Here is a 57,671-nt window from a genome sequence, read left to right on the forward strand (position 1 = left end):
ACTCGAACTGGAACTCAAGCGCGGCGACCCGGCCGAGCTGTTCGAACTGGCGCTGGACCTGCACCGGGACATTCCGCTGGAGATGAGCAACGACAGCAAGGCCGCGCGCGGCTACGCGATGCTCGAGGACGCGCCGCTGCGCGCCGTCAAGGCCACACCGGTACGCCTGGGCCGCGACATGACCCTGGAGGACGCGTTCCAGTGCATCGGCCTGAACTGCCTGCGCCAGATCGAGGCCAACGTGGCGGGCGTGCTGCGCAAGGACGTCGAAAGCCTGCACCAGATGCGCGTCGGCCTGCGCCGCCTGCGCGCGCTGGCCGACATGTTCGAAGAACTGGCCGCAGCGCCAGCCGAGATCCGCGAAGGCCTCGACTGGCTGGCGGGAGAACTGGGCGCGGCCCGCGACTGGGACGTGCTGGCCGACACCACGCTCGATCGCATCCACGGCATCGATCCGGCGGCGCTGCGCCAGGCCGCGCACGACAAGGCGAATGCGCTGCACGGGAAAATGCTGCAGACCCTGCATGCGCCGCGCCATACCCAGTTGATGCTGCAGCTGAACGGCTGGCTGCGCGGCCGCCAATGGCGCGGCGTCGACGCGCTGCCCAAGGGTGCGCCGCTGGCCGAACGTGCGCTGCGCGGCGCCCGGCCGCTGCTGCGCAAGGCCGAGAAACGCCTCGCCAGGCGCATCAAGGCGCTCGACCCGGCGGATGCGCCGATGCGCCATCGCGTGCGCATCGCGGCCAAGAAGGCGCGCTATGCGGCCGAGTTCTTCCATGACCTGATGCCAGGCAAGCGGACCAGGCGCTACATCAGCCGTTTGTCCAAGCTCCAGGACCGGCTCGGTGCGCTGAACGACATGGCGGTCGCCGGGCAGCTGCTCGACGAACTCACGGGCGGCCGCGGCCAGATACCGCGCCAGGCCTCGTATGCGCGCGGCTACCTGGCCGCCCAAGCCGAGGCCGGGAGCGAAGACCTGGGCAAGGCGCTCAAGGGTGTGGCAAAACTGCGGATCATCCGCTAGCGCCACCTGCGCCTGCTTTTTCTCCTTTGCGATGACCGGAAATTGTTGTACCTTTTACAGTGTAATTTCCGATTTGCCACGACCGTGGCCACGCAAAGTTCTCACTTCTGGAGAAAATACATGCAGGTCAGCACCAAGCTCATCCCCCTTGCCATCGCGATGGCGTTCGCCGGCAGCGCCAGCGCCCAGCAGGTCGTCAAGATCGGCCACGTGGGTCCCGTCTCCGGCCCGAACTCGCACCTCGGCAAGGACAACGAGAACGCGGCGCGCATGGCGATTGACGAGCTCAACGCCAAGGGCTTCACCATCAACGGCCAGAAGGTCAAGCTGCAGCTGCTGGCGGAGGACGACGCCAGCGATCCGAAACAGGGCACGGCCGTGGCCCAGAAACTGGTCGACGCCAAGGTCAACGGCATCGTCGGCCACCTGAATTCGGGCACCTCGGTGCCGGCCTCGAAGATCTACCACGACGCCGGCCTGGTCCAGATCTCCCCGGCCACCACCGCGACCCAGTACACCAAGCAGGGCTTCGCGGGCGCGTTCCGGGTGGTCGCCAACGACGCCAAGCTGGGCGGCACGCTGGGCAAGTATGCGGTCGAGACCCTGAAGGTCAAGAACATCGCCATCATCGACGACCGCACCACCTACGGCCAGGGCGTGGCCGCCGAATTCGCCAAGGGCGCCAAGGGTCCGGGCGTGCGCATCGTGGGCAAGGAATTCACCAGCGCCACCGCCACCGACTACACCGCGATCCTGACCTCGATCCGCGCCAAGAAGCCCGACCTGGTGTTCTTCGGCGGCATGGACTCGGTGGGCGGCCCGATGCTCAAGCAGATGAAGGCGCTCGGCATCAACGCCAGGTTCATGGGCGGCGACGGCGTGTGCACCGAGGCGCTGGGACGCCTGGCGGGCGACGCCGTGGGCGAAGACAAGGTGATCTGCGCCGAAGCGGGCGGCGTCAAGGGCGCGCAGGAAAAGGCCATGACCGACTTCCGGGCCCGCTTCAAGCAGAAGACCGGCGTCGAGGTGCAGCTGTATGCGCCGTATGTGTACGACTCGGTGATGGTGATGGCGGCCGCGATGCAGAACGCCAAATCCGCCGATCCGGCCAAGTACCTGCCGGAGCTGAAGAAGATCAAGTACGAGGGCGTGACCGGCACCATCCAGTTCGACCAGTTCGGCGACATCCAGAACGGCGCCCTGACCCTGTACACCTACAAGGGCGGCAAGCGCACCCGCATGGACGTGATCCGCTAAGGCGGCGCCCGGCAAGGCCGGAAACGAAAAAGCGCGCCATGCTCACGCAGGCGCGCTTCGTTCGTCGAAGGGGGGCGATTACTTCGTCGCCAGCACCCATTTGACCAGGCTGCGTGCTTCCGCTTCGCTCACCTGGGGATTGGCCGGCATCGGCACCGGACCCCAGACACCTGCGCCACCCTTCATGACCTTTTGCACCAATTTGTCTTCAGCGCCTTTCTGGCCATCGTACTTGGCTGCAACGTCCTTGTAGGAAGGACCGACCAGCTTGTTCGCCACCGCATGGCAGGCCATGCAGTTCTTGGCTTTCGCCAGGTCGACTTGTGCGAACGCGCTGGTGGACGCGAGGGTCGACAACACAACACACAACAACAGGGAGCGTTTCATTTATTTCTCCAGGTTAAACATGGAACAGATTCTACCGGTATTTCCCCCGTCCTCCACCAACCGATACACTCTGTAACGATAGAGCAACGTCCATGGTTGACTTGACAACAGGAAACACAACTAATCTCCAGGCCACATCTGTTTTTTGTAATATGCATGCCTGGAGGAATTTTTTATGCCCTTGATCCTGTTGATCCTGGCCCTGGTCGTGCTGCGCGGCTTGGAAGTCTGGCGCTTTGCCGAGCTGTCGTGGTGGACCATCGTCGGCCTGATGGTGGCGGCCTTCATCTGGTTCGAATTCATCGAGAAGATGCTCGGACTGGACAAGAAGAAGGAACACGCCGAGCAGGACAAGCGCCGCGATGCGCGCGTCAGGCGCACGCTCGGCAAGCGCAAATGAGAACGGCGGGGCTTGCCCCGCCGTTTTACTTTATTGGTGAATCTGACTTAGTCGGTGACCGCACCCTTGCTGGCGCTCGAGGTCAAGGCCGCGAACTTGGCCAGCACCCCGCGCGTATAGCGCGGCGCCGGACGCACCCAGGCCGCGCGGCGCCGGGCCAGCTCTTCTTCCGGCACGTTCAGCTGGATCAGCAGCCGGTGCGCATCGATCGTCACCGAATCGCCTTCCCGCACCAGCGCGATGGTCCCGCCCTCCCAGGCTTCCGGCGCCACGTGGCCGACCACCATGCCCCAGGTGCCGCCCGAGAAGCGGCCGTCGGTGATCAGGCCGACCGATTCGCCCAGGCCCTTGCCGATCAGCGCGGAGGTGGGCGCCAGCATCTCGGGCATGCCCGGCCCGCCCTTCGGTCCGAGGTAGCGCAGCACCAGCACGTCGCCCGGCTGGATGCCGTTCGCCAGGATCACGCCCATCGCCGACTGCTCGTCGTCGAACACGCGCGCCGGTCCCGTGATGGCCGGGTTCTTCAGGCCGGTGATCTTGGCCACCGAACCCTCCGGCGCGAGGTTGCCCTTCAGGATCGCCAGGTGGCCCTCCTGGTACAGCGCCCGGTCGAGCGGGCGGATCACGTCCTGTCCTGCCTTCGGCGTGGACGGCACATGGGCGAGTTCCTCGGCCAGGGTGCGGCCGGTGATGGTGATGCAGTCGCCGTGCAGCAGGCCGGCGTCGAGCAGCAGCTTCATCACCTGCGGGATGCCGCCCGCCTGGTGCAGGTCGGTCGCCACGTACTCGCCCGAGGGCTTGAGGTTGCAGATCACCGGCACCTTGCGGCGCACCCGCTCGAAGTCGTCCAGGGTCCATTCGACTTCGGCGGCATGGGCGATCGCCAGGTAGTGCAGCACCGCGTTGGTGGAACCGCCGGTGGCCATGATCAAGGCCACCGCGTTCTCGATCGACTCGCGGGTGATGATGTCGCGCGGCTTGAGGTCGCGCTTGACCGCCTCGACCAGCACGCGCGCCGACTGCGCCGCCGAGCCGACCTTCTCGTCGTCCGGATTGGCCATGGTCGACGAGTACAGCAGCGACATGCCGAGCGCCTCGAACGAGGACGACATCGTGTTCGCGGTGTACATGCCGCCGCACGAACCCGACGACGGACAGGCGTTGCGCTCGATGCCGTCGAAATCCTCCTGGCTCATGCGGCCGGCGGTGAACTCGCCCACCGCCTCGAAGGCCGAGACGATGGTCAGGTCCTTGCCCTTCCAGTGGCCGGGCTTGATGGTGCCGCCGTAGACGTAGATGCCCGGCACGTTGACGCGCGCCAGTGCGATCATCCCGCCCGGCATGTTCTTGTCGCAGCCGCCGATCACGACCACGCCATCCATCCACTGGCCGTTGACGCAGGTCTCGATGCAGTCGGCGATCACTTCGCGCGAGATCAGGGAGAACTTCATGCCCTCGGTGCCCATCGACATGCCGTCGGAAATGGTCGGGGTGCCGAACACCTGGGGATTGGCGCCGCACTCCTTGACGGTGGCGACCGCGATGTCGGCCAGCTTCTGCAGGCCCGAGTTGCAGGGCGTGATGGTCGAGTGACCGTTGGCCACCCCGATCATCGGCTTGTCGAAGTCTTCCTTTTCATATCCCATCGCGTAGTACATCGAGCGGTTGGGACTGCGGGCCACGCCCTCGGTGACGTTGCGGGAACGGCGGTTATAGCGCTGTTGGTCGGCCATGACGAACTCCCCCTGAGCAGAGCTGTCAGGATGCCTTGCCGCTCCCGCTACGTCAAATGTAAGATACGCGCGTGTGTGATACGCATCGCATATCACCGCCGCCGATCAATACAGCCTGCATATCGATGAACCTTGAACTGCGCCAGCTGCGCCATTTCGTCACCGTGGCCGAGGAACTCCACTTCGGCCGCGCGGCGGCGCGCCTGCACATGACCCAGCCGCCGCTGTCGCAGAGCATCGCCGGGCTCGAGGAACTGCTCGGCGCCCCGCTGTTCCTGCGCAACCGCCGCCAGGTGAACCTGACGCCGGCCGGCAGCGCCCTGCTGCCGGAGGCGCGCCGCATCCTCGACGAGGCCGGCGCCCTGCCGGAGCTGGTGCGGCGCGTGGCCTCGGGCGAGGCGGGCCGGCTGGCGCTGTCCTTCGTGACCACGGCGGGCGTGAGCGTGCTGCCGGCCATCCTGCGCGGCTACAGCGCGGCCTATCCCAAGGTCAGGCTGGTGCTGCAGGAAGCGACCTCGGACCTGCAGTTCGAGGAGCTGCTGCAGGGCCGCATCGATGCCGGCTTCGTGATCCCGCCGCTGCCCGGCAGGCAGGACAGCCTGCTGGACTACCTGAAGATCGTGGAAGAACCGCTGGTGCTGTGCGCGCCGGGCGGCCTGGATGCGCTGCGCGCCCGCGGCCCGGTGCGGCTGCGCGACCTGCCGCCGCTGCCGCTGCTGATCTTCCCGCGCGCGGTGGCGCCGGCGCTGCACGATGCGGTCCTGGCCTGCTTCCGCGCGGCCGGGGTCACGCCGGTGATCGGCCAGGAAGCGATCCAGATGCAAACCATCGTCAGCCTGGTTTCCGGCGGCATGGGCCTGGCACTTGTGCCACAATCGGTGTCGAACCTGATGCGACCGGGCGTAGAATACCGTGCCCTCGCCGACCCGACGCCGCTGGCCGAGACCGGACTGGCCTGGCGACGCGATAACGATTCGCCGGTGCTCAAGGGCTTCTTGGACTTGTTAAGGAAAGACTGACTATGCTGATTCATCCGCAGCCGGACCCGATTGCGTTCTCCATCGGTCCGGTGGACATCCACTGGTACGGGCTGATGTACGTACTCGCCTTCGCCCTGTTCCTGATCCTGGGCCGGGTGCGCATCCGCCAGCCGCACATCGCCGCGCAGGGCTGGACCAACGAAGACCTGGACGACATGCTGTTCTACGGGATGCTGGGCGTGATCCTCGGCGGGCGCCTGGGCGAAGTGCTGTTCTACCAGCTCGGCTACTTCCTCGCGCATCCGCTCGAGATCTTCATGGTGTGGCGCGGCGGGATGTCCTTCCATGGCGGCTTCCTCGGCGTGCTGATCGCGATGGCCCTGTGGGCGCGCAAGCGCAAGCGCAACCTGCTCGACGTCTACGACTTCATCGCGCCGATGGTGCCGCTCGGGTATGCGGCGGGACGGATCGGCAACTTCATCAACGCCGAACTGCCGGGACGCCTGGCCGACCCCAGCCTGCCGTGGGCGATGCTGTGGCCGGGCGTGGAAGGTCCGCGCCATCCGTCGCCGCTCTACCAGGCGCTGGTCGACGGCGTGCTGGTGTTCCTGATCCTGTGGCCGTTCGCCCGCAAGGCGCGCCCGCGCCTGGCCGTCGGCGCCCTGTTCACCCTGCTGTACGGGTGCGCGCGCTTCACCACCGAATACTTCCGCGTGCCGGACTGGGAAATCACCGTGGCCGGGCTGCCGGTCACCTCGGGACAGGTGCTGTCGCTGCCGATGATCGTCGCGGCGCTCGTCATGCTGGCGTGGGCCTACAAGCAGCCGGGGAAGCGGGCCGTGCACGCCTGAGGCAAGCCGGGCTGCACAAGGACCTGGGGGGAAGCATGCCGATGGCATGCTTCCCCCCAGGTCTTTCATGCGGTCGGATCGGCTAGCGCCGGCGCTTGATCATCCGCTTCACGCGCGCCTTCACCCCATGCTTCTCCATCAGGTCACCGATCTCCCCGGTCACCTGGTTCATCAGGATATGCGCGCGGATGATGGCGCTGTTGCGCAGCGAGCGCTTGACCAGCACCAGGTGGCAGCACAGGCGCTGGTGGGTGGCGAACAGGCGCTTGTGATCGCCCTCGCCCTCGGTGAAGTCGAAAAAGCGGAAGCGGTTTTCGGCGAATAGCTGTTCCGTCGCCAGCCACTGCAGCACGATCCCGACCGACAGGTGCAGGTACTCGGGGTCGTAGCCGAGATACGCAAACGTCAGCACGCCCGCATCGACCGGGCAGTACAGGTAGGAGACCGGGCGCGCGCCGTCGAACAGGATGAAGGCGCGCAGCCGGTCGGCCTCGGCCAGCTTCAGCGCGTTCTCGATGAAGGCTTCGTTATCCGGCAGGCCCACGCCCAGCACGCGATCCTGGTAGGTGGTCTTCGAGAGATCGCGCGCCAGCGCGAAGAATTCCCTGATTTCTTCCGGCGTGCGGTAGGCCTTCCACGGTATCGTCCCGCCGCAGTGTTCGGCGTACTTGCGCAGCTTGCGGTTGAGCGTCGAGCGCGTCTTGGACGAGAACTTGTTCTTGTACTGCTCGTAGCCGATGCTGAAGTCGATGTGGAAGTGGTGGTAGTGCTCCTGGGCGTAGCACAGGTAGTCGCCATTGCGGCTCAGCATGGGCAGCGGGGCCGACAGCGGCAGCCCGCGGATCACGAAGCCCTGGCTGCCGGGGACCAGTTCGTCGGAAGGCACGACCGGCAGCGCCACCGGCACCGTTTCGTTCACCAGCTTGTCTCCACGGATCTGGAGCGGAAGCGACAGCTTGAACAAGGTCATGTAGCTGCTCAGCTGGAACTTGAACGCCACGGGTTTGAACTGCCAGTTGCTCATCTGTCTTCCTCCAGTAAGCCTGCTGCAGCATGACCTGCCGCGTACTTTGCGCGGCCGGCAAGCGATTAATTGTCAGTAAAGATCCTATCGGAAATTAATTAAAATGACAACAAAATGCCTGCCGCCGCCAGGCGGAAGTCGCCCGCCCCGCAACAGGTCGATCAATTGAAGGCCTTCCAGAACATGTAGCCCGCCAGCGCATACAGGATCACCGCGAACACCTTCTGCAGCTGCCGCACCGGCATCTTGTGCGCGGTGCGCGCGCCGAGCGGCGCCATGGTCACGCTGGCCAGCACGATGATCGCCAGCGCCGGCAGGTAGATGAAGCCGAGCGAATACGCCGGCAGGCCCGGCTCGCCCCAGCCGAAATAGATGTTCGAGAGCGTCCCCGACAGCGCGATCGGGAAGCCGAGCGCCGCGCTGGTGGCGACCGCATTGTGGATGCGTACATTACAGCGGGTCATGAAGGGCACCGAGATGAAGCCGCCCCCTGCCCCGACCAGGCCGGACAGGATGCCGATGAAGCCGCCCATCGCGAACATGCCCGGCGCCTGCGGCAGCTCGCGCGCCGCCGCCGGCTTTTTCCCGATCAGCATCTGGGTCGCCGAGAAGGCGACGAAGCAGCCGAAGAAGAAGGCCAGCAGCGAGGTGTTCATCTGCTTGCCGATCCAGGGGCCGATCCAGGAACCGACCAGGATGCCCGGCGCCAGCAGCTTCACCACCGGCCACAGCACCGCGCCATGCTGGTGGTGCGCGCGCACCGAGGACAGCGACGTGAACAGGATGGTGCCCAGCGAGGTCGCGATCGCCATGTGGACCACCAGCTCGGGCGCGATGCCGCGCGCCGTGAAGATCATCGTAATGAAGGGCACCAGCACCATGCCGCCGCCGATGCCGAGCAGGCCGGCCGCGAAGCCGCCGAAGGCGCCCATCGCGAGCAGGGCCAGGATCAGCGAGACATCCATCACGCCTCCCCGCCCGCCACGAGCGCGACGATCGCATCCCACTGGCCCTGCGTCACCGGCGAGACCGACAGGCGGCTGCCCTTCTGCAGCAGCACCATGTCTTCGAGCGCGGCGATGCTGCGCATCTCGGACAGCGGCAGGTAGCGTCCCTGCCTGGTGGCGCGCACGTCGACCGAGATCCAGCGTGGCTGCTCCGGCGTCGCCTTGGGGTCGAAGTAGGGACTGGCGCTGTCGAACTGGGTCGCATCCGGATACGGGCCGCTGGCCACTTCGGCCAGCCCGGCCACGCCCGGCACCGCGCAGCTGGAATGGTAGAACAGGATGCCGTCGCCGACCGCCATCGCATCGCGCATGAAGTTGCGCGCCTGGTAGTTACGCACACCGAACCAGGCCACGGTCCGATCCGGCGCGGCCAGCACGTCCTCGAAGCTGACCTCGTCCGGCTCGGATTTCATCAACCAATAGCGCATCGCGCCCCTCCAAAACAAACGCGCCAAAATGGCGCGCGCAAAAAAAAAAGCGGTTGCGTATCGAGTGCGCAACCGCCTGGTATCTGTGCCCCGCCTGTGCCGTTTTTGCCGGCATCCCGAACCAAAGCGGTTCAAGGTGGTCGCGGTCAGATCAATTTCGGGTTCGTCGAACTAGCGACGCTCACGCCCATCAAACATGTTCCACAACCTATGCGTAAGAATGGTTCAAGGAATATATGGCAAATCTCGAACACCGCAGGGTAGTGCGCAGTTTACTCTCTTGTTCCGCCATGTCAAACGGATTTGGCCCTTAGTACAAATTTTCCTGCGGAGCCAGGGCTTGGTCGAGCACCGAATGCATGGCCTCGAGTTTCTGCTTGACTTCCAGGATCGACATGTCCGAAAGCGGGCCCTGCGGCGATTTCACCGACAGGAATTCGGCGGCGACGCTCAGCGCGGCCATGACCGCGATGCGGTCCGTGCCCTTGACCTTGCCGGTATCGCGCAGCGCGCACATCTTCCCGTCCAGGTAATGCACCGCTTCGCGCAGGGTGCGTTCCTCGCCGTCGCGGCAGGCCAGGCGGTAGGGCTGGCCCATGATGGTGACGTCGAGATGGATCATCGGGTGGCCTCGCTTTCGTTGGACGCGACCGCGCCTTCGCCGTCGCCTTCGCCGTCGGCATCCTCGCCGCCCTCTTCGCCCGGAGGCGGAGGCAATTGCTCGAGCACCGCCTCGACGCGGCGCTGGGCTTCGATCAGGCGCTCCTTGAACGCGAGGTTCTCGGCGCTGAGCAAGGCATTGGCCTGCCGGAGCAGATAGTTCTCGGCGCGCAGCGACTGGGTCAGTTGGGCGAGCCGGTCGATTTTGTCGGAGAGGTCTTGGAATTCGGAAATCATTCGACACTATAGGACCGAGATGGTTTTTCCGTCAACCGAATCGCGCGTCCGCCTGCTCACTCATAGGAGAGTTTCATCCGTGCGGCATGAATTCGCCGGCAGGTGTAGGCTGCCCGGCTCTTGCCCGGATGCCCACGGCCTGGCCGGGAAAAACATGGCCCACCCTCCGCAATCCCTTGCGCGCAATCTGCCATTGGCTTGGGGCAGCTCAAAAAGATCGGCATGTCGTCAACATTGCTGCTTGAAATGGCAAATTATCGTCCCTATAATTAGCACTCGTTAGTAGAGAGTGCTAACAAACTCTTTGCAGCCGACGCACTTTCCGGTGCGGCGGCATTGATTGATAGTCAAACCATTGAAATATAAGGAGTTTTGCATGAACCTTCGTCCTCTGCACGATCGCGTAATCGTGAAGCGTCTCGATCAGGAAACCAAAACCGCGTCCGGACTGATCATCCCCGATGCAGCTGCAGAGAAGCCGGACCAGGGCGAAGTCCTCGCCGTCGGTAACGGCAAAGTGCAAGACAACGGCCAGCTCCGTGCCCTGGAAGTCAAGGTCGGCGACCGCGTCCTGTTCGGCAAATACTCCGGCCAGGCCGTCAAGGTCGACGGCGAAGAGCTGCTGGTGATGCGCGAAGAAGACATCATGGCCGTCGTGGCCCTGTAATCCCCTTAGACCACTTACACGTATCATTCGGAGAAATACAACATGGCAGCTAAAGAAGTAGTGTTCGGCGACGCAGCGCGCGCCAAGATGGTTGAAGGCGTCAATATCCTGGCCAACGCAGTCAAGGTCACCCTGGGCCCGAAAGGCCGCAACGTCGTGCTGGAGCGCTCGTTCGGCGCCCCGACCGTGACCAAGGACGGCGTCTCGGTGGCGAAAGAGATCGAACTGAAAGACAAGCTCATGAACATGGGCGCGCAGATGGTCAAGGAAGTCGCTTCGAAGACCAGCGACAACGCCGGTGACGGCACCACCACCGCGACCGTCCTGGCGCAGGCAATCGTCCGCGAAGGCATGAAGTTCGTCGCCGCCGGCATGAACCCGATGGACCTGAAGCGCGGCATCGACAAGGCCGTCGCAGCGACCGTCGAAGAGCTGAAGAAGATCGCCAAGCCGACCACCACCTCGAAGGAAATCGCCCAGGTTGGCGCGATCTCGGCCAACTCGGAAACCTCGATCGGCGAGCGTATCGCTGAAGCGATGGAAAAGGTCGGCAAGGAAGGCGTCATCACCGTCGAAGACGGCAAGTCGCTGAACGACGAGCTGGACATCGTGGAAGGCATGCAGTTCGACCGCGGCTACCTGTCGCCGTACTTCATCAACAACCCGGACAAGCAGGTTGCCGTTCACGAGAACCCGTTCGTCCTGCTGTGCGACAAGAAGATCTCGAACATCCGTGATCTGCTGCCGGTGCTGGAGCAGGTTGCCAAAGCCGGCCGTCCGCTGGTCATCGTCGCCGAAGACATCGAAGGCGAAGCGCTGGCGACCCTGGTGGTCAACAACATCCGTGGCATCCTGAAGACCGTCGCCGTCAAGGCGCCTGGCTTCGGCGACCGCCGCAAGGCCATGCTGGAAGACATCGCCATCCTGACCGGTGGCCAGGTGATCGCCGAAGAAGTCGGCCTGACCCTGGAAAAGGTCACGCTGAACGAACTGGGCCAGGCCAAGCGTATCGAAGTCGGCAAGGAAAACACCATCATCATCGACGGTGCTGGCCAGGCTGAAGCGATCGAAGCGCGCGTCAAGCAGATCCGCATCCAGATCGAAGAAGCGACCTCGGACTACGACCGCGAAAAACTGCAGGAGCGCGTGGCCAAGCTGGCTGGCGGTGTTGCCGTGATCCGCGTCGGCGCTGCGACCGAAGTCGAAATGAAAGAGAAGAAGGCACGCGTGGAAGACGCGCTGCACGCAACCCGCGCTGCCGTTGAAGAAGGCATCGTCCCGGGCGGCGGCGTGGCCCTGCTGCGCGCACGCGCTTCGCTGAACGTCAAGGGCGACAACCCTGACCAGGAAGCAGGCATCAAGATCGTCCTGCGCGCGATGGAAGAGCCGCTGCGCATGATCGTCCAGAACGCCGGCGACGAGCCGTCGGTCGTGGTCGCGGCCGTCCTGGCCGGCACCGGCAACTACGGCTTCAACGCCGCCAACGGCACCTATGGCGACATGGTCGAAATGGGCGTGCTGGATCCGGCCAAGGTCACCCGCTCGGCACTGCAGAACGCAGCGTCGATCGCCGGCCTGATGCTGACCACCGACTGCATGGTCTCGGAATCGGCTGAAGACAAGCCGGCCGGCGGCATGGGCGGCATGGGTGGCATGGGCGGCATGGGCGGCATGGACGGCATGATGTAATAGCCGTGCATGGCCCGGCGCGGGCAACCGCGCCTGTCCGACATAAGAAAGCCCGCAGGGTCGCTCCCTGCGGGCTTTTTGTTTGGGCGAGCCTGGCTGCCCGGCGTCCTCATCTGTTGCCGCTCAAACACCGATGGTTTAGTATGTCCGCCTCACTTCACGAGGCACCCCATGTTCCCACGCGCCGACTCCTCTCCTTCCCTGCGCCTGCTGGCCGTCGCGCTGGCCCTGGCCTGCGCCGTCGCAGGCTGCAAGCGCGCCGAACGCGAGGAGCCGCCCAAGCCGGCGGCCGCGGCTGCTGCTCCGGCGCCGGCCGCGCAAGCTCCGGCCCGCACCAGGGAACAGGCGATGACCGCCCTGCTCGCCCTGCCCGAACTGAAGGCCTGGTCGCAGCAGATCGAGAAGCGTTCGAAGGGCAAGGCCCACGGCGCCGTGATCGAGGACGATCCGCTGCCGCGCGAGATCAACGGCAAAAAGTACTTCCAGCTGACGTTCGTGGAAAACCGCGCCGACGACGTGCGCCGCCGCGAGAGCTTCCTGGTCGCGCAGAGCGGCGACGAGATCCTGGTCGAGGACACCGAGACCGATACCCTGCTCTCGCTGCAGGAGTGGCGCCGCACCATCGAGCGCGTGGACCTCAAGAGCGCCGAATAAACACATTCAGGGTCAGGTCTGTCATTCGGACAGCGATCACGCACCTTTGATCTATCTCAAAACGCTGCTTTTTATTCCGAAAGCGTTAGTCGCTCGTTAGTCGCTCGGCTCATATAAGCAAATTCAAAGCCGTTCTGAGATTCCGCAAGGGTCATGCGTCCATGTCCGAATGACAGACCTGACCCCGACCTGCAGCGGAATGGGAAAAGCGGGCAATGCCCGCTTTTTTTTTCAGCTGTCGAGGTGCGAGATCAGGAGCCGGTGCGGCTCCTCCCCCTGCGCCTGCCCGTGCTGGCCATCGACCGAAATCCCCACCGCCACGATGTCGATCAGGAGCAGCTGCAGGATGCGCGAGATCATCGACAGGAAGCTGCTGCTGTCTTCCGCATGGTCGACCGCCAGGCATACGCTGGCCTTGCGCGCCAGCGGCGACTGGCTGTTGCTGATCGCGATCACGTCGGCCCCGGCGGCGCGCGCGATGTCCACCGCGTCGAGCAGCTCCGGCAGGCTGCCGGAGTTCGACACCGCGATCACCACGTCGCCCGGCCCCAGCAGCTCGGCGGCCAGCTTGAACAGGTGCGAGTCGCCATACAGCCCGGTCGGGATGCGGAAGCGGAAGAACTTGTGCTGCCCGTCCAGCGCCACCGCGCGCGAATTGCCCATCGCGTAGAACTCGACGCGCCTGGCCTTGCTCACCAGTTCGATGGCGCGGTCGATGGCGCGCACGTCGAGCTGGTCGCGGAAGCGCAGGATCGCGGACACCGTGTTGTCGATCACCTTGGCCGACAGGTCGTGCGTGCTGTCGCTGGTGCGCACCTGGCTGTGGCGCACCGGGATCGAGCCGGTCAGGCTGCTGGCGAACTTCAGCTTGAACTCGGCCAGGCCCTGGAAGCCCAGCGAGCGGCAGAAGCGGATCACGGTCGGCTGGCTGACGTCGGCCAGGCGCGCGATTTCCGCGATCGGCTCGTTCAGCACCATGCGCGGCTGTTCCAGCACCAGCGAGGCCACGCGCTGTTCGGCCGGCGTCAGCTCGTGCCGCAGGTTCCCGATGCGCTCCATCAGCGTGTTGGCGCCGCTGCGCCCGCGCAGATGCTCGGCCAGGATGGTGGCCACGCCGTGGAAGGCCGGGTTCGGCGTCGTGATCACATAGGTCGGGATATCCGACAGGTAGTTCGAGAAGCGTCCCTTGGCCTCGAAGCGCGCGCGGAACGGCGACGCCGCGAACCACTCGCCCATGCGCGGCACGATGCCGCCGCCGATGAAGATGCCGCCAAAGGCGCCCAGGGTCACCGCCAGGTTGGCCGCCGCCCCGCCCAGCATGCCGCAGAAGCACTCCAGCACTTCCAGGCACAGCGGATCGCCCGCTTCGAGCGCGCCGGCGACGATCTCCGCCGCCCCGCGCGGCGCCGCCTCGACGCCGTTGCGCCTGGCCAGCGCGCGGTAGATGATTTCCATGCCCGGACCCGAGATCAGGCGCTCGTTCGAGACGTGCTGCCACTCGCGCCAGGCGTATTGCAGGATCGCGAACTCGCGCTCGTCGGCCGGCGCGAAATTCACGTGGCCGCCTTCCGAACCCAGGGTCACGAAGCCGTCGGCGGTCGGGATCACGCCCGACACGCCCAGGCCCGTGCCCGGACCCAGCACCCCAATCACGGCGTTCGCCGCCGGCTTGCCCGCGCCGACCTGCATCAGGTCTTCCTGCGCAAAGCCCGGGATCGCCATCGCCAGCGCCGTGAAGTCGTTCACGATCAACAAGGTCGACAGGCCCAGTTCGCGCCGCACCGCGTCGGTCGAGAATTGCCAGTCGCGGTTGGTCATGCGGACGTAGTCGCCGCTGATCGGGTTCGCCACCGCGAAGGCCGCGTGGTGCAGGGCCACCTCCGCGTGATCGGCCAGGTAATGCCGCAGCAGCGGCACGATGCCCTCGAAGTCGTCGCAGCGCAGCACGCGCACCGAGCGGAACACGCCCGGCGCGGTCTGCAGCGCGAAGCGCGCATGGGTGGCGCCGATATCGGCCAGCAGGCGCGGACCGTCGGCAAAGGCCGTCCGCGCGAACTTGTCCCGATCCTGATCCTGTCCCTGCTGGCTGCCCATCAGCGCCCCGCCGGCAGGCTGCCGAACCAGGTGCCGTACGGCGGCAGGGTCACGCGCCCGCCTTCCGCAGTGCCCGGCAGGCCGTGTTCGTTCAGCGCCGCGGCGCCGGCGGTGGCCGGCCAGTCGAAGCCGACCGCCTTGTCGGAGAGGTTGAACGCGGCCAGCACGCTGTCATGGCCGTCCACGTCGCGGCGCAGGGCCAGCACCGGTTCGGGAGCGTCGAAGAAGGCGATCTCGCCGCGGGTCAGCTGCGGCATCGAGCGGCGCCAGGCGATGAAGCGGCGCTGGAAGTTCAGCATCGATGCCGGATCCCGGTCCTGGACGTCGACGGCATTGGCCACGTGCGGCTCGGCCACCGGCAGCCACGGCGTACCCTCGGTAAAACCTGCCTGGGGCGCGTTCGCTTCCCACGGCATCGGGGTGCGGCAGCCGTCGCGGCCCTTGAACTCCGGCCAGAAGGTCTTGCCGTACGGGTCCTGCAGCAATTCATACGGCACGTCGGCTTCGACCAGCGCCAGTTCGTCGCCCTGGTACAGGCAAGGGGTGCCCTTCAGCGACAGCTGCATCGCCAGCACCAGCTTGGCCAGCGCCGGCGCCGGCTTCTCGCCGCCCCAGCGGGTCATCACGCGGATGGCGTCATGGTTGCCGACCGACCAGGAGGCCCAGCCGTCCTTGACGCGCGCATTGAATTCCTCGACCTGCTGGCGGACATGGGCCGCCGTGAAGACCGGCGTGAGCAGGTTGAAGCTGTAGGCCATGTGCAGCTTGTCGCCGCCTTCGGTGTACTCGGCCATCTGCGCCAGCGCATCGTCGGAACTGACTTCGCCGATCGAGATCGCGCCATATTCGTCCAGCAGCTTGCGCACCTTCTGCAGGAAGGCGACGTTTTCCGGCTGCGTCTTGTCGTGGATGTGGGCCTGCATGCCGTAGGGGTTGACGTCGGTGACGGTCGAGGTGTCGCGCACCAGCGCCGGCGGGTTGCTGCGCAGCTGGCGGTCATGGAAATGGAAGACGCAGGCATCCATGCGCACGCCGTCGACACCGCGCTCGAGCCAGAAGCGCTGCGCATCCAGGTGGGCCTGCTGCACCTCCGGATTGTGGAAGTTCAGCTGCGGCTGGCTCACCAGGAAGTTGTGCATGTAGTACTGCTTGCGGCGGGTATCCCACTGCCATGCCGAGCCGCCGAACACGGACAGCCAGTTGTTGGGCGGATTGCCGTCCGGGAGCGGGTCGGCCCACACATACCAGTCCGACTTCGGATTGTCGCGGCTCGAGCGGCTTTCGACGAACCAGGAATGGGTGTCGGCGGTATGCGACATCACCTGGTCGATCATGATCTTCAGGCCCAGGCTGTGCGCTTTGGCGATCAGCCGGTCGAAGTCGGCCAGGGTGCCGAACAGCGGGTCGACGTCGCAGTAATCCTCGATGTCGTAGCCGAAGTCCTTCATCGGCGACTTGAAGAACGGCGACAGCCAGACGATGTCCACGCCCAGGCTGGCAATGTAGTCGAGCTTGTCGGTGATGCCGGCCAGGTCGCCGACGCCGTCGCCATTGGTGTCGAGGAAGCTGCGCGGATATACCTGGTAGATGATGGCTTCGCGCCACCAGTTCGGCTGGTCGGTCTTCGGGGTCTGGGTCATGGCTGAGATCCGGTTGAGAATTCTAGCCAATATACAGGATGAAAGAAAACTTTACAATTGCACTTTCGACACGCCATCCTTGACTTATCCGTTTGTTTTCAACCACTTAAGATTGCACAGCGCAGCAATCCCGCAACGATAAAGTAACTAAACTACGTGACATGCACGATGAGCGCAGGGCGCCTCCAGATTTTTATTGCAAAGTAGCTCAGCCTCAGCATAGGATCGCGTCTGTTTCGAAATTTGGAAGGTAGCCATGACTACAGCAGCACCCAAGAACGCCGGGCGGATGCCGCGGCAGATCCCTTACATCATTGCCAATGAAGGCTGCGAGCGCTTCAGCTTCTACGGGATGCGCAACATCCTGACGCCCTTCCTGATTTCGACCCTGCTGCTGTTCCTGCCGGAGTCCGAGCGCACCGGCGAAGCCAAGCACGTGTTCCACACCTTCGTCATCGGCGTCTACTTCTTCCCGCTGCTGGGCGGCTGGCTGGCCGACCGCTACTTCGGCAAGTACAACACCGTGTTCTGGCTCAGCCTCGTGTACTGCGCCGGCCACGCCTGCCTCGCCATCTTCGAGGACAACCTCAAGGGCTTCTACCTCGGCCTGTTCCTGATCGCGCTCGGCTCGGGCGGCATCAAGCCGCTGGTGGCGTCCTTCGTGGGCGACCAGTTCGACCAGACCAACAAGGAAAAGGCGAAGGTCGTGTTCGACGCCTTCTACTGGATCATCAACTTCGGCTCCTTCTTCGCCTCGCTGCTGATGCCGCTGTTCCTGCGCGACTACGGTCCGTCGGTGGCCTTCGGCATCCCGGGCATCCTGATGTTCATCGCCACCATGGTCCTGTGGAGCGGCAAGAAGAAATACGTGCACGTGCCGCCGACGCCCGCCAACCCGCATTCGTTCATGAACGTGGTGCGCACCGCCCTGCTGGCCCGCCGTCCGGGCGAGGGCCGTCCCGGCCTGAACGTCGCGCTGTTCGGCGCGGTCGCCGCCGTCGCGTCGCTGGCCATGTCGGTCCAGTGGGGCTTCGTGATCGGCGCCTGCGCCGCCCTGGTGCTGCTGCTGGCCTTCGGCGGCATCGGCGCCTCGATGCAGCTGGAGCGCGCGCGCGGCGCGCACTCCGAGGAAGCGGTGGACGGCGTGCGCGCCGTGCTGCGCATCCTGATCGTGTTCGCCCTGGTGACGCCGTTCTGGTCGCTGTTCGACCAGAAGGCCTCGACCTGGATCGTGCAGGCCAACACCATGACCACCCAGGTCAGCCTGCTCGGCTACAGCTTCAACGTCATCCCGGCCCAGATGCAGGCGCTGAACCCGCTGCTGGTGATGCTCCTGATCCCGTTCAATAACTTCGCCCTGTTCCCGCTGCTGCGCATGGTCGGCATCGAGCCGACCCCGCTGCGCCGCATGACCGCCGGGATCGCCCTGTCGGCCGCCGCCTGGGTCGTGGTGGGCAACCTGCAGGTCGAGCTGGATGCCGGCACGCCGGTGAACATCGCCTGGCAGATCCTGCCGTATGCGCTGCTGACCCTGGGCGAGGTGCTGGTCTCGGCGACCGGCCTGGAATTCGCGTACAGCCAGGCCCCGGCCTCGATGAAGGGCGTGATCATGGCGTTGTGGTACCTGGCCGTCACGGTCGGCAACCTGTGGGTCCTGATCGTCAACGCGGGCGTCAAGAACCAGTCCGTGATCGCCTATATCGAGCAGTCCGGCGTGGGCGTGATGGCCTTCCAGATGTACTTCTTCGCCGCCTTCGCGCTCCTCGCGGCGGCGGTGTTCGGCTGGTACGCCACCCGCTACCGGATGGTCGACCACTATCGCGGCACCGCCCCGGCCGGCGCCTGACACGGGATTCCACCACGACCATGAGCACACTCCGCTACGCACTGCTTGCCGCCTCGCTCTCGTCCACGGCGCACGCCGCCGTGCCGCTCGAGGCCTGCGACAGCCAGTCGTTCCAGACCGTCCTGCACGCCGCAAGCAACACGCTCGAAGCGCGCGCCGTCTGGCTCGACCGGCGCCTGATCCGCTGGCCCGGCGCGACACCGGACGGCGCCTGGCGCCTCTACCATTCGCCCACCGGCACCATCCATGCCCGGGGCGGACGCAAGGTCACGGGCGCGGCCGGCGCCCTGACCCTGGAGCTGTCCACTGGCCCGGCGCCGCCGGCCGCCGCCGCCCGCTTCAAGTACGTGCCCAGCGGCCCGCTGCTGGCGGTGCGCGACGCCGACCTCGAACGCCTGGGCGCCCTGCACCGCCAGCAGCTGGTGCTGGTGCAGGAAGCGCCGGACGGCACGGTGCGCGCGGCCACCCGGGTGCAGGCCGCGGGTGCGCTCGACGACCTGTATGCGGCGGCCGACGCCATCCACGACCTCGGCGCCACCCCGGCCGGCGGCAGGACCTCGTTCAAGGTGTGGGCGCCGACCGCCCAGCAGGCGGCGCTGTGCACCTACGACAGCGCGACCGGCCGCGCCGGCGCGGTGCACGAGATGGCCTTCGACAAGGCCAGCGGCGCCTGGAGTGCAACGCTCCCGCGCGACCTGTCCGGCAGCTACTACAAGTACGCGGTCGACGTCGTGGTCGACGGCGCCGGCCTGGTGCGCAACCTGGTCACCGATCCCTACTCGGTCAGCCTGACCACGGACTCGAAGCGCAGCTACGTCGCCGACCTCGATTCGCCGAAGCTCAAGCCGAAGGGCTGGGACCGCACGCGCCCGCCGAACACCGTCAGGGCGCAGACCGACATGGTGATCTACGAGCTGCACGTGCGCGACTTCTCGATCAACGACCCGAGCGTGCCGGAAGCGAAGCGCGGCAAGTACGCCGCCTTCGGCGAAACCCGCTCGAACGGCATGAAGCACCTGGCGGCGCTGGCCAGGGCCGGCCTGACCGACATTCACCTGCTGCCGGTGTACGACCTGGGCAGCGTGCCGGAACAGGGCTGCGCCGTGCCCCTGCCCGCGGGCGCGCCGGACGGCGACAGCCAGCAGGCGCTGGTGCGCAAGACGGCGGACACCGACTGCTTCAACTGGGGCTACGATCCCTACCACTACAACGCGCCGGAAGGCAGCTACGCCAGCGATCCGGCGGACGGCGCGCGCCGCATCCTCGAGTTCCGCCAGATGGTGATGGACCTGCACGCGGTCGGCCTGCGCGTCGGCACCGACGTGGTCTACAACCATACCTTCATCGCCGGCCAGAACGAGAAGTCGGTGCTGGACCGCATCGTGCCGGGCTACTACCACCGCCTGAACGCTTCCGGCGGCATCGAGCGCTCGACCTGCTGCGACAACACGGCGACCGAGAACCTGATGATGGCCAAGCTGATGATCGACTCGGCCGAGCTCTGGACCCGCCACTACAAGATCGATTCCTTCCGCTTCGACCTGATGGGCCACCAGCCGCGCGCGGCGATGGAGCGCCTGCAGCAGCGGGTCGACAAGGCGGCTGGCCGCCGCGTGCAGCTGATCGGCGAAGGCTGGAACTTCGGCGAGGTGGCGGACGGCGCGCGCTTCGTGCAGGCCTCCCAGCTGTCGCTGAACGGTTCCGGCATCGGCACCTTCAGCGACCGTGCGCGCGACGCGGTGCGCGGCGGTTCCGCCGGCGATGCGGGCGAGGCGATGGTCCGCCAGCAGGGCTATATCAATGGCCTGGTGTACGACCCGAATGCGCTGGGCAAGGAGCGCCAGCTGTCCGAGCTGCTGCGCGCGGCCGACCTGGTGCGCATCGGCCTGGCCGGCTCGGTGCGCAGCTACCCGCTGCGCACCTTCGACGGCCGCGTGCGGCTGCTGGAGGACATCGGCTACGGCAACCAGCCGGCCGGCTACGCCAGCCAGCCGGGCGAGGTGGTGAACTACGTCGAGAACCACGACAACCAGACCCTGTACGACGCCAACGTGCTCAAGCTGCCGGTCGATACCCCGGCCGCAGAGCGTGCCCGCGTGCAGGTGCTGGGCATGGCGATCAATGCCTTCAGCCAGGGCGTGGCCTACTACCATGCGGGCATCGATACCCTGCGCTCGAAGTCGCTCGACCGCAACAGCTTCAACTCGGGCGACTGGTTCAACCGCATCGACTGGAGCTACCAGGACAACTACTTCGGCACCGGCCTGCCGCCGGCGGACGACAACGGCAAGGACTGGGCGCTGCTCAAGCCCTACCTGGCCAACGCGGCGCTCAAGCCTCTGCCTTCCGACATCGGGTTCGCGCGCGACGCCTTCCGCGACCTGCTGAAGATCCGCGCCAGCTCCACCCTGTTCCGCCTGCGCGGCGCCGACGACATCACGCAGCGCCTGCGCTTCTTCAATACCGGGCCGGGACAGCAGCCGACCGTGATCGCGGCCTGGCTGGACGGCGAGGGCTATCCGGGGGCGCGCTTCGCGGGCATCAGCTACCTGGTGAACGTGGACAAGGTCGAGCGCAAGGTGGCGGACGAGTCGCTGCGCGGCAAGCGGCTGCGCCTGCATCCGGTGCATGCGGCGCGCGGCGCGGCGGATGCGCGGGCGAAGCAGGCGCGCTTCGACAGCGCCAGCGGCAGCTTTACCGTGCCGCCGCGGACGGCGGTGGTGTTCGTGGCCGAGTAAAGCAGCAAGCGCCCGTCGTTCCCGCGAAGGCGGGAACGACGGGTCCCGGCCGGTCATCCGGTCCCGTCAGGCCGACAGCAGCGGCTCCCCGTTGCGCCGGATCGCGAAGGTATTGCGCCCCGCCCTCTTGGCCAGGTACAGCGCCTGGTCGGCCGTTTCGCTGATCGACTCGGCCGTCACCCCGGTCCCGTCGGCCAGGCCGACGCCCACGGTCGTGGTGACCTCCAGTACCAGCGTTCCCAGCTCGAACGGCGCCCGCATCGCCAGCAGGATCTTGTGCGCCACCCGTTCCAGGTCGTCTTCCGACTGCACCTCGTCCAGCAGGACGGTGAATTCATCCCCCGCCAGCCGCGCCACCAGGTCCGAGCTGCGCACCGCCTTCTGCAGGCGCCGCGCGAACTCGACCAGCACCATGTCGCCCACCGCATGCCCGTGGGTGTCGTTGATCTGCTTGAAGTGATCGATGTCCAGGTAGAACAGCGCGAAGCGGCGCGCGCGCTGCAGCGAACGCTCGATGGCGCCCTGCAGGCCGATCTCGAACTGGCGGCGGTTCGGGATCTTGGTCAGGGCGTCGGTGTGCGCCAGCGCATGCAGGCTGCGCTCATGCAGGCGCGACGCCGTCGCATCGGTGGTGAGCACATACACGCCGACGACCGCGCCGTCGCGGAACTGCGGCAGGAAGGTCGAGTGCACGATGCGCGCATGCTTCTTGCGCACGATCTCGTGCTCGCACTGGGCGGCCTCGCCCTTCCAGGCCCGGTCCAGGGCTTCCTTCTGCTGGACGAAGTAATCGTCTCCGAAGGCCTCGCACATGGTGCGGCCGATGATGGCCCCGGGCGCCTTTCCCAGCCAGGACCCGTGCACCGCATTCGCGAAGCGGTAGCGGCGCTCCTGGTCGAGGTAGGCGATCAGGACCGGCAGGTTGTCGGTGATGGTGCGCAGGCGCTCCTCGCTGTCGGCCTGCGCCAGTTCGCTCATCTTGCGGGCGCTGATGTCGAAGGCCATGGCGAAGAAGCCATCCGGCGCCCCGCTGGTTGCGCGCTGGGGAATGAAGCAGCACTGGTAATGCATCAGGCAGCCGCCGACTTCCATGGCATGCTCGAAATACACCCGCTCGCCGGCCGCCGCGCGCTCGAAATACGGCTGGAGCCGCGCGTAGGCCTCGGGCGTGTACGCGGAAGCGATATCCTGTCCGATCAGCTCGTCCGCGCCCTTGCCGTAGAACTGCAGCGCACGGCCGTTCAGGAACACGAACCTGCCCTGCGCATCGACCTTGCCGATCAGGGTCGGGAGATTCTCCGTGATCGCGCGCAGCCTGCGCTCGCTCGCCGCCAGCAGTTCCTTGGAGGCCGCGAGTTCGCTCACGTCCTTCATCACCACCACCGCGCCGAGCGTATGGCCCTGCGCATTGCGCAGCGGGCGTCCGCTTGCCAGCACGGTCGCCGCCGCCTGTCCCGCGGGCGCAATCACCAGCGACTGGTCGCGCACGACCTCGCCCTTGAGCGCGCGCACCAGCGGCAGTTCGTCCATCGCCATCGCCGTGCGTCCGTCGGCATGGTAGAGCGCATAGTAGTGCGACCACTCGGCCGGCGCGATGGGCTGGCGATCGCGGCCGAGGACCTTGCGCGCGGTCCGGTTGAACAGCGACAGGTTGCCGACCGCGTCGCAGGCCACCACGGCGACATCGATGGATTCCAGCACCGCGTCGAGCAGTTCCTGCTTTTCTTCCAGCTGCTGCCGGGTGCGGATGCGCTCCGAGATATCGTTGCAGAAGGCGCCGAAATAATGCTCGCCATGCCACAGGTAGGTGCTGATCGTCATCTCGATCGTGATCTGGCGTCCGCACGCGGTCAGCGCGGGCAGCTCCATTTTCTTGTCGAGCACCGAACTTTCGCCGCTCGTGACGAACCGGCGCAGGCCCTGGTCGTGCGCGGTGCGCAGGTGCGGGGGCACGATCAGCTCGGACAGCAGCTTGCCCATGGCCTGCTCGCGCGGCCAGCCGAAGATGCGCTCGGCCGAGGCGTTCCATTCGATCACGCGGCCCTCGCTGTCCGCGCCCACGAAGCCGCTGTACGAGGACGAGACGATGGTGCGGGTCCAGGCTTCGCTCTGGCGCAGCGCGGTTTCCGCCAGCTTGCGCTGGGCGACCTCGCGCGACAGCTGCGCCACCTTGTCTTCCAGTTCGGCGGTGCGCGCCGCGACCCGCCCTTCCAGGTCGCTGTTCAGCGCCTTCAGGGCCTGCTCCGCCATCGCACGGGCGGCCACGGTCTTGGCGTGATTGAGTTCCACTTCGACCATGCACGCCAGGTCCTGCAGGACCTGGCGCTGCTGCGGCGACAGGCTGCGCGGAACCGTGTCGATGACGCACAGCGTTCCCACCGCCTGGCCGGCGCTGTACACCGGCTGCCCGGCATAGAAACGGATATGGGGCGCCCCGAGCACCAGCGGATTGTCCGCGAAGCGCGGATCCAGCAGGGCATCTTCCACCACCAGCATCCGGCGCGCCGCGACCGCATGGCTGCAGAACGCCATCGAGCGCGGCGTTTCCGCGGCCTCGAGCCCGCAGCGCGACTTGAACCATTGGCGGTCCTCGTCGACCAGCGAGATCAGGGAGATCGGCGCGCCGAAGGCCATCGCCGCCAGCCGCGTGAAACGGTCGAAGCGGGGTTCGGACGGGGTATCGAGGATCGCGAGATCGGCCAGCGCGGCAAGGCGCGCGGCTTCGGGGAATGCGCCGGGGGCGTCCATTAACAACTCTCCATAAGACAGTGCAAGAGCGGCAGGGTATGGGCCGGCATTGAACTGGGCGCCGGGGACGGGGGCGACCACCGGGCAATCGTAACATGCAATTCCTCAAGGAAACTAACAATTCCTGCCGGTCTGTGGCGCCTGGCTGACACGAAGGGCCATGCGAATTCGGCTGGCATGCCAGGGAAGGACGCCGGCGCCCCAGGTGGTCGAGGCTCAGGCGGCGATGCAGGGACCGTCGGATGCGCGCGGCACCAGTTCGACCGGTTCGAGGTGGGTGTAATGGCCGGTATTGCCGGGAGTTAGCAGGCGCAGCAGCGCCTCTCCCAGCCTGCAGCCGTTGTCGAAGGCCCGGTGCTCGATCGTGCTCAGTGGAGGATCGCAGTAGGACGAGGCTTCGGAATTCCCGTAGCCCATCACCGAGACGTCGCGGCCGGCCGCCAGGTTCAGGCTGCGGCAGGCCGAGATCGCGCCGATCGCCATGCTGTCGCTGGCGCACAGGATCGAGGTCGGCGGGTCGGGCATCTGCAGCAGCACGCGGCACAGCCTGAATCCGTCGGCGACCGTCAGGTTGCCATCGCGGACCAGGGCCGGATCCGCGGACAAGCCGGCTTCGGCCAGGCCGCGTTCATAGCCGCGCCGGCGCAACTGGGCGAACAGGTAATGCGATTCGCCGTTGAGCAGCGCGATGCGGTGGTGGCCCAGGCCGGCCTGGCGCCGGGCGGCCTGGCGGAAGGCTTCCTCGCTGTCGGCGTCGACCCAGGAATAGGGCTGCGTGCTGCCTGTGCGCCCGTAAGTGACGAAGGGCAGCCCGGCTTCCTGCGCCAGCTTGACCCGGCTGTCCTCGACCCTGGTGCGCACGATCAGGAGCGCGTCGGCCCAGCCGGCATGGATGAAGTCGGCGAACAGGTCCAGTTCGGCCTTTGGGTCGCCGGAGGAAATGGTGGTGGCGAACAGGTGGTAGCCCGTGCCTTCGATCTTCGAGGCCACCCCGGCCAGCAGACGCGAATACATGCTGTCGATGAACTGGCCTTCGTCGACCAGGGAAGGCAGCACCACGCCCATCGCCGAGGCCTTGCCGGACACCAGCCGGCGTGCGGTCGGATTGGGCCGGTAGCCCATCGCCTTGGCCGCAGCGGCCACTCTGTCGCGGGTGGCGGGGGCGACGTCGGTGTAGCCGTTCAGGGCGCGCGATACCGTCGAGACGGAAAGCGACAGGGATTTTGCCAGTTCGGTAATTGAAGTTGTCACGCGGCCTGGTTCGGAAATGGTCGTCAATCGCCGTCAATACCCGGCCGGGAGGCCGGGCGCTTCCATTCATTGTGCCAGATGCCGGGACAAGCGGGCAGCCCGCTAGCTGTCGATGACCGCGACAGGTGCCTCAGCGCGCCAGGCCGCTGCGAAGGCGGCGGCGCGGTGCGCCAGGGTGGCGAGGTCCGCGCCCGGCGTGAACAGCTGGCTGCCGAGGCCGGCGCCGGTGGCGCCGGCCTCCTTCCAGGCCCACAGCTGCCCGGGCGCGACGCCGCCCACGGGCCACAAGGGCGTCCCCGGGGGCAGCACGGTCTTGATGGCCTTCAGGCCCGCCATGCCGATCGACTCGGCCGGGAACAGCTTGAGCGCATGCGCGCCCGCATCCAGGGCGGCGAAGGCCTCGGTCGGCGTGGCCACGCCCGGCGCGCACAGCATGCCGCGCGCGGCCGCATGCGCGATCACCCGCGGGTTGCAGTTCGGGGCGACGAACAGCCGGCCGCCGGCCGCCGCCACCGCATCGACATCGGCGATGCCCAGCATGGTGCCGCCGCCGACCAGCGCGTCCGGCGGCGCGATCTCCGCCAGGATGTGGATCGCCTGGAGTGCGCCGGGCCGGTTCAGCGGCACTTCGAGCAGGCGGAAGCCGGCGTCGAACAGCACCCGGCCGACGCCGGCGGCCTGTTCGGGAGCGAGGCCGCGCAGGATCGCGACCAGGGGCAGTGCAAATGCTTCGGGATTCATCGGGACTGGCTCGCAAGGAAACGCGCCAGGGCGGCGCAATACACGGATTCGGGATCGAGGTGCTGGAGCGGCACGCCCAGCCGGGCGGCGGCAAGCGCATAGGCGCGCTGCAGGGCTGGCGAGGCAATCGCGGTGAGCTGCGGCTGGTCCTCGCCGACCTGGTCGAGGATGGACACGAACTCGGCGCCCACCAGCAGGCCGCTGACCCAGGAGCGCGCCTGCGCGGCCGGCATCGCGCCCGTCACCACCTGCGCGCGCACGCCGAACAGCGCGGTCGACAGCGGCGCGCGGGCGCGCGCTTCCTCGACCCCGGCGACAAACGCCGCCTCGTCCTCGCCGCCGTTCATCAGGGGCGCCAGCGTGCCCCGGGCGGCCAGGGTCGCGAACAGTTCCCCGGTCATGAAGGTCGCGAACCGGCGGATCACGCCGTCTTCCAGCAACACCCATTTGCTGTGGGTGCCCGGCAGGACCACCCAGCCATCGCGCTTGCCGAGCGCCAGCGCGCCGAGCAGCTGGGTTTCCTCGCCGCGCATCACGTCGACGCGGGCGCCGCGCTGGCTGTAGCCGGGCACGATCAGGCAGCGGCGGCCGTCCGGCAGGCCGGGGGCCGGTGCAAGCTGCGCGGGAAGCGCGTCCAGGGGAACGGCGATGTCGAGGTAGGGAATCTCGCGCCAGCCCTGGGCGCTGCCGACCATGCCGGAAGCAAGCACCGGGACGTCTGGCGGAATCTCCATCCGGTCCAGCAGCGCCGCCAGCGAGGCGGCGAAATGCGGACGGGCGGCGAGCATGCCCTGGCCGTCGGCATGGCTGGCCAAACAGCCGCCGTGGCGGTCGACCAGGTAAGCCCGGCGGTTGCTGGTGCCCCAGTCGACCCCGAGCAGGCGCTGGGCGCCCTGTTGCGCTTGAACGGTTTGCATGCGGCCATGCTACTGGCGCCGGCGGCCCGCCACCAATGGCTTATTTGCGCCCTGCTATCCGATTTTGGCATAGCTGGCCGCGCGCCGTCCCGGGGCCGCCTCGCGCAAGGCGGCCAGCATCGCCTCGGCGGCCGGGGGCAGCTGGTGCCGGCGCCGGGTGACGATCCCGTACACGTCCATGCGCAGGTGCAGCTCGTAGGGCAGCCGGGCCAGCAGGCCGCTGTCGAGCCAGGGCTGGACCAGTTCGAGCGCCATCGGCGCGATCATGTCGCTGTTCCTGAGGAGCGCGCTGACCACGGCCAGTTCCATCGCCGAGACGGTATCGCGCGGCTGGTCCAGCCCATGCGACAGGAACAGCGCGGCGATGCGGTCGCGCACGATGCTGCCGGCCGGCGGCAGGACCCAGGCCTGGCGCGCCAGCGCGGCCAGGCCGAGGTCGCGTACGCCCAGCAGCGGATGCATGGGACGCGCGACCAGGCAGTGCGGCTCGTCGGTGATCGGTTCGAAATGCAGTTCGTCGGAGGCGGCGCCATCGGGAATGCGGCCGATGACGATGTCCAGTTCGCCCGCGCGCAAGCGCTCCACCAGCCGCTTGCTGCTGTCGACCTCGATCGACACGTTGACGCCCGCGTGGCGCGCGCGCAGCAGCGCCACCGCGGCCGGCGCCAGGGTCGCGGACGGGGTCAGGATGGCGCCCACCGCCACCTTGCCGCGCAGGCCGGACAGCAGCTGGTTGACCTCCTGCCAGGCGGCGTCCATCTCGGCCAGCGAGGCGCCGGCGCGCCGGATCAGGACCTTGCCGTACCAGGTCGGCTCGACCCCGCGCGGCAGGCGCTCGAACAGGGGCACGCCGAGCGCATGCTCGAGCTCCCCGAGCAGCTTGGAGGCGGCGGGCTGGGTCAGGTGGGCCGCCTTCGCGGCCTGCATGATGGAGCCATGCCGCCCGAGCTCGACCAGCAGCACCAGGTGACGGGTTTTCAGGTGGGCGCGGACGAAGCGGTCGGAACGGGGATCGGTCATGCTGGGATCAAGAAGTTTCCTTAATGATAGATGTCGAGCCCCCCGGGGGTCAAACCCTGTCCATACATTCAGTCGTGGTAGACCTGGCTGCGTCCGCCGTCGACCAGGATGTCGGTCGCATTGATGAAGCGCGCCTCGTCGCTGGCCAGGAACAGCGCGGTGTAGGCCACTTCCTCGGGCGCGCCGATGCGCCGGCAAGGCAGCAGCGCTTCCTGGCGCCGCAGCTCGGCCTCCGGATCCTCGCAGCTGTCCAGCCAGGCCCGGATCTGCTCGGTCATGATCAGTCCCGGCGAGATCGAATTGACGCGGATGCCGCGCGCCGCGTACTCGATGCCCAGCGAGCGGGTCAGGCCGATCAGCGCGTGCTTGGCGACCGGGTACGGGAAGCAGCCCGGGATGACCTTGTGGCCGTGCACCGAGGCGATGTTGACGATGCTGCCGGCGCCGCGCTCCAGCATGCGCGGCAGCGCGGCGCGGGTGACGTTCCATACGCCGTCGAGGTCGACCGACATGCAGCGCTGCCAGTCTTCCTGCGTCAGCGCGAGCGGGTCCGAGAACACGTTGATGCCGGCGTTGTTGACCAGGATGTCGAGCTGGCCGAAGCGCTCGACGGCGCGGTCCACCATGCGCCGGGTGGCGGCGCGGTCGGCCACGTCGGCCTGTACGAACAGGCTGCGCTCCTCGCCCAGTTCGGCGCGCATGGCGGCGGCATGGCCGTCGTCGCGGTGGCTGTTGATCACCACCCGCGCGCCTTCGGCGGCGAAGCGCCGCGCCACGGCGGCGCCGATGCCCATGGTCGACCCGGTCACGATCGCGACCTTGCCGGCAAGCCGGTTGCCCATCTCTTCCCCTTCCCTTCTCACCATTCCGCGATGCTGCCGTCCGCATGGCGCCATACCGGATTGCGCCAGTCGGGCGCGTTGCGGCTCGCCTCGATCACGCGTTCCTCGTCGATCTCCACGCCCAGGCCGGGCTTCGGCAGCGGCGCGATGTAGCCGCCGGTGATGCGGAAGTCTTCCTTGTTGCGCACGTAGTCGAGCAGCTCGCCGCCCTGGTTGTAGTGGATGCCCATGCTCTGCTCCTGCAGCACCGCGTTGTGCGCGACGAAGTCGAGGTGCAGGCAGGACGCCAGCGCCACCGGTCCCAGCGGGCAATGCGGCGCCAGCGCGACGTCGTAGGCATCGGCCATGGCGGCGATCTTCACGCACTCGGTGATGCCGCCCGCATGCGAGAGATCGGGCTGCACGATCGCCAGTCCGCCCTCCTCGAACACGCGCTTGAACTCGAAGCGCGAGTACATGCGCTCGCCGGCCGCCAGCGGAATCGGCGTGCCGTCGGCCAGGCGCCGGTACTGCCCGGCCTGTTCGGCCAGCACCGGCTCCTCGACGAACAGGGGGCGATAGGGTTCCAGCTCGCGCAGCAGCACCTTGGCCATGGGCGCGGCGACCCGGCCATGGAAGTCCAGTCCGAACTCGACGCTGTCGCCGAAGGCGCTGCGGATCTCGGCCACACGCGCCACCGCCTGGTCGATCTTGCGCGCGCTGTCGATCAGGCCCAGCTCTTCGGTGCCGTTCATCTTGAAGGTGTCGAACCCCGCTTCGCGCAGGACCCGCATGCCGGCGATGACATCGGCCGGACGGTCGCCGCCGACCCAGCTGTAGGTCTTCATGCGGTCGCGCACCAGGCCGCCGAGCAGCTCGTACACGGGCACGCCCAGCACCTTGCCCTTGATGTCCCACAGGGCCTGGTCGATGCCGGCGATGGCGCTCATCAGGATCGCGCCGCCCCGGTAGAAGCCGGCGCGGTACATCAGCTGCCACAGGTCGTTGATGCGCGCCGGGTCCTGGCCGACCAGGTACTCGCCCAGCTCGTGCACCGCCGCCTCGACGGTGCGCGCGCGCCCCTCGATCACCGGCTCGCCCCAGCCCGTCACGCCTTCGTCGGTCTCGATCTTCAGCAGCATCCAGCGCGGCGGGATGCGGTAGGTCGTCAGTTTGGTGATTTTCATGCGGGCAGTGTAGCCGCGCGCACTGCGGCCCAAGCATGAATAATCGCGCGCCAGCTATACGAATGCGATATGGCTGGCGCTCCCCGGCGCCCGCGCTAGATATCCAGGTGCGAGATCAGCAGCTTGCGCTGCTCTACGTCGCCCTGCCCTTCCCCCTGGGCGCCGAGCGAGATCCCGACCGACATGATGTCGATCAGGAGCAGCTGCAGGATGCGCGAGATCATCGACAGGAAGCTGGTGCTGTCCTCGCTGTGGTCGACCGCCAGGCAGACGTTGGCCTTCCTGGCCAGCTGCGACTTGCTGCTGGTGATGGCGATGACCTCGGCGCCCGCCGCGCGCGCGGTGTCCACCGCTTGCAGCAGCTCGGGCAGCTGGCCGGCGGTCGAGATCGCGATCACCACGTCGCCCGGGCCGAGCAGGCCGGCGGCCAGGGCCAGGAGGTGCGAGTCGCCGTACAGCGCGGCCGGGATGCGGAAGCGGAAGAACTTGTGCTGGCCGTCCAGCGCCACCGCGCGTGCGTTGCCGAGCGCGTAGAACTCGACCCGGCGCGCGCGGCGCACGATCTCGATCGCGCGGTCGATCGCCTTGACGTCGAGCTGGTCGCGGAACTTCAGGATCGCCGACACGGTGTTGTCGATCACCTTGGCCGACAGGTCGTGGGTGCTGTCGCTCATGCGCACCTGGCTGTGGCGCACGGGGATGGTGCCGGTCAGGCTGCCGGCGAACTTGAGCTTGAATTCGGCCAGGCCGCCGAAGCCGAGCGAGCGGCAGAAGCGGATCACGGTCGGCTGGCTGACGTCGGCCAGGCGCGCGATCTCGGCGATCGGCTCGGACAGCACCTTGCGCGGGTGCTCGATCACGAGCGCGGCCACGCGCTGCTCGGCGGGCGAGAATTCATGGCGCAGCTGCTGCACGCGGTCCATCAGGGTGTTGGCGCCGCTGCGTCCGCGCAGGTGCTCGGACAAGATCGCCGACACCCCGTACAGGGCCGGGTTCGGGGTCATGATCACGTAGGTCGGGATCTGCGCCAGGTAGCCGGTGAAGCGGCCCTTGGCTTCGAAGCGGGTGCGGAACGCCGAGGTGGCGAACCACTCGGCGATGCGCGGCACGATGCCGCCGCCGATGAAGATGCCGCCGAATGCGCCCAGGGTCACGGCCAGGTTGGCGGCCGCGCCGCCCAGCATGCCGGCGAAGGTTTCCAGCACTTCCAGGCACAGCGGGTCGCCGTCCTCGAGCGCGCCGCCGACGATGTCGGCGGTGGAGCGCGGCGACGCCTCGACGGCGTTGCGCTGGGCCAGCGCGCGGTAGATCAGTTCGATGCCCGGCCCCGAGATCAGGCGCTCGTTCGACACGTGCTGCCATTCGCGCCAGGCGTACTGCAGGATCGCGAACTCGCGTTCGTCGGCCGGCGCGAAGTTGACGTGGCCGCCTTCGCTGCCGAGGGTGACGAAGCCGTCCAGGGTCGGGATCACGCCCGACACGCCCAGGCCGGTGCCCGGCCCCAGCAGCCCGGCGACCGCATGCGACTGCGGCGCGCCGCCGCCGACCTGCAGCAGGTCCTTCGGCTGGAAGCCGGGCAGCGCCATGGCCAGCGCGGTGAAGTCGTTCACGATCAGCAGGGTCGACAGGCCGAAGCCGCGCCGCACCTCGTCGGTCGAGAACTCCCAGTCGCGGTTGGTCATGCGGATGTAGTCGCCGCTGATCGGGTTCGCCAGCGCGAAGGCGGCGTGGGTGATGCGTACGCCCTGGTGCTGGGACAGGTAGGCCTGCAGCAGCGCATGGATGCCGCTGTAGTCGTCGCAGCGCAGCACGGCGACCTTGCTCAGCACGCCGGGCGCGGTTTCCAGGCCAAGGCGCGCATGGGTGGCGCCGATGTCGGCCAGCAGGCGCGGGCCGTCGGCGAAGGCGGCGCGCGTGGGTTTTTGGGCGGTGTCGGGGTCGATGGTCATCGTGCAAGGATACCATCGAGCGCATGGCGGGGAGCGGTTTCCCCCTGCCCTCGCGACCCGGGCGCGACGGATCGATCAGCGGCCCAGCCCTTTCAGCAGCGCTTCGTGAAAACGCGCCGGGTCCTGCATCTGCGGCGCATGCCCCATGTCGGCGAAGGTCACCAGGGTCGCATTCGGCATGCGGTGCACGGCATGCCTGGCCAGGTCCGGATAATTGCCCAGGCGCGGGCGCAGTGCCGGCGGGGCGGCGTCCTTGCCGATCGCGGTCGTGTCCTTCAGGCCGATCAGCAGCAGGGTCGGCACCCTCAGCAGCGGAAACTCATGGAGCACCGGCTGGGTGTAGATCATGTCGTACTGCAGCGCCGAGTTCCAGGCGACGAGCTCCCGGCCCGGTCCGCGGTACATCCCGGCCAGCATCTGCACCCAGGGCTCGTACTCCGGCTTCCACTGGTTGACGTAGTAGGTGGCCTTCTCGTAGTTGCGGATCCGCTCGGCGCTGGTCTGCAGCTCGCGCTCGTACCACTTGTCCACGCCCAGCGAAGGCACGCCCAGCGCCTTCCAGTCCTCCAGGCCGATCGGGTTCACCAGCACCAGGCGCTCGGTCTGCTGCGGGAACATCAATCCGTAGCGCACGGCCAGCATGCCGCCGGTGGAATAGCCCATGACGATCGCCTTCTTCACCCCCACCGATTCGAGCAGGGCGCGCGTGTTCTCGGCCAGCTGCTGGAAGCTGTACTGGTAGTGCGCCGGCTTGGTCGACTTGCAGAAGCCCACTTGGTCGGGCACCACCACGCGGAAGCCCGCCTGGCTGAGTTCCTTCATGGTGCCGGCCCAGGTCGAGGCGCTGCGACCTGAAGCGGTACTGCTGCGTCGGTTCGGGATAGGGGAAGCCCTCCAGTTCCGGTCCGTAGACCGGCTCGTCGGCGGCGAAGGCCGGCGCCAGGGCGAAGGAGAACAGGGCGCCCGCGAAGGCGCGCAACAGGCGTGTCAGGACTGGCATGGCGGAATATGCAAAGTTGACGGAATCGCCAGTCTAGCGGATTTCCCCGGGCCGCTGCCGGGTCAGGCCAGCAGCGCGCGCACCTCGGCCACCGACAGCGCCCGATCGCCGGCATCCTGGAAGCGCCGCAGCACCTGCCCGATCGTGTCGCCCGGCAGCGCGCGGCTGAAGTACCAGCCCTGCACGTGGCTGGCGCCGCGCTGCATCAGCCATTCCAGGTCGCCCCCGTCTTCCAGTCCTTCGCACAGCAGCTCCACATTGAAGACGGCGGCGATACCCTGGATCAGGGAAAACAGGCCCGCGGTCTTGCTGTCGCGCGAGACGCCGTGCACGAACTGCAGGTCGGCCTTGAGACGGTCGAACGGGAAACTGTTGAGCGCCTCGAGGTTCGAACAGCCGGTGCCGAAATCGTCGATCGCGATCCGCACGCCGAGCGCGCGCAGCGCCGCCACGCGCCCATGCAGCGACTGCAGGGTACCGACCAGCAGGCTTTCGGTGACTTCGAATTCGAGCAGCTCCCCGGGCACGCCGGTTTCCTCCAGCACCTTCGCCAGCTGCTCGAGGATATCGGCATGCATCAGCGACGCGCGCGAGAAATTCAGGGCCACCGGCACCACGCCCAGGCCCTTGGCGCGCCAGTCCATCAGGTCGCGGCAGACCAGCTTCAGGACATGCACGTCGAGCTCGAAGACCTGGCCGGCGCTCTCGGCCTCCGCCACGAACATCCCGGGTCCGACCAGGCCGAACACGGGATGGCGCCAGCGCACCAGCGCTTCCAGGCCGATCAGGCGGCCATGCGCGGCGTCGACCTGGGGCTGGTAATGGACTTCGAGCCGCCCGAAGCGGGACGTGCCGCGGATGAGCTCGCGCAGTTCGTAGCGCAGGCGCGAACGCGCGATCAGGGCGCTGTCGTATTCGCGCACCACGCTGCTGCCGCGGTGGTCGCGGATCGCGGACGCCGCCGTGTCGGCCGCATCCAGCAGCTCGGTGGCGTCGCCGAGCCATGGCGTCGTCTGGCGCCGGATGCCGATGCGGGCATGCAGGATCTGCGCATGGCCTTCCTCGATCTCGAATGGCTGGTCGATGATCTTGCACAAGCGCGCGATCTGCTCGTCGTGTCCTTCCTGCGGCAAGATCAGCGCGAAGCAAAACTGGTCGCCGCCGAGGTGTCCCAGCAGAGCGTCGTCGCCGCCCCACTCTTCCAGGCGGCGGGCCATCAGGCGCAGGATGCGGTCGCCCGCCGGGCGGTGGAACAGGTCGTTCACCTGGCGAAAACCGATCAAGTCGATGAAACCGACCGTGACCGCCGAGTTTCCGCGTCCTTCCAGCAGGCGCTGCAGGTGATGCAGGAAGACCGAGCGGTTGAACATTCCGGTTGCCGCATTGCAATAACGCAGCTCGAGCATGTCGACGACGATGCGGGCCATCAGCTTGAGCTGATTGGCCTGCTCGGGCTTGAGCGCGCGCGGCGCGATACTCATCACCCATAGTGTCCCGAGCAGGTGGCCGCCGCCGCCCCTGAGCGGCGCCGCCGCATAATGGCGGTAGTGGGGCTCGGCAGTCACCAGTGGGTTGTCGGCGAAGCGACAGTCGGCGCGCGCGTCGCGGACTTCGAACCAGTCCGCATTGGACTGCACGGCGCAGCTGCAGAACGAACCGGAGCGCGGCAGGATGCGGGCCTCGATGCCGAAGCGCGACGGCAGCCAGATCTGGGAGTGGATCAGCACGCTGACGCCGCCGATGCTGGTTCCGGTGCTCATCACGGCCAGGCGCGTGATGTAGTCGAGCTTGGGATCGGGCGGATCGAGCAGGACGGTATCGCCGTCGACGTGGACCGGTGGCCGCGCGCCAAGGCGCACCAGCGCCGAGGGCCGGTCTGCCGGCACGAGCACCCTGTGCAGCAGGGGCGGCACGACGAAACCATGGTCGACCACGGGATCCGCCGATCCCGGACGTTGCCGGTAAACCATCCTGCTTGTTTTGATGTCGCTGGTTCCCACATGCATCTCCGCTGCACCTGCTCATCCAACGCGCCGCATGTCCATTCGTACATGGCGATGCGGCGGCTCGAGACGTCCTAGATTAGCAGCATTCGGCGGGTTGCTGCACAATCCTGGCTTGCATGCTTCGAAGGAACGCGACGGCTCAGTCCTGGGCGATCAGGGCCACCGGCGCCGCGCTTCCGAACCGCACCTTGCCATCCTTGACCACGGCGCTCGCGCCGGTGTACCAGTCGCGCACGGTCTGGCCGTCGTTGAACACGCCGCCCACCGGAATCGCCACGACCTTGTCGTTCGGCAAATCCAGCGCCACGACCACGCGGTCGCTCACGCCATCCTTCTGCCAGGTGCGCTTGAAGGTGTAGGGGCTGTGCTGGATCATCTGGTGGACGCCGGCGCCGACCGACGGATGCGCCGCGCGGAAGCGGCCCAGGCGCGCCCAGTGCTCGCGCACCTCGGCCACGCGGTGGGCGCCGCGTTGGGCGTTGGAGGCCAGCTCTTCCCAGTTCATGAAGGAGCGCAGGTTGGCGTCGCCTTCCGCGCCCTCGATCTTCAGCACGCGCGCGGTCTCGTCGCCGTAGTAGACCTGGGCCGCGCCCGGCGCCAGCAGCAGCTTGTTGGCGGCCTCGAGGGGGCGCTGGCGCAGCGGATCGAAGGGGCTGCCGTCGTCGTGCGAGCTGAGGTAGTTCAGTACCGAATAGCCCTTCATCTCGCCGTGCAGGGCCTTCGAATAATCGGAGAACAGCTGCTCGTAGCCCTGCTGCGCGTCCGACTTCATGCTGAAGTTGATCATGTTGTCGAAGCCGTTGGCCAGGTAGTCGACATGCTCGCCGCCGCCCATGTCGTACTTGCGCGCGTGCCTGATCGAATAGCCGTAGACCTCGGAGGTCATGAAGAACGGCTGGTCGCCGAGGCGCTTGCCCGGATTGGCGCGCTTCCAGTCCTCGTAGGCCAGGCTGGCTTCCTTCTTCAGTTCCTTCCAGACGCCCGGCTCGGTGTGCTTGACGGTGTCGGCGCGGAAGCCGTCGAAGCCGTACTTGCGCACGTAGTCGGCGTGCCACTTCATCAGGTAGTAGCGCGGCGCGCGCGGGTAGCCGGTGCGCTTGAAGAACGCGTCCAGCTCCTTCACCTCGCGCTCGTAGCGCCCTTCCTTCTTCCACTTGGCCACCAGCAGCGGCGGCAGCGCGACGTTCGCGTTGCCGGCGGTGAGGAAGTCGGGCAGGTTCTTGACCAGGGTGCAGTCGACCGTCGTGCGCACGTCCTTGTAGGTGCATGCCGGGCCGGTGCGCACCCACGACGAGGGCCACGCCGGATCCTGGGCGGTGACCGGGCCGGTGTGGTTCATCACCACGTCGAGGATGACGCGGATGCCGTTGGCGTGGGCGGTGTCGACCAGCGTGCGCAGGTCATCCTCGGTGCCGAGCGCGGCGTCGATCGCGGTGAAGTCCCTGGCCCAGTAGCCGTGGAAGCCGTAAGACTTGCCGGTGCCCTCGTCGGTGCCGGCGTGGATCTGCTCGACCGGCGGCGTGATCCAGATCGCGTTCACGCCCAGGTCCTTGAAATACCCTTCCTTGATTTTCGCCGTGATGCCGGCCAGGTCGCCGCCCATGAAGCCGCGCGCGGTGGCGGCATCGTCCTTGCGGCCGTAGGCGCGGTCGTTCGCCGGATTACCGTTGTTGAAGCGGTCCGTCAGCAGGAAGTAGACGGTCGCGTTCTCCCAGGTGAAGGGCTTGCCGGCCGGCGCCGGCGCGGCGGCCTGGGCAAAGGACGACATGGCGTTCGAGGCAAGCAGCGCGGCGGCGGCAAGGACGGAAAGTTTCATGCAGGTTCCTGTTGTGGGTGGTGGATGGATCAGGTGATCACGGTGGGACGCTCCCGGCCGGTGAGCCGGCGCAGGTCGGACACCTCGTCCGCGATCCCGGCCAGGCGCGCCAGCGCTTCCTGGGTGTCGATGTCGTGGCGCGCCGGATCGGGTTCGTAGCGCTCCAGGTACAGGCGGATGGTCGCGCCCTCGGTGCCGGTGCCGGACAGCCGGAACACGATGCGCGAGCCGTCGCTCATGATCAGGCGGATGCCCTGGCGGGTGGCGACCGAGCCGTCGACCGGGTCGTTGTAGACGAAGTCGTCGGCCTCGGCCACGTGGTGGCCGTCGAGCATCCGGCCGGCCAGGTCGGGCAGCCGGGCGCGCAGCGCCGCCATCATGGTGTCGGCGGCGGCGGCGTCGACCGCCTCGTAGTCGTGGCGCGAATAATAGTTGCGGCCGAAACGGGCCCAGTGCTCGTGCAGGATCTCGCTGACGGATTTGGCGCGCACGGCCAGCAGGTTGAGCCAGAACAGCACGGCCCACAGGCCGTCCTTCTCGCGGATGTGGTTCGACCCGGTGCCGTAGCTCTCCTCGCCGCACAGGGTGGCCAGGTTGGCGTCCATCAGGTTGCCGAAGTACTTCCAGCCGGTCGGGGTCTCGAAGCAGGAGATGCCGAGCGCGTCGGCCACCCGGTCGGCGGCGGCGGAGGTCGGCATCGAGCGCGCGATGCCGGTGATGCCGCCCGCGTAGCCCGGCGCCACCGTCGCGTTGGCGGCGATGATCGCCAGGCTGTCCGAGGGCGTGACGGCGATGCCGCGTCCGACGATCATGTTGCGGTCGCCGTCGCCATCCGAGGCGGCGCCGAAGTCGGGCGCGTCGGGCGCGGACATGATGGCGATCAGCTCGGCGGCATTGACCGGGTTCGGGTCGGGATGGCCGCCGCCGAAGTCCTCGCGCGGCTCGCCGTTGATGACGGTGCCCTTCGGCGCCCCCAGCATGTCCTCGAGGATCGCTGTCGCGTAGGGCCCGGAGACCGCGTGCATGGCGTCGAAGCACATCCGGAAGCCGCTCTTGAACATGGTGCGGATGGCGTCGAAGTCGAACAGGCGCGCCATCAGCTGCGCGTAGTCGGCGACCGGGTCGATCACCTCGACCTCCGTGTTCTCGATGCGGACGGCGCCGAGCACGTCGAGGTCGACCGGCGGCGCATCGCTGATGCGGTAGGACGCGAGGGCCTGGGTGTTGGCGAAGATCGCCTCGGTGAGCTTCTCGGGCGCCGGGCCGCCGTTCCCGATGTTGTACTTGATGCCGAAATCGCCGTCGGGGCCGCCTGGATTGTGGCTGGCCGACAGCACGATGCCGCCGAACGCGGCGTGCTTGCGGATCACGCAGCTCACGGCCGGCGTGGAAAGGATGCCGCCGCGCCCGACCAGCACGCGGGCCACGCCATGGGCGGCGGCCATGCGCAGGATGGTCTGGACCGCCTCGCGGTTGAAGTAGCGGCCGTCGCCCCCTAGCACCAGGGTGCGGCCGCTGCCCTCGCCGAGGGTCAGGAAGATGGCTTCAACAAAGTTTTCGAGGTAACCGGGCTGCTGGAACTCGGTCACTTTCTTGCGCAAGCCCGAGGTGCCGGGGCGCTGCCCGGCGAACGGCGTGCTTGCGACCGTCTGGATCGTCATGCTTCGCTCCTGTCAGTATGGCTGTAACGTCCTGGGACATTCTGCATGTTATTAAAACGTTACGATACGACAGGAGCGGAAATGGTGGCGCGGCCTAGATGCTTCCCTTGACCGGCGCGGCCTTGTCGGTGACGAACAGGGTCAGCAGTGCGGCGACCAGCATGCACACGCCGCCCAGCACCAGGGTCTGGACCGTATGGCCGCCGAAGAACTGCCTGGTGACGAAGCCGAGCAGCAGGCCGCTGACGATCTGCGGGATCACGACGAAGAAGTTGAACAGGCCCATGAAGTAACCCATGCGCTTGGCCGGCAGCGAGCCCGCCAGGATCGCGTAGGGCATGGTCAGGATCGAGGCCCAGGCCAGGCCGACGCCGATCATCGGGATCATCAGGGCCTGCTTGTCGTGGATCAGGAAGATGCTGGCCAGGCTCAGGCCGCCGATCGCGAGGCAGGTCGCGTGCACGGTCTTGCGGCTGGTGGCGCGCGCGAAGACCGGCAGGATGAAGGCGGCCAGGGCCGAGACGCCGCTGTAGACGGCGAACATGATGCCGACCCAGTTGCCGGCGTCCTGGTAGGCGCCCGACTGGGCGTCGACCGTGCCGTAGACGTTGTCGGCGATCGCGCTGCCGGTGTAGATCCACATCGCGAACAGGGCGATCCAGGTGAAGAACTGGACGAAGGCCAGCTGCACCATGGTCTTCGGCATGTGGGCGAAGCCGCCGATGATCTCCTTCAGCGCCACGCCGACGCTGCGCGCATGCTGGCGCTCGCGCTTGAAGCTTTCCATGTCGCTTGGGGGCAGTTCGTCGGCGCTGATGACGGTCCAGGTCACGGCCAGGAAGAACACGGCGCCGCCGGCGTAGAAGGCGTAGCGCACGGTGTCGGGAATGGTGCCGTTCACGGCGGCGTTGGACACGCCCATGCTCTCGAAGATGGTCGGCAGCAGCGACGCGATCACGGCGCCGCAGCCGATGAAGAAGGTCTGCATGGCGTAGCCGGCGGTCTGCTGCGAGGCGTCGAGCTTGTCGCCGACGAAGGCGCGGAACGGTTCCATCGACACGTTGATGGCGGCGTCCATCAGCCACAGCACGGCCACGGCCATCCACAGGGCGGCGGAATTCGGCATCAGGAACAGGGCGATCGCGGCCAGCACGGCGCCGATGAAGAAGAACGGGCGGCGGCGGCCCCATTTCGGGTGCCAGGTATGGTCGCTGAGGTAGCCGATCACGGGCTGGACCAGCAGGCCGGTGACGGGCGCGGCGAGCCAGAACAGGGCCAGGTCGTCGGGGTTGGCGCCGAGCGTCGCGAAGATGCGGCTGGTGTTGGCGTTCTGCAGCGCGAAGCCGAACTGGATGCCGAAGAAGCCGAAGCTCATGTTCCAGAGCTGCCAGAACGACAGGCGTGGCTTGAGCACGGCGGTTTGCATATCCATGTGTGTCCCCAATTGGCCCGCGGCAGGCGCCGGGCTCTTGTGTGAAGTGGTCAGGTCGACGTACTGCAAGCTACCTGTATCTGTAGCAAAATAACATGGGCACTTCGGGGTGTCAATCGAAGAGCTCTCATAGTAGAATCGGCGCGACACGATGTCGAAATGGCACCCTGTGTAGTCAAACAACATAAAAATGAGGAGACACCGCATGCAATCCTTCCGTAACAAAGCTCTACCCTTGTGCCTGGCTGCGGCGCTGTATGCGCTGGCCTCCGCGCCGGCGCCGGCGGCCGACAAGCCGGAGCCGGCCAGGGTCTCGACCGCCCTGCCCGGCGTGAGCCTGCTGGCCGAACAGCTCGAGATGCCGGGACTGAAGCGCAAGCGGCAGATCCGGCTGTACCTGCCGCCGGGCTACGCGAACTCCGGCAAGCGCTATCCGGTGCTCTACATGCACGACGGCCAGAACCTGTTCGACGCCGCGACGGCCTATGCCGGCGAATGGAAGGTGGACGAGACGCTCGATGGGCTGGCGAAGGAAGCCCGGCTGGAACTGATCGTGGTCGGCATCGACAACGGCCAGGAAAAGCGCATGACGGAGCTGAACGCCTGGAACAGCGAGCGCTTCGGCGCGGCGGAAGGCCGCGAGTACACCGATTTCGTGGTCAAGGTGCTCAAGCCGCTCATCGACGGCACATACCGCACCTTGCCGGGCCGCGAGCACACGGCGATCATGGGCAGCTCGATGGGCGGGCTGGCCTCGCACTACGCGCTGGTGCAGTACCCGCAGGTGTTCAGCAAGGCGGGCGTGTTCTCGCCGGCCTACTGGACCGCGCAGCCGGCATTCGACTTCGTGGCCTCGAAGCCGGTGCCGAAGGATGCGCGCGTGTTCATGCTGATGGGCGGGAAGGAAGGCCGGGAGATGGTCAGGGATGTGAAGCGGATGGCGGAGGTGGTGCGCAAGAGCGGGCATCCGGAAGGGAATGCGGTGCTGAAGATCGTGCCGCAGGGCGAGCACAATGAGGCGTTCTGGGCCGGCGAGCTGCGCGAGGCCCTGCTGTGGATGTTCGCGCCCGAGGACGCGAAAGTCGCGGGCAAGTAGGGGGACGGCCGTCCACGCGTTCAAACACACCATGCGTATCGTGCATGCACTGGCTGGACGCGTGGACGGGAAAACCCGTCCACCCTACAGAACTCAGCCCTGCGGCGCCCCACCCTTGCGATGCGGCTTCTTGCCGGCCGGCTTCTCGGTCAGGCGGCGCTCGGCGCCCTTCTTGAAGAAGCCTTTCTTCGCTGCCGGCGCCGAAGCCGGGGCTTCGCCGTCGCGCGTGATGGAGAGCTGGCGCCCGGCGACCCAGATCGTCTTCAGGTGCTCGATCAGCTCGGGCGTCATGTCGTCCGGCAGGTCCAGCGTGCTGTAGTCGTCATAGATCTCGATACGGCCGATCAGCTTGGACGGAATGCCCGCCTCGTTGGCGATCGCGCCGACGATGTTGCCCGGCTTGGCGCCGTGCACGTGGCCGACTTCGATGCGAAAGGTCGCCATGCCCGGTTCCGCCTCGCGCGCCACGCGCTCCTTCTTGAAGCCCGGCTCGCGCACCGGACGTGCGGGACGGTCTTCCCAGTCCGGACGCTCGGCGCGTTCGGCGCGTTCCGGACGCGCCTCGCGGTCCGGCTTTTCCAGCAGCAGCGGCACGTCGCCACGGGCCAGCCTGGCCAGCGCGGCGGCGATGTCGAGCGCCGGCACGTTGTCCTCGCGCTCGATTTCCTCGATCAGCGAACGGAACACGTCCAGCCCGCCCTCGGCCAGCGCGGCCTTGACCTGGTCCTTGAACTTGGCGATGCGCACGTCGTTGACCGCCTTCACGGTCGGCAGCTCGAGCGGCGCGACCGGCTGGCGGGTGGCGCGCTCGATCGATTTCAGCAGGCCGCGCTCGCGCGGCGTGATGAACAGGATCGCCTGGCCGCTGCGCCCTGCCCGGCCGGTGCGGCCGATGCGGTGGGTGTAGCTCTCGGGATCGGACGGCACGTCGTAGTTGATCACGTGGCTGATGCGCTCCACGTCCAGGCCGCGCGCGGCGACGTCGGTGGCCACCAGGATGTCGATCTTGCCGTTCTTGAGCTGCTCGATGGTGCGCTCGCGCTGTTGCTGGGCCATGTCGCCGTTGATGGCGGTGGCCGCGAAGCCGCGCGCCTGCAGCTTGCTGGCCAGTTCCTCGGTGCCCAGCTTGGTGCGCGAGAAGATGATCATGCCGTCGAAGGGCTCGGCTTCCAGGATGCGGGTCAGCGCGTCGAGCTTGTGCATGCCCGCCACCAGCCAGTAGCGCTGGGTGATGTTCTCGGCGGTGCCGGTCTTGGCGGCCACGGTCACTTCGGCCGGATCGCGCAGGTAGGTCTTGGCGATGCGCTTGATCGCCGGCGGCATGGTGGCCGAGAACAGCGTGGTCTGGCGCCCTTCCGGGGTCTGCTGCAGGATCTGCTCGACATCGTCGATGAAGCCCATGCGCAGCATTTCGTCGGCTTCGTCCAGCACCAGGGTGCGCAGCTGGCCTAGGTCGAGCGAACCTTTCTCGATGTGGTCGATCACGCGGCCCGGGGTGCCGACCACCACGTGCACGCCGCGGCGCAGGGCCGACAGCTGCGGGCCGTAGCTCTGGCCGCCGTAGATCGGCAGCACGTGGAAGCCCTTGATGTGGGCGGCATAGCTCTGGAAGGCCTCGGCCACCTGGATCGCCAGTTCGCGCGTGGGCGCCAGCACCAGCGCCTGCGGCGCCTGCTGCTTGAGGTCGATGCGCGAGAGGATGGGCAGCGCGAAGGCCGCGGTCTTGCCGGTGCCGGTCTGGGCCTGCCCGAGCACGTCGCGGTTGGCCAGCAGCAGTGGAATCGTGGCGGCCTGGATCGGCGACGGCGTTTCGTAGCCGACGTCCTTCAGCGCCTTCATGACGGGCGCGGAAAGGTCTAGTTCGGAAAACGTCGGGAGGGGGGTGTCGGACATGGATGGCTTTCAAAAATCGTACTAAACCTCCAGTTTACTCGTTCGGCGCAGTAGCGCGGGGACTATTTGCCTTGTGCGGAGCTCATAATGCCGCAGTGCAACACAATTCTACCGGGAAAACCACACATTCCAAAAAGAACGGCCGCACGAAGCGGCCGTTCCCGGAACCAGGCAGGGCCCGGCTACATTTTCTTCGCCGCGCAGGTCCTGGCGATGTAGTCGTCATGCGAGGGCATCACGCCCACGCACTTGCCGATCACCTCGCGCACGCTTTCCATGTACTCGGCGATGTCGCTTTCCGACTGGGTGTCGGCCAGCGGGTGATAGCCGTCGATCGGCATGTTCTGCCCTTCGAACACCTGGATCCAGCCGACTTCCGAGAACAGCTCGTTGTCGACCCGGACCACGCGCCCGTGCGAGCGGTACATGTCCATCTTGCGGCGCAGCGTATCCGGAATGGCCATGTGGGCGCATTCCTTCCAGTACTCGGAATCGGTGCGCTGGTTCAGGTGGTAGTGCAGGATGATGAAGTCGCGGATGCGCTCGTACTCGAAGCGCGTCTGGCGGTTGAACTCGTCCCGGTCGACCGGGCTGAAGCCGCGGTCCGGGAAGAAGTCGACCAGGCGCTGGATCGTCGACTGGATCAGGTGGATGCTGGTCGATTCGATCGGCTCGAGGAAGCCGCTGGCCAGGCCCACCGCCACCACGTTGCGGTTCCAGGCCAGCTTGCGCATGCCGGTGCGGAACTTGATCAGGCGCGGATCGGCCAGCGCCTTGCCGTCCAGGTTGGCCAGCAGGGTCGCCGCGGCTTCGTCGTCGCTGATGAAGCGGCTGCAGTAGACGTGGCCGTTGCCGGTGCGGTGCTGCAGCGGGATGCGCCACTGCCAGCCCGACTTGTGCGCGGTCGCGCGCGTGTACGGGGTGAGCGCGGCCGCCGACTCGCAGGGCACGGCCAGGGCGCGGTCGGCCGGCAGCCAGTGGTGCCAGTCCTCGTAGCCCGTTTCCAGGGTCTGCTCGATCAGCAGGCCGCGGAAGCCCGAGCAGTCGATGAACAGCTCCCCTTCCACGCGGGTGCCGTCTTCCAGCTCCACCGCGTCGACATGGCCGTCCGGCTCGCGCCGGGTCGCGCGCGTGATTTTTCCTTCGATGCGGGTCACGCCGCGCGCCACCGACAGCTTGCGCAGGTACTTCGCGTACAGGCTGGCGTCGAAATGGTAGGCGTAGGTGATGTCGCCGAGCGGCGAATTCGGCAGGTCGCGGCGCGCCGGCATGAATCGGTTGGCCTTGGCCGCCATGCGCGTGATCGAGTATTCCTCGAGCGGCGCGGCCTTGCCCAGGCGGCGCATCTTCTGCCAGTACTGGTCGAAGGGCACCGTGGCCAGGTCCTGGCCGAGGCGTCCGAAGCCGTGCATGTAGCGGTCGCCCAGCTTGCCCCAGTTGACGAATTCCACGCCCAGCTTGAAGCTGCCCATGGTCTCGCGCATGAATTCGTTCTCGTCGATCCCGACCACGCGGTTGAAACGCTGGATCATCGGGATCGTGGCTTCGCCGACGCCGACGATGCCGATCTCGTCCGACTCCACCAGGCGGATGTTGTAGCGGCCATTGAGGACGGTCGACAGCGCCGCCGCGGTCATCCAGCCGGCGGTGCCGCCGCCGACGATGACGATATCCTTGATTGGTTCGTTCTGCATGTGGTGTCCTGCTGCAATCGATCGCTTGAATGAAAAACAACCCCTGGGGCCGAAGCCTTCAGGGGTTGCATTGTAGTCCCAACCGAAATTAGAACTTGTAGTTCACGCCGAAGTGGTAGGTACGGCCATAGTCGACGCGGTTGGTCGGATTTTCCGGATCCGAGGTGTACTCCAGGAACGGTGCGTTGTTCCAGTTCTGGGCCTGGACGTAGAGGCTTGCGCCCTTCAGCCAGCCGGTCTGGAACTCGTACGATGCCTGCAGGTCGACGATGGTCTCACCCTTGATGAAGGTGAGCTGCGCGTTGTCCTGGTAGTCCGACACCTGGCCCAGGAAGTTCGAACGCTTGCGCGCCGCCGCGGCGACCTGGAAGCCGTTCTTCTCGTAGTACAGGCGCAGGTTGGTCACCTTGCGCGACAGGCCCGGCAGCGGAATGCTGACCATGTCGCCGTTCACGTTCTCGAAGCCGATCTCCGGCAGGTCGATGCCGCTGCGGGTATCCGAGTGGTTGACCGCGATGCCGAAACCGTCCAGGTACTTGGTGATCAGCTCGAACGGCACGTTCACGGCCAGTTCGTAGCCGTAGATGTTGCCGCCGTCGCCGTTCATCGGCTGGGTCATCAGGCCCATGGTCGAACCGGCGAACGGGCCGCCCACCGGCAGCGGGGTGGTCGGGGTGAGGTACGGCGCGAAGTCGAACGCACGCGGTGCACGGTAGATGTAGGTGTCGAGCTTCTTGTAGAAGCCGGCCACGCTGACATAGCCCTTCTTGCCGAAGTACTTCTCGTACGACAGGTCGAGCTGCTTGGCGCGGAACGGCTTCAGCTGCGGGTTGCCGCCGCTGCCGTTCAGGATCTGGAACGGGCCGGTGGTCGACAGCGCGAAGTTCTGGCCGGCGCGCAGGTCGTCCAGGTTGGCGCGCGAGACCACCTTGGCCAGGCCGAAGCGCAGCACCTGGTCGTTCTTCAGGTCGAACGACAGGTTCATGCTCGGCAGGACATCCCAGTACTTGTCGGTTTCGGTGACGCGCTGCGCCGGGCAGCTCACGGTGGTGTTACCCACGCAACGGGCGCGGTCGACCGCGTAGCCGCCGCCGGTCTGCTCGGTGTGGATCGCCTGCACGCCGACGTTGCCGCGGTAGTCCAGGCCGAACAGCTGGCCCTCGACGTCGGCCTTGAAGTAGCCGGTCGAGATGCGTTCCTTCACATCCCAGTACTTGTTGTAGATGTCGGCGTCGACCTTGCCGGCCAGCTCATAGACGGTGCCGAGCGAGCCGCGCGGATCCCACGAGGCGACCATGATGCCCGAGCCGCCCGCCATCGCGGTCTCGGTGCCCGGCATCGCGGCGGCGCCGTACGGATCGCCGCCCTTGATCAGCAGGCGGCCTTCGTCGCCCACGCGCGACTTGTCGCGTGCGGTGTGGTTGAAGCCGTAGGTGGTGGCCACGATCGGGCCCCACTCGACATCGCGCTTGGCGCTCAGGCGCACGGCCTTGACTTCGTCTTCCACGTACGGCATCGCCAGGTAACCGGCCTGCGGCGAGCTGGTGCCGCCCGACCAGCCCATCACGTCGGTCAGGCGCGCGACGCTGCGGTCGGCGTAGTTCATGCCTGGGGTGTAGCGCACGTCGGTGAAGTTGGCGCCGTTGAAGCCGCTGAAGCTGATGGTGTCCTTGGCGGCGTTGCCCGGGATGCCGGCGTAGGTTTCGTAGCGCGAAGCCTGCTTGGTGGCCTTCGACCAGGTCAGGTCGGCCGCGGTGGTCCAGTCGCCGACTTTCAGTTCGTTGTTCCAGCCGACGGTCTTGAGGTCGTCTTCCGCGCCTTCGTAGTGGTTACGCACCACGCCGACCCAGTTGGTGATGGTGCCGCTGGTGGCCACGCCGTTGTTGATCACGGCATTGGTCAGGATGCCGTTCGGGTCGTAGGTGCCGGCGCTGTTGCCGCCGACCGCGCCTTCGAGGCCGGTCTTCTTCAGGCCGGTTTCGCCGGCCGAGTAGAACAGGTCGACGGTCGACTTGAAGTTGCGGTTCGGACGGAACTGCAGCGAGGCGAAGGCGCCGTCGCGTTCATGGCTGTTGACTTCGGTGTCGAAGCCGAAGCCGCCCGGGGCCTTGGCGGTGCCGGCCGGGTTGGCCGCGGTCGGATACGGGATGTCCGCAACCCAGCCGCCCCACGAGTTGAACTTCGATTGCGCGCCGCCGGTTTCCTCGTAGCTGGTCAGGCCGACCGCCACGCCGATGGTGCGGTTCGCGAACTGGTCGATGTACGACAGCGAGAAGCGCTTGCCGTCGCCTTCCGGCAGGCCGTCGCGCTGCTTCACGCCCAGGCGGGTCTTCTTGTAGTTGACGGCCACGACGCGCTTGCTGAAGTCCAGCGGCTGGACGGTGCGCAGGTCGATGGTCGACGCCAGGCCCTGGCCGACGACGCTCGCGTCCGGGGTCTTGTAGATCACGATGGAACCCATCAGTTCGGCCGGGAACAGGTCGAACTCCGGCGAACGGGCGTTGCCGGTCGAGGCCATTTCACGGCCGTTCAGCAGGGTGCCGTTGAAGCTCGGCGACAGGCCGCGCACCGAGATCTCGGCCGCCTTGCCCGAGCTGCGGCCGCGCTGGGCCGACACGCCCGGCAGGCGCGAGATCGACTCGGCGACGCTCTGGTCCGGCAGTTTGCCGATGTCTTCGGCCGAGATGGCTTCGACGATCGAGCTCGAATTCTTCTTGATGGAGATCGCCGCCTCGATACCCTGGCGGATACCGGTCACTTTCACGGTCGACACGCCGGTCGCCATCGGTTCGGTGGCCGTCGCCTGGTCGGCCACCGGAACGGCGGCCGCTTCGGTGTTGGTGGTGCCGGTGGTTTCTTGTGCGTACACGCTGCCCGCGAGTGCGGACAGGAATACGACACAGCCCGCGGCTACCGGGCTGAGCTGGAATGCGGAGCGGACCGGGGTACCGGCGCGCTTGGTTGCGAAAATTTTCATTGTCCCCTCACTGATCAGACCAATTGTTTTTCCCGAAACTACAGCGCGACCCAGCAGCACGGCAGCCCGAGAAAACGGCTTTAGCGTTCTGCCAAGGATTCTGTATTAAAACTAGATGCACTGTCAACGGGAGTTCCTTGTCGCAAGAATAATGGCATGTTTTTCCCCGATTCGCCCGAAAATACGCCACTTCACGTTGTATTTGGGCTACATGACGACATACAGGGTCTGTAGTCGCACTACATCTGCACTATTTTGTGGCCTCATTCCCATCCATGCACCAGGATGGTGCATGCGAAGGAGGGGGAATAATGAAATTGTCGGATACGCGGCAGCGATAACATAATCTTGTCGTACGCAAACATGTACTTTGACTAGATTTTTGCCGTTTGAACACGATGCCATTTCTATAGTATTCTCGCTGCAACACAACAACGAACGGCTTTCTGTACCGCATCCTCATGTGCGCAAAACCTGTAGTCTGACTACGCGCAGAGGTGGCCGGCGACGGAGCCCATCCATCATGAGACACCTCCTCGCCAGCATCGTCCTGGGCGGCGCTTCGCTCGCCGCCTGGGCCCAGTCCCCCGCCATCGCCCACATGGAGCCGCCGTTCTGGTGGGCCGGCATGCAGGACAAGGGCTTGCAGCTGATGGTCCACGGCGAGCGCATCGCCGAGCTGGAACCGCAACTGGCCTATCCGGGCGTGCGCATCGCCAGGGTGACCCGGGTGCCGAACCGGAACTACCTGTTCATCGACCTGGTGGTCGGCGAGGACGCCCGTCCCGGCAGCTTCGACATCGTGTTCCAGGGCGCGGGCCGCAGCGCCAGCCATCCCTACCGCCTGCTGGCGCGCGAGCCGGGATCGAAGATGCGCCAGGGCTTCGGCAGCAAGGATGCGATCTACCAGATCATGCCGGACCGCTTCGCCAACGGCGACCCGTCGAACGACAGCGCTCCCGGCATGCTGGAACAGGCCGAGCGCAGGAATGGCACCGGGCGCCACGGCGGCGACATCCAGGGCGTGATCGACCGCCTCGACTACATCGCGGGCCTGGGCTTCACCCAGCTGTGGCCGACGCCGCTGGTCGAGAACGACATGCCGGCCTACTCCTACCATGGCTACGCCGCCACCGACCACTATCGTGTCGATGCGCGCTACGGCAGCAACGAGGACTTCCGGCGCCTGTCGCAGGAAGCGAAGAAGCGCGGGATCGGCATCATCCAGGACGTGGTGCTGTCGCACATCGGCAGCAGCCACTGGTGGATGAAGGACTTGCCGACCCCGGACTGGGTCAACTACGGCAAGTTCGTCCCGACCCACCACCACCGCACCGCGGTGCAGGACCCCTACGCTGCCAGGGAAGACAGCGACAACTTCACGCGCGGCTGGTTCGTCGAGAGCATGCCCGACCTGAACCAGAGCAATCCGCTGGTGGCCAACTACCTCATCCAGAACAACATCTGGTGGATCGAGTACGCCGGCCTGTCGGGCCTGCGCATCGACACCTTCGGCTATTCGGACAGCGCCTTCCTGTCCGAATACACCAGGCGCCTGATGGAGGAGTATCCGAACCTGAACATGGTGGGCGAGGAATGGAGCACGCGCCCGCCGGTGGTGGCGCGCTGGCAGCGCGGCAAGGCCAACTTCGACGGCTACCGCGCCTCGACCCCGAGCCTGATGGATTTCCCCGTCGCCGAGGCGATGCGCACCGCGCTCGCCGACAAGGACGGGAAGGCCGGCTTCAACGATGTCTACGAGACCCTGTCGCTCGACTACCTGTATCCCGAGCCGGGCAACCTGGTCCTGTTCTCGGGCAATCACGACATGTCGCGCATCTACAGCACCGTCGGCGAGGATCTGGACAAATACAAGATGGACATCGTGTTCATCATGACGATGCCGCGCATTCCGCAGTTCTATGTCGGCGACGAGATCCTGATGACCAGCGCCACGAAGGAACGCGACGACAAGAGCTACCGCCAGGACTTCCCGGGCGGCTGGGCCGGCGACAAGGTCGACGCCTTCGCCGGCAAGGGCCTGAGCGCGCGCCAGCGCGACGCCCAGGACTTCGTGCGCAAGCTGGTCAACTGGCGCAAGGGCCAGCCGGTCATCCACCACGGGAAGATGATGCACTACGGCCCGCGCGACAACACCTATGTCTATTTCCGCCATGACGGCGCGAAGAAGGTGCTGGTCGCCTTCAACAACAATCCGAAGGAGATGGCGCTCGACGTGGCGCGCTTCCACGAGATGCTGGCCGGCGTCGCCTCCGGCACGGACGTCCTGAGCGGCAAGACCTTCGACCTGCGCAGCCGGCTGGTGCTGCCGGCGCGTTCGGCCGTCCTCCTGGAACTGGCGCCGGCGGGGGCCCGATGAAGCGCCGCCTGATCGCCGCCGCAGCCTTCCTCGCCTGCGGCCTGGCCGCCGCCCAGGACACGCCCACGCGCGAGCTGTACATCCGCGGCGCCTTCAACGGCTGGGGCACCGACAACGCCCTCGCGCACAAGGGCGAGGGCGTGTACCAGGCCGACATCCTGGTCAGCCCCGGCAACCATGCGTTCAAGGTGGGCAGCCGCGACTGGAGCGCCGAGTGGGTGGCCGACACCGACAGAAGCGTCACCGTGGCGCCCGGTACCGCCTACCGGCTCGAGACCCGGCCCGGACCCGAGGACTACCTGTTCGTGCGCCGGACCGGCACCTACCGCTTCACGGTCGACGCCTCGGACCCGGCGGCGCCGGTGCTGCGCGTGGCGCGCCTGCAGGACGCCGCCACGGGACCGACGCTCGATCCGCATGCGGGACACGCCGCCAGCGCCACGCTGGACTTCCCGACCTGGGACGGCAAGCGGGAAAGCGCGCGCTTCTCCTCGCCCGACGCGACCGCGGCGCTGCGCCGCTACGTCCACTCGACCACCATGAACCTGCGCGACCCGGGTCCGCAGCACAGCGAATACGCCGAGCAGGAAGGCCTGCCGCGCGTGCGCAGCGGGAACCTGGCCTTCGACGCCCTGTTCGCGCTGGCCGGCGCCGAGATGCGCCTGGATTCGGTCAGCCAGATCAAGGACGGCAACTACAACGGCGCCGCCCCGGTTCCCTGCGTATGCTTCGAGACCGGCGAGAAGTGGCACTACGTGTGGACCCGCGACCTGTCGTATGCGGCCGACCTGGGCCTGGCCCTGCTCGACCCGCAACGGGTGCGCAACTCGCTCGACTTCAAGCTATCCGGCCTGCGCCAGGGCGTGGCGAAGGCCCCGCAGGTGGCCGGCAGCGCGGATGGCCTGCAGATCGTGCAGGACACCGGCAGCGGCGGCAGCTGGCCGGTCAGCACCGACCGCGTCACCTGGGCCTTCGCCGCCGAGGAAGTGCTGCGCACCCTGCCCGCCGCCGAGCGCGCGCCCTTCGCCCGGCGCGCCCTGACGGCGCTGGTGAACACGATCGAGAACGACCGCATCGCGGCCTTCGACCCGGCCAGCGGCCTGTATACAGGCGAACAATCCTTCCTCGACTGGCGCGACCAGAGCTATGCCGCCTGGATCCCGGGCGACCTGGCCTCGATGGCCAGGAGCAAGTCGCTGTCGACCAACGTCGGCCACTACCAGGCGCTGCGCCTGGCCGCGCGCCTGGCGCGCGAGCACGGCGACGCCGCCCGCGGGCGCCGCTACGACGGCTGGGCCGATGCGCTCAAGCGCGCCATCAACAGCCAGCTGTGGCTGGAAGACGCCGGCATGTACAGCAGCCTGACTGCGGCGCATTTCGACGACGCCCCGATGCACAAGTTCGACTGGCTCGGCCAGGCGCTGGCGATCGTCAGCGGCGTGGCCGACGCGCGCCGCACGCAGAGCATCCTGGCCAGCTATCCGCACGGCCCGATGGGCGCGCCGGTGATCTGGCCGCAGCAGCAGGGCATGCCGGTGTACCACAACCGCGCCCTGTGGCCCTTCGTCACCGCCTATGGCCTGCGCGCCGCGGTCCAGGGCGGCAATGCCCTCGTGGCCGACGCCGCCTACGACTCGCTGGTGCGCGGCGCCGCGCTCAACATGTCGAACATGGAAAACCTGGAGTGGCTGTCCGGCCAGCCGCTGCTGCTCGACGAAAAGAACCCTGCGCTGATCGGACCGGTCATCAATTCCAGGCGCCAGCTGTGGTCGGTGGGCGCCTACCTCGGCATGGTGGTGAACAACGTGTTCGGCGTTTCCGCCCTCGACGACGGGATCGCCGTGCGGCCCTTCGTGACCGCGAAGCTGCGGCGCGGGATGTTCGGCGCGGCGCAGGAGATCCTGCTGGCCGACCTGCGCCTGCACGGCCGCCGCATCGACGTGCGCGTGCGGCTGCCGCAGGCACGCATGGACAAACGCGAGGGCGAGGGCTATTACCGGGTCGAGCGCATCCTCCTGAACGGCAAGCCGGCGCAGGACAGGATCCGCCTGGCGCAACTGGCCGACGATAACCAGGTCGAGGTCGTGCTGGGCAGGCTGGAAACCGGGCGGCAGGGCATCCGCCGCGTGCAGGGCGATCCGTATGCGCCCTCGGGCGCCAGCTTCGGCCCGCGCGAGCCCTCGATCTCCGGGCTGGAGCGCGACGCGCAGGGCCAGGCCAGCCTGCGCATCGACGGCGGCGGCAACGAGGCCGGCGTCACCTACAACGTTTACCGCGACGGCAAGCCGGTCGCGAACGGGCTGGAGGCCGGCGCCTGGCGCGACCGCGCCGCCGGCGCGGCGTCCTGCTATGCGGTCGAAGCGCAGGCGCCCGGCTCGGGCAACCGCAGCCACCACAGCGCGCCGCGCTGCCTCGACGCCGGCATCGAGATCCCGGTCACCGATGCGCGCGTGGCCTCGAACCTGCCGGTGAGTCCGCCCAACGCCCGCTTCGCCCAGCCGCACCTGGCGAACTGGGGCAAGCCGGGCGACCGCTTCGCGGTCGAGCGCATCGCGGTCGCGCAGCCGGGACGCTACCAGGTCCAGGTGCGCTACCACAACGCCGCCAACCAGGTGAACCTGGGCATCAGCGGCGGGGTCAAGTGGCTGGCGCTGAAGGATGCCAACGGCAAGGTGGTGGCCCAGGGCGTGATCCAGCTGCCGCATGCGCCGCTGGCCAAGGCCGATACGCCGACCGTCTACTCGACGCCGCTGGAAGCGACACTCGGGGCGGGCAGCTACCGGGCCGAGATGAGCGATTTTTATAACATGAGCTACCTGGAGAGCAACAGCACGTTCAGCGCGGCCGGCGGCGCCGAAGGACCGTCGAACCGCTTCGACGTCTACGGCCTGCGCCTGCTATGGGTCAGGTAATCAGGTAAGCTCGGCCTCGCCGGCCAGGGGACGGGCCGCCTTGCGCGCCTGTCCCGACACCATCAGCGCCAGCCGTCCTTCCAGCACCCGGAATTCGATCGGCACCGCCATCTTCGTCACCTCGCCGTCGGTCGCCACCTTGAGGCGCTTGCGCCCGTACAGCGAAGGCGTGCGCACCGTCATGCGCTTGAAGGCGAAGGCGGTCAGGTCGTCCGCGCCGCCCAGCCTTCCCAGCACGCCGCGCACCAGCAGGCCGAGCAGGCCCAGCTTGCCCATCGGCTTGGGCGCGAGCGCCACCAGCTGGCCCTCCTCCACCGCCGCGGTCAGCCCTTCCATGCCGACCTGTTCCAGCTGCAGGCGGTTGTTACCGACGAACAGGGTGGTGGTGCGCAGGCGCCGCTCCTTGCCGTCCAGTTCGAGCGTGATGCGCAGGTGGCGGTGCGGGCGCAGCGCGATCTTGAGGGCGGACAGGAAGGCGACCAGGCGGCTGCGCCCGTACTGGCGCTTGTCGATCTCGCGTTCCTCGAGCATCCTCGGATACAGCCCGACGCTGGCGTTCACCAGGAAGATCTTGTTGTTGAGCATACCGACCTGCACCGGCCGTACCTGGGCGCGCAGCAGCGCATACACGGCCTCGGCCAGGTCTTCGGGAATGCCGTGGGCACGGCCGAAATAATTGAAGGTGCCTTGCGGGAGCACGCCGAACGGACAGCCGGCCAGCACCGCTTCGTGCGCCACCGTATTGATGGTGCCGTCGCCGCCGGCGGCGACCAGGATGCCGCCGTGGGCCTGGGCGCGCTCGGCCATGCCGCGCGCGATGTCGCCCAGGCGGCCCGGATCCTCGACCACCTCGAGGTGGCAGGCGCGTCCGGTACTGCCGATCACTTCGACGATCGTCTCCCTGCGCAGTTCGGTCTCGGCATGGCCCGATCCGGCATTGAGGACGATGAAGAAGGGAGCGTCGCGGGCAGGTTCGTCGGTGGGCATTGCGTGTTCGGCATTTCGGAGGTGGACATTGACACTGTCATCGTATCACCGGATGCGACGCCATGCGCACGCGGCTCAGCCGTTGGGTGGAGGCAGGTCGAGCAGGTAGACGTTGACGGCATCCTCGCCCGGCGCCAGCGCGGCCAGGCGGTCGAAACGCATGCCCAGCTTCAGCAGCAGCCCGATGGAAGCCCAGTTGCCCGGCGCGGTGATCGCCGCCAGCCTGCGGATGCCGAGCGCGGCCGCATGCGCGGTCACGGCGCGGCCCGCCTCGATGGCGTAGCCATGGCCGCGAAAGCGCGGCAGGAAGGCATAGCCGATGTCCACCTCGTCCAGCAGCTCGCGCTTGATCAGGCCGCTGAGCCCGGCCGGGGCGCCGTCCTCGAGCCGCTCGACCATGTACAGCGAATGGCCGCGTGCGTCCTGCATCGCGACCGGTCCCTCGCGCAGGGCGCGCCTGGCGTCGTCGAGGGAGCGCAGGCCGCGGTCGCCGATGTGCTCGATGAAATCGGGATCGTTGACCAGCTCCAGGTAGAACGGCGCGTCGTCCTCGGACAGGGTGCGCAGGCGCAGGCGCCCGGTGCGCAGGATTTCCTTCACCCCCGTCATTCGTCCGCCGTCGGCCAGTGGTCCGGGTCCTGCAGCAGCTGGTACATCACGTAGGCATCGACATAGCCGAAGCGCTTGTGCCGGAACGCCTTGGGCAGGGTGCCGACGATCGAGAAGCCCAGCTTTTTCCAGAGCTTGACGGCGGCGGTATTGGTGCTGACCACGTAGTTGAACTGCATGGCCAGGTAGCCCTGGCGGCGCGCCTCCTCGATGCTGTGCTCGCCCAGCAGGCCTCCCACGCCGGCGCCCTGCGCCGACGGGTTGACCATGAACGAGGCGTTCGCCACGTGGTGGCCGCGCCCGACCTGGTTCGGCACCAGCCGGTACATGCCCAGCACCCGGGCGCCGCCCATGGCCGCGACATAGGTGTTCACCCCCGGCCCGAGCCAGTAGTGGTATGCGGCTTCGCGCGAGGTGGCCGGGGTAAACGTGTAGGACTCCCCAGCGGCGACAAGATCGCTGAAGATACTCCACATCGACTCGAAGTCGGCGTCGGTGGCGGGACGGATCTGGATATCGTTCACGGCAGCAGGGGCTTTACCGAACTGGAAAGCCTCGTATTCTGCCCCAAACCGCCGGGTTTTTCACCTACTGTGTGTAGCTTGGGGTGCTATACGGAAATTCACATTGTCTGGGCGTCCGGGCAATTGCAACGAGGCATTGGAACGCGGGGCTTGCGCCACCACCTGGCCCCGGCGCAGCACCATGCGGCGCGCCGCGCGCAGGCGGATCGCCTCGACCGTGGAACCGGCATCCAGGATCACCAGGTCGGCATGGCAGCCCGGCTCGATGCCGTAGCCGTCGAGCCCGAGGATGCGCGCCGGCGTCTGCGTGACCGCGAGGAAACACTGGTGCATGGCGTCCAGCCCGGTCATCTGCGCCACGTGCAGGCCCATGTGCGCCACTTCCAGCATGTCGCCCGATCCCATGCCATACCAGGGGTCGAGCACGCAGTCATGACCGAAGGCAACGTCAACCCCGGCCGCCAGCAGTTCCGGCACCCGGGTCATGCCGCGCCGCTTGGGATAGCTGTCGTGGCGGCCCTGCAGGGTGATGTTGATGAGCGGATTGGCGATCGCCGCCACGCCGCTCTCGGCGATCAGGGGCAGCAGCTTGCTCGCGTAGTAGTTGTCCATCGAATGCATCGAGGTCAGGTGCGAGCCCGCCACCCTGCCCTGCAGGCCCAGGCGCTGGGTTTCGAAGGCCAGCGTCTCGATGTGGCGCGACATCGGATCGTCGGTCTCGTCGCAATGCATGTCCACCCGCAAGCCTTTTTCGGCAGCGAACTCGCACAGCAGCCGCACCGATTCGGCGCCCTGCGCCATCGTGCGTTCGAAGTGCGGGATGCCGCCGACCACGTCCACGCCCATCGCGATCGCGCGCCGCAGGTTGCCGAAGGCGCCCGGGCTGCGCAGCAGGCCATCCTGCGGGAAGGCCACCAGCTGCAGGTCGAGGTAGGGCGCGACGCGGCGCCGCACCTCCAGCAGGGCCTCGACCGCCAGCAGCCGGTCGTCGCAGATGTCGACATGGGTGCGGATCGCCAGCAGGCCGCGCGCCACCGCCCAGTCGCAATAGCGCAAGGCGCGCTCGACCAGGGCTTCCTGGCTCAGCTGCGGCTTGAGCTCGCCCCATACGGCGATGCCTTCAAGCAAGGTGCCGCTGCGGTTCACGCGCGGCAAGCCATAGCTGAGCACGGCGTCCATGTGGAAATGGGCGTCGACGAAGGGCGGGCTGACCAGGTCGCCCTCGGCGTCGATCTCGCGGGCGCCGCGGGCCTGCAAGCCGGGCTGCAGCGCGGCGATGCGTGCGCCCTCGATGCCGATGTCGATGCCGCTCTTGCCGTCGGGCAGCGTGGCGTTGCGAATCACGAGATCCATGCAATCCTCCTTGTCTGGTGGAACCCTGATTGTAGCGATTTCGTCCACACTCGGGCGGCCCTCCCGTGTGTTAAAACAACTAATGCTGCATCGCAATATTACCCTTGTTAAATACTTCGCATTGTGCATTGCAACACCCAGCAATCGTGGGATACACTAGACGATATTGCAGTGCGCCATATTTGACCGACAAGGAAATCTCATGACCTCAATTCCAGAGCAATTGTCCGCAGCACGCACCGCCCAGCTGGAGGCACAGTTTGCCCTATTCCGTACCCTGACCACCCAGGCGCTCGACAACGCCAGCAAGGTCGTTGCGCTCAACCTTTCCGCCTCGCGCGACTCGGTCGAACGTTCTTCGAACGCGGTGCGCCAGCTGTTTTCCGCCACCAACCCGAGCGACCTGCTTGAACTGCGCTCGCATGCCGAAGAGCAATTCCGCAGCCTCTTCGCCTACAGCCGCGAACTGTTCAGCATCGCCAGCAGCGCCCAGGCCTACGTGGTGCGTCCGGAAGTCTTCGGCGCCGCGACGCTGGCCGCGCCCTTCTCCGCGCCTGCACCTGCAGCGGATGCCGCCTCTGCCGCCGCCGAGGCCGTCACGGCCGCCGCCGCCCCAGTCGAGCGCGCCGTGGCCGAGGTGACCGAGCCGGTCGCCGAGGCAGCGTCCAGGAGCGTGGCCGATACCGTGTCCGAAGCGGCGCAAGCCGTGGCCGAGGCCAGCGAACCGGCTGTCGAAGCCGTGTCCAGCACGGTCCAGGCCGAAGCCCAGGCGGCCGCCGAGGCCGTCGAGGCCGTGGCCGAGAAGGCGGCCGAAGCGGCCGGCGCTCCTGCCGATGCGCCCGCAGCCCCGGTCCAGGAACCCGTGGTCGCCGAGGAACCCGTGGTGGCCGTGGAAGCGGTCGCAGCGGTCGACGAGCCGATCCCGGTCGCTCGCCAGAAGCCGGTCGCCAAGGCCGCCGGCAAAGGCGTGTCGAAAGCCTCGGTGGTGCCGCATCCGGCCTCCGCGCCGGTCTCGGCCTCCGCACGGGCGCCGAAGGTCGACCTGGCTTCGCACAAGCGCAAGAAATAATCCTGGCAACTTGCGGGCTGCGCCCGCTGGCCAAAACTACTACACTAGCGGGCTTCGGCCCGCTTTTGTTTTTCGGGCGCACTCCAAGGAATTTCAATGAGTCTGGCAAGGCTGATCGGCGGATTCGTCCGCCGGCACTGGCAATCCTATGCCTCGTCGGCAGTGATGCTGGTCGGCGTGGCCATCTGCACGGTGCTGATCCCGCGCAAGGTGGGCGCCCTGATCGACGGCCTGGCGGCGCACCGCCTGGGCGAACACGAGCTGCTGATCGGCCTGTTCCAGCTGCTCGGGCTGGGCCTGGCGATCTATGCG

Annotated in this window: 43 protein-coding genes, 1 other RNA gene and 1 pseudogene (2 of these 45 cut by a window edge); 15 read left to right on the top strand and 30 right to left on the bottom strand. The window is 67.1% G+C overall.

The window, feature by feature from the left end; genetic code table 11:
- Positions 1-1,024, top strand: the 3' portion of a protein-coding gene (locus tag H162_RS29875; protein ID WP_020651685.1) for a CYTH and CHAD domain-containing protein. It extends 488 nt beyond the left edge of the window; the window shows 1,024 of its 1,512 coding nt (coding positions 489-1,512); its start codon lies off the left edge, out of view; the stop codon is at positions 1,022-1,024.
- Between the two features lie 120 nt (positions 1,025-1,144).
- Positions 1,145-2,281 carry a branched-chain amino acid ABC transporter substrate-binding protein gene (locus H162_RS0101565; protein WP_020651686.1) on the top strand — a complete coding sequence of 379 codons (1,137 nt, stop codon included), beginning with the start codon at positions 1,145-1,147 and terminating at the stop codon, positions 2,279-2,281.
- A 78-nt stretch (positions 2,282-2,359) separates the two neighbouring features.
- Here the strand turns inward: H162_RS0101565 and H162_RS0101570 are convergent, their stop codons facing one another.
- The gene (locus H162_RS0101570) at positions 2,360-2,668 is read right to left on the bottom strand and encodes a c-type cytochrome (RefSeq protein WP_026354107.1); all 309 of its coding nucleotides are present in this window, start codon (positions 2,666-2,668) and stop codon (positions 2,360-2,362) included.
- Between the two features lie 175 nt (positions 2,669-2,843).
- On the opposite strand from H162_RS0101570, the gene H162_RS0101575 reads away from it, so the two are divergent.
- Positions 2,844-3,068, top strand: a complete 225-nt coding sequence (locus tag H162_RS0101575) for a TIGR04438 family Trp-rich protein (protein ID WP_020651688.1) — start codon at positions 2,844-2,846, stop codon at positions 3,066-3,068.
- Between the two features lie 47 nt (positions 3,069-3,115).
- On the opposite strand, the gene ilvD is transcribed toward H162_RS0101575, so the two are convergent.
- Positions 3,116-4,801 (bottom strand): dihydroxy-acid dehydratase, encoded by a 1,686-nt coding sequence (gene ilvD, locus H162_RS0101580; RefSeq protein ID WP_020651689.1) that lies wholly within the window; start codon positions 4,799-4,801, stop codon positions 3,116-3,118.
- 125 nt (positions 4,802-4,926) lie between these two features.
- Here ilvD and H162_RS0101585 point away from each other — a divergent pair, with 125 nt between their 5' ends.
- On the top strand, positions 4,927-5,820 hold the full coding sequence (locus H162_RS0101585) for a LysR family transcriptional regulator (protein ID WP_020651690.1): 894 nt from the start codon (positions 4,927-4,929) through the stop codon (positions 5,818-5,820).
- 2 nt (positions 5,821-5,822) lie between these two features.
- Positions 5,823-6,632 (top strand): prolipoprotein diacylglyceryl transferase, encoded by an 810-nt coding sequence (gene lgt / locus H162_RS0101590; RefSeq protein ID WP_020651691.1) that lies wholly within the window; start codon positions 5,823-5,825, stop codon positions 6,630-6,632.
- Positions 6,633-6,714: 82 nt separating this feature from the next.
- Here lgt and H162_RS0101595 read toward each other — a convergent pair whose 3' ends face one another.
- From H162_RS0101595 to H162_RS0101615, 6 genes are all read right to left on the bottom strand, one after another.
- Positions 6,715-7,656: a GNAT family N-acetyltransferase gene (locus tag H162_RS0101595; RefSeq protein WP_020651692.1), complete on the bottom strand. Its 942-nt coding sequence runs from the start codon at positions 7,654-7,656 to the stop codon at positions 6,715-6,717.
- Positions 7,657-7,817: 161 nt separating this feature from the next.
- Positions 7,818-8,621 (bottom strand): sulfite exporter TauE/SafE family protein, encoded by an 804-nt coding sequence (locus tag H162_RS0101600; RefSeq protein WP_020651693.1) that lies wholly within the window; start codon positions 8,619-8,621, stop codon positions 7,818-7,820.
- Positions 8,621-9,091, bottom strand: coding sequence for an EVE domain-containing protein (locus H162_RS0101605; RefSeq protein WP_020651694.1), 471 nt, complete (start codon positions 9,089-9,091; stop codon positions 8,621-8,623). The genes H162_RS0101600 and H162_RS0101605 overlap by 1 nt, the downstream gene beginning before the upstream one ends.
- A gap of 83 nt (positions 9,092-9,174) precedes the next feature.
- A non-coding RNA gene (gene ssrS / locus H162_RS33030) (6S RNA) lies at positions 9,175-9,356 on the bottom strand.
- Positions 9,357-9,401: 45 nt separating this feature from the next.
- Entirely contained in the window at positions 9,402-9,713 is a 312-nt protein-coding gene (locus tag H162_RS0101610; RefSeq protein ID WP_020651695.1) for a cell division protein ZapA, read from the bottom strand.
- On the bottom strand, positions 9,710-9,988 hold the full coding sequence (locus H162_RS0101615; RefSeq protein WP_020651696.1) for a hypothetical protein: 279 nt from the start codon (positions 9,986-9,988) through the stop codon (positions 9,710-9,712). The genes H162_RS0101610 and H162_RS0101615 overlap by 4 nt, the downstream gene beginning before the upstream one ends.
- 376 nt (positions 9,989-10,364) lie before the next feature.
- On the opposite strand from H162_RS0101615, the gene groES reads away from it, so the two are divergent.
- From groES to H162_RS0101630, 3 genes are all read left to right on the top strand, one after another.
- Positions 10,365-10,655: a co-chaperone GroES gene (groES, locus tag H162_RS0101620; protein WP_026354108.1), complete on the top strand. Its 291-nt coding sequence runs from the start codon at positions 10,365-10,367 to the stop codon at positions 10,653-10,655.
- Positions 10,656-10,697: 42 nt separating this feature from the next.
- A complete protein-coding gene (gene groL / locus H162_RS0101625) occupies positions 10,698-12,344 on the top strand; it encodes a chaperonin GroEL (RefSeq protein WP_026354109.1) in 1,647 nt (548 codons plus the stop codon).
- Positions 12,345-12,515: 171 nt separating this feature from the next.
- Positions 12,516-12,998, top strand: a complete 483-nt coding sequence (locus H162_RS0101630) for a hypothetical protein (RefSeq protein WP_020651699.1) — start codon at positions 12,516-12,518, stop codon at positions 12,996-12,998.
- 231 nt (positions 12,999-13,229) lie between these two features.
- Here H162_RS0101630 and H162_RS0101635 read toward each other — a convergent pair whose 3' ends face one another.
- Together H162_RS0101635 and H162_RS0101640 are read right to left on the bottom strand one after the other, a co-directional pair.
- Entirely contained in the window at positions 13,230-15,092 is a 1,863-nt protein-coding gene (locus H162_RS0101635) for a glucokinase (RefSeq protein WP_020651700.1), read from the bottom strand.
- Positions 15,092-16,732, bottom strand: a complete 1,641-nt coding sequence (locus H162_RS0101640; RefSeq protein WP_020651701.1) for an alpha-glucosidase — start codon at positions 16,730-16,732, stop codon at positions 15,092-15,094. Before H162_RS0101640 ends, H162_RS0101635 begins: the two co-directional genes overlap by 1 nt.
- A gap of 289 nt (positions 16,733-17,021) precedes the next feature.
- Here H162_RS0101640 and H162_RS0101645 point away from each other — a divergent pair, with 289 nt between their 5' ends.
- On the top strand, positions 17,022-18,578 hold the full coding sequence (locus H162_RS0101645; RefSeq protein ID WP_020651702.1) for a POT-type proton-dependent oligopeptide transporter: 1,557 nt from the start codon (positions 17,022-17,024) through the stop codon (positions 18,576-18,578).
- A 20-nt stretch (positions 18,579-18,598) separates the two neighbouring features.
- The gene (locus tag H162_RS0101650; protein WP_020651703.1) at positions 18,599-21,316 is read left to right on the top strand and encodes an alpha-1,6-glucosidase domain-containing protein; all 2,718 of its coding nucleotides are present in this window, start codon (positions 18,599-18,601) and stop codon (positions 21,314-21,316) included.
- 66 nt (positions 21,317-21,382) lie between these two features.
- Here the strand turns inward: H162_RS0101650 and H162_RS32460 are convergent, their stop codons facing one another.
- From H162_RS32460 to H162_RS0101715, 13 genes and pseudogenes are all read right to left on the bottom strand, one after another.
- Positions 21,383-24,064 carry a PAS domain-containing protein gene (locus tag H162_RS32460; RefSeq protein ID WP_020651704.1) on the bottom strand — a complete coding sequence of 894 codons (2,682 nt, stop codon included), beginning with the start codon at positions 24,062-24,064 and terminating at the stop codon, positions 21,383-21,385.
- 216 nt (positions 24,065-24,280) lie between these two features.
- A complete protein-coding gene (locus tag H162_RS0101660; protein WP_040786181.1) occupies positions 24,281-25,315 on the bottom strand; it encodes a LacI family DNA-binding transcriptional regulator in 1,035 nt (344 codons plus the stop codon).
- A 102-nt stretch (positions 25,316-25,417) separates the two neighbouring features.
- Entirely contained in the window at positions 25,418-26,056 is a 639-nt protein-coding gene (locus H162_RS0101665) for a 2-dehydro-3-deoxy-6-phosphogalactonate aldolase (protein ID WP_020651706.1), read from the bottom strand.
- The gene (locus tag H162_RS0101670; protein ID WP_020651707.1) at positions 26,053-26,973 is read right to left on the bottom strand and encodes a 2-dehydro-3-deoxygalactonokinase; all 921 of its coding nucleotides are present in this window, start codon (positions 26,971-26,973) and stop codon (positions 26,053-26,055) included. The genes H162_RS0101665 and H162_RS0101670 overlap by 4 nt, the downstream gene beginning before the upstream one ends.
- A gap of 54 nt (positions 26,974-27,027) precedes the next feature.
- On the bottom strand, positions 27,028-27,993 hold the full coding sequence (locus H162_RS0101675) for a LysR substrate-binding domain-containing protein (RefSeq protein ID WP_020651708.1): 966 nt from the start codon (positions 27,991-27,993) through the stop codon (positions 27,028-27,030).
- 68 nt (positions 27,994-28,061) lie between these two features.
- A complete protein-coding gene (locus H162_RS0101680; RefSeq protein ID WP_020651709.1) occupies positions 28,062-28,835 on the bottom strand; it encodes an SDR family oxidoreductase in 774 nt (257 codons plus the stop codon).
- A 17-nt stretch (positions 28,836-28,852) separates the two neighbouring features.
- Positions 28,853-30,001: a galactonate dehydratase gene (dgoD, locus tag H162_RS0101685; protein ID WP_020651710.1), complete on the bottom strand. Its 1,149-nt coding sequence runs from the start codon at positions 29,999-30,001 to the stop codon at positions 28,853-28,855.
- A gap of 95 nt (positions 30,002-30,096) precedes the next feature.
- Positions 30,097-31,950: a glucokinase gene (locus H162_RS0101690; protein WP_026354111.1), complete on the bottom strand. Its 1,854-nt coding sequence runs from the start codon at positions 31,948-31,950 to the stop codon at positions 30,097-30,099.
- Between the two features lie 75 nt (positions 31,951-32,025).
- A pseudogene (locus tag H162_RS29885) lies at positions 32,026-32,950 on the bottom strand (alpha/beta fold hydrolase).
- A gap of 62 nt (positions 32,951-33,012) precedes the next feature.
- On the bottom strand, positions 33,013-34,884 hold the full coding sequence (locus H162_RS0101700) for a putative bifunctional diguanylate cyclase/phosphodiesterase (protein ID WP_020651712.1): 1,872 nt from the start codon (positions 34,882-34,884) through the stop codon (positions 33,013-33,015).
- A gap of 211 nt (positions 34,885-35,095) precedes the next feature.
- Positions 35,096-36,772 (bottom strand): alpha-amylase family glycosyl hydrolase, encoded by a 1,677-nt coding sequence (locus H162_RS0101705; protein ID WP_020651713.1) that lies wholly within the window; start codon positions 36,770-36,772, stop codon positions 35,096-35,098.
- Between the two features lie 29 nt (positions 36,773-36,801).
- Positions 36,802-38,433 carry an alpha-D-glucose phosphate-specific phosphoglucomutase gene (locus H162_RS0101710; protein WP_020651714.1) on the bottom strand — a complete coding sequence of 544 codons (1,632 nt, stop codon included), beginning with the start codon at positions 38,431-38,433 and terminating at the stop codon, positions 36,802-36,804.
- A 94-nt stretch (positions 38,434-38,527) separates the two neighbouring features.
- Entirely contained in the window at positions 38,528-39,865 is a 1,338-nt protein-coding gene (locus H162_RS0101715) for an MFS transporter (RefSeq protein WP_020651715.1), read from the bottom strand.
- A gap of 205 nt (positions 39,866-40,070) precedes the next feature.
- On the opposite strand from H162_RS0101715, the gene H162_RS0101720 reads away from it, so the two are divergent.
- Positions 40,071-40,961 (top strand): alpha/beta hydrolase, encoded by an 891-nt coding sequence (locus tag H162_RS0101720; RefSeq protein WP_169444417.1) that lies wholly within the window; start codon positions 40,071-40,073, stop codon positions 40,959-40,961.
- A 93-nt stretch (positions 40,962-41,054) separates the two neighbouring features.
- Here the strand turns inward: H162_RS0101720 and H162_RS0101725 are convergent, their stop codons facing one another.
- The 3 genes from H162_RS0101725 to H162_RS0101735 form a co-directional block, all read right to left on the bottom strand.
- Positions 41,055-42,854, bottom strand: a complete 1,800-nt coding sequence (locus H162_RS0101725; RefSeq protein WP_040786133.1) for a DEAD/DEAH box helicase — start codon at positions 42,852-42,854, stop codon at positions 41,055-41,057.
- Positions 42,855-43,036: 182 nt separating this feature from the next.
- Entirely contained in the window at positions 43,037-44,548 is a 1,512-nt protein-coding gene (locus H162_RS0101730; protein WP_020651718.1) for a tryptophan halogenase family protein, read from the bottom strand.
- An 88-nt stretch (positions 44,549-44,636) separates the two neighbouring features.
- The gene (locus H162_RS0101735) at positions 44,637-47,525 is read right to left on the bottom strand and encodes a TonB-dependent receptor (protein ID WP_020651719.1); all 2,889 of its coding nucleotides are present in this window, start codon (positions 47,523-47,525) and stop codon (positions 44,637-44,639) included.
- 523 nt (positions 47,526-48,048) lie between these two features.
- Between H162_RS0101735 and H162_RS0101740 the strand changes: the two genes are divergently transcribed.
- Positions 48,049-49,905: a glycoside hydrolase family 13 protein gene (locus tag H162_RS0101740; protein ID WP_020651720.1), complete on the top strand. Its 1,857-nt coding sequence runs from the start codon at positions 48,049-48,051 to the stop codon at positions 49,903-49,905.
- A complete protein-coding gene (locus H162_RS0101745; RefSeq protein ID WP_020651721.1) occupies positions 49,902-52,817 on the top strand; it encodes an MGH1-like glycoside hydrolase domain-containing protein in 2,916 nt (971 codons plus the stop codon). Before H162_RS0101740 ends, H162_RS0101745 begins: the two co-directional genes overlap by 4 nt.
- On the opposite strand, the gene H162_RS0101750 is transcribed toward H162_RS0101745, so the two are convergent.
- From H162_RS0101750 to H162_RS0101765, 4 genes are all read right to left on the bottom strand, one after another.
- Complete coding sequence (locus H162_RS0101750; RefSeq protein WP_020651722.1) at positions 52,818-53,804, bottom strand: diacylglycerol/lipid kinase family protein; 987 nt, start codon at positions 53,802-53,804, stop codon at positions 52,818-52,820. It abuts the gene before it with no gap.
- Between the two features lie 75 nt (positions 53,805-53,879).
- On the bottom strand, positions 53,880-54,413 hold the full coding sequence (locus H162_RS0101755; protein ID WP_211223675.1) for a GNAT family N-acetyltransferase: 534 nt from the start codon (positions 54,411-54,413) through the stop codon (positions 53,880-53,882).
- Complete coding sequence (locus H162_RS0101760; protein WP_020651724.1) at positions 54,410-54,937, bottom strand: GNAT family N-acetyltransferase; 528 nt, start codon at positions 54,935-54,937, stop codon at positions 54,410-54,412. The genes H162_RS0101755 and H162_RS0101760 overlap by 4 nt, the downstream gene beginning before the upstream one ends.
- Before the next feature lie 60 nt (positions 54,938-54,997).
- Positions 54,998-56,290, bottom strand: coding sequence for an amidohydrolase family protein (locus H162_RS0101765; protein WP_020651725.1), 1,293 nt, complete (start codon positions 56,288-56,290; stop codon positions 54,998-55,000).
- A 202-nt stretch (positions 56,291-56,492) separates the two neighbouring features.
- On the opposite strand from H162_RS0101765, the gene H162_RS32465 reads away from it, so the two are divergent.
- Both H162_RS32465 and H162_RS0101780 read left to right on the top strand, forming a co-directional pair.
- Positions 56,493-57,359, top strand: a complete 867-nt coding sequence (locus H162_RS32465; protein WP_084676903.1) for a phasin family protein — start codon at positions 56,493-56,495, stop codon at positions 57,357-57,359.
- Between the two features lie 96 nt (positions 57,360-57,455).
- A protein-coding gene (locus H162_RS0101780; protein ID WP_020651726.1) for an ATP-binding cassette domain-containing protein crosses the window boundary here: on the top strand, positions 57,456-57,671 show its 5' portion. It continues 1,536 nt past the right edge of the window; 216 of the gene's 1,752 nt are visible here — the first part of the coding sequence; its start codon is at positions 57,456-57,458; its stop codon lies off the right edge, out of view.

Origin of the sequence: Massilia niastensis DSM 21313 (assembly GCF_000382345.1) — a bacterium.
GTDB classification, from domain to species: Bacteria; Pseudomonadota; Gammaproteobacteria; order Burkholderiales; family Burkholderiaceae_D; genus Telluria; species Telluria niastensis.

Coding starts and splice junctions, on each gene's coding strand:
- H162_RS0101565 (WP_020651686.1), top strand. CDS start 1,145: ATGCAGGTCAGCACCAAGCTCATCCCCCTTGCCATCGCGATGGCGTTC.
- H162_RS0101570 (WP_026354107.1), bottom strand. CDS start 2,668: ATGAAACGCTCCCTGTTGTTGTGTGTTGTGTTGTCGACCCTCGCGTCC.
- H162_RS0101575 (WP_020651688.1), top strand. CDS start 2,844: ATGCCCTTGATCCTGTTGATCCTGGCCCTGGTCGTGCTGCGCGGCTTG.
- ilvD (WP_020651689.1), bottom strand. CDS start 4,801: ATGGCCGACCAACAGCGCTATAACCGCCGTTCCCGCAACGTCACCGAG.
- H162_RS0101585 (WP_020651690.1), top strand. CDS start 4,927: ATGAACCTTGAACTGCGCCAGCTGCGCCATTTCGTCACCGTGGCCGAG.
- lgt (WP_020651691.1), top strand. CDS start 5,823: ATGCTGATTCATCCGCAGCCGGACCCGATTGCGTTCTCCATCGGTCCG.
- H162_RS0101595 (WP_020651692.1), bottom strand. CDS start 7,656: ATGAGCAACTGGCAGTTCAAACCCGTGGCGTTCAAGTTCCAGCTGAGC.
- H162_RS0101600 (WP_020651693.1), bottom strand. CDS start 8,621: ATGGATGTCTCGCTGATCCTGGCCCTGCTCGCGATGGGCGCCTTCGGC.
- H162_RS0101605 (WP_020651694.1), bottom strand. CDS start 9,091: ATGCGCTATTGGTTGATGAAATCCGAGCCGGACGAGGTCAGCTTCGAG.
- H162_RS0101610 (WP_020651695.1), bottom strand. CDS start 9,713: ATGATCCATCTCGACGTCACCATCATGGGCCAGCCCTACCGCCTGGCC.
- H162_RS0101615 (WP_020651696.1), bottom strand. CDS start 9,988: ATGATTTCCGAATTCCAAGACCTCTCCGACAAAATCGACCGGCTCGCC.
- groES (WP_026354108.1), top strand. CDS start 10,365: ATGAACCTTCGTCCTCTGCACGATCGCGTAATCGTGAAGCGTCTCGAT.
- groL (WP_026354109.1), top strand. CDS start 10,698: ATGGCAGCTAAAGAAGTAGTGTTCGGCGACGCAGCGCGCGCCAAGATG.
- H162_RS0101630 (WP_020651699.1), top strand. CDS start 12,516: ATGTTCCCACGCGCCGACTCCTCTCCTTCCCTGCGCCTGCTGGCCGTC.
- H162_RS0101635 (WP_020651700.1), bottom strand. CDS start 15,092: ATGGGCAGCCAGCAGGGACAGGATCAGGATCGGGACAAGTTCGCGCGG.
- H162_RS0101640 (WP_020651701.1), bottom strand. CDS start 16,732: ATGACCCAGACCCCGAAGACCGACCAGCCGAACTGGTGGCGCGAAGCC.
- H162_RS0101645 (WP_020651702.1), top strand. CDS start 17,022: ATGCCGCGGCAGATCCCTTACATCATTGCCAATGAAGGCTGCGAGCGC.
- H162_RS0101650 (WP_020651703.1), top strand. CDS start 18,599: ATGAGCACACTCCGCTACGCACTGCTTGCCGCCTCGCTCTCGTCCACG.
- H162_RS32460 (WP_020651704.1), bottom strand. CDS start 24,064: ATGGACGCCCCCGGCGCATTCCCCGAAGCCGCGCGCCTTGCCGCGCTG.
- H162_RS0101665 (WP_020651706.1), bottom strand. CDS start 26,056: ATGAATCCCGAAGCATTTGCACTGCCCCTGGTCGCGATCCTGCGCGGC.
- H162_RS0101670 (WP_020651707.1), bottom strand. CDS start 26,973: ATGCAAACCGTTCAAGCGCAACAGGGCGCCCAGCGCCTGCTCGGGGTC.
- H162_RS0101675 (WP_020651708.1), bottom strand. CDS start 27,993: ATGACCGATCCCCGTTCCGACCGCTTCGTCCGCGCCCACCTGAAAACC.
- H162_RS0101680 (WP_020651709.1), bottom strand. CDS start 28,835: ATGGGCAACCGGCTTGCCGGCAAGGTCGCGATCGTGACCGGGTCGACC.
- dgoD (WP_020651710.1), bottom strand. CDS start 30,001: ATGAAAATCACCAAACTGACGACCTACCGCATCCCGCCGCGCTGGATG.
- H162_RS0101690 (WP_026354111.1), bottom strand. CDS start 31,950: ATGACCATCGACCCCGACACCGCCCAAAAACCCACGCGCGCCGCCTTC.
- H162_RS0101705 (WP_020651713.1), bottom strand. CDS start 36,772: ATGAAACTTTCCGTCCTTGCCGCCGCCGCGCTGCTTGCCTCGAACGCC.
- H162_RS0101710 (WP_020651714.1), bottom strand. CDS start 38,433: ATGACGATCCAGACGGTCGCAAGCACGCCGTTCGCCGGGCAGCGCCCC.
- H162_RS0101715 (WP_020651715.1), bottom strand. CDS start 39,865: ATGGATATGCAAACCGCCGTGCTCAAGCCACGCCTGTCGTTCTGGCAG.
- H162_RS0101720 (WP_169444417.1), top strand. CDS start 40,071: ATGCAATCCTTCCGTAACAAAGCTCTACCCTTGTGCCTGGCTGCGGCG.
- H162_RS0101725 (WP_040786133.1), bottom strand. CDS start 42,854: ATGTCCGACACCCCCCTCCCGACGTTTTCCGAACTAGACCTTTCCGCG.
- H162_RS0101730 (WP_020651718.1), bottom strand. CDS start 44,548: ATGCAGAACGAACCAATCAAGGATATCGTCATCGTCGGCGGCGGCACC.
- H162_RS0101735 (WP_020651719.1), bottom strand. CDS start 47,525: ATGAAAATTTTCGCAACCAAGCGCGCCGGTACCCCGGTCCGCTCCGCA.
- H162_RS0101740 (WP_020651720.1), top strand. CDS start 48,049: ATGAGACACCTCCTCGCCAGCATCGTCCTGGGCGGCGCTTCGCTCGCC.
- H162_RS0101745 (WP_020651721.1), top strand. CDS start 49,902: ATGAAGCGCCGCCTGATCGCCGCCGCAGCCTTCCTCGCCTGCGGCCTG.
- H162_RS0101750 (WP_020651722.1), bottom strand. CDS start 53,804: ATGCCCACCGACGAACCTGCCCGCGACGCTCCCTTCTTCATCGTCCTC.
- H162_RS0101755 (WP_211223675.1), bottom strand. CDS start 54,413: ATGACGGGGGTGAAGGAAATCCTGCGCACCGGGCGCCTGCGCCTGCGC.
- H162_RS0101765 (WP_020651725.1), bottom strand. CDS start 56,290: ATGGATCTCGTGATTCGCAACGCCACGCTGCCCGACGGCAAGAGCGGC.
- H162_RS32465 (WP_084676903.1), top strand. CDS start 56,493: ATGACCTCAATTCCAGAGCAATTGTCCGCAGCACGCACCGCCCAGCTG.